General features: G+C 36.0%; 66 protein-coding genes (1 of these 66 cut by a window edge). 3 read left to right on the top strand and 63 right to left on the bottom strand.

The genetic code is table 11. From position 1 onward, the window contains the following. Positions 1-118 precede the first annotated feature (118 nt). Genes G6O70_RS01800 through rsmG form a run of 7 tightly spaced genes read right to left on the bottom strand, consistent with a single transcriptional unit; the run spans position 119 to position 5,473 of the window. Positions 119-829: a DUF1129 domain-containing protein gene (locus tag G6O70_RS01800; protein ID WP_057869792.1), complete on the bottom strand. Its 711-nt coding sequence runs from the start codon at positions 827-829 to the stop codon at positions 119-121. 26 nt (positions 830-855) lie between these two features. Continuing rightward, complete coding sequence (ychF, locus tag G6O70_RS01805; RefSeq protein ID WP_057869791.1) at positions 856-1,956, bottom strand: redox-regulated ATPase YchF; 1,101 nt, start codon at positions 1,954-1,956, stop codon at positions 856-858. Between the two features lie 18 nt (positions 1,957-1,974). Further along, positions 1,975-2,175: a DUF951 domain-containing protein gene (locus G6O70_RS01810; protein ID WP_057869790.1), complete on the bottom strand. Its 201-nt coding sequence runs from the start codon at positions 2,173-2,175 to the stop codon at positions 1,975-1,977. Between the two features lie 26 nt (positions 2,176-2,201). After that, positions 2,202-3,080 carry a ParB/RepB/Spo0J family partition protein gene (locus G6O70_RS01815; RefSeq protein WP_275453067.1) on the bottom strand — a complete coding sequence of 293 codons (879 nt, stop codon included), beginning with the start codon at positions 3,078-3,080 and terminating at the stop codon, positions 2,202-2,204. Further along, a complete protein-coding gene (locus G6O70_RS01820) occupies positions 3,073-3,840 on the bottom strand; it encodes a ParA family protein (RefSeq protein ID WP_057869788.1) in 768 nt (255 codons plus the stop codon). The genes G6O70_RS01815 and G6O70_RS01820 overlap by 8 nt, the downstream gene beginning before the upstream one ends. Before the next feature lie 23 nt (positions 3,841-3,863). Then, positions 3,864-4,715, bottom strand: coding sequence for a nucleoid occlusion protein (noc, locus tag G6O70_RS01825; protein ID WP_057869787.1), 852 nt, complete (start codon positions 4,713-4,715; stop codon positions 3,864-3,866). A 29-nt stretch (positions 4,716-4,744) separates the two neighbouring features. Beyond that, a complete protein-coding gene (gene rsmG, locus G6O70_RS01830; protein ID WP_057869786.1) occupies positions 4,745-5,473 on the bottom strand; it encodes a 16S rRNA (guanine(527)-N(7))-methyltransferase RsmG in 729 nt (242 codons plus the stop codon). A gap of 510 nt (positions 5,474-5,983) precedes the next feature. On the opposite strand from rsmG, the gene G6O70_RS01835 reads away from it, so the two are divergent. Continuing rightward, entirely contained in the window at positions 5,984-6,619 is a 636-nt protein-coding gene (locus G6O70_RS01835; RefSeq protein WP_057869785.1) for an NAD(P)H-binding protein, read from the top strand. Between the two features lie 131 nt (positions 6,620-6,750). Here G6O70_RS01835 and G6O70_RS01840 read toward each other — a convergent pair whose 3' ends face one another. The 54 genes from G6O70_RS01840 to flgB all read right to left on the bottom strand — a co-directional run bounded on the left by G6O70_RS01840 (position 6,751) and on the right by flgB (position 52,904). Continuing rightward, positions 6,751-7,065, bottom strand: coding sequence for a SemiSWEET family transporter (locus tag G6O70_RS01840; RefSeq protein ID WP_057869784.1), 315 nt, complete (start codon positions 7,063-7,065; stop codon positions 6,751-6,753). Between the two features lie 198 nt (positions 7,066-7,263). After that, on the bottom strand, positions 7,264-7,476 hold the full coding sequence (locus G6O70_RS01845) for a DUF3923 family protein (RefSeq protein WP_057869783.1): 213 nt from the start codon (positions 7,474-7,476) through the stop codon (positions 7,264-7,266). Positions 7,477-7,483: 7 nt separating this feature from the next. Beyond that, positions 7,484-8,032 carry a helix-turn-helix transcriptional regulator gene (locus G6O70_RS01850; RefSeq protein ID WP_057869782.1) on the bottom strand — a complete coding sequence of 183 codons (549 nt, stop codon included), beginning with the start codon at positions 8,030-8,032 and terminating at the stop codon, positions 7,484-7,486. A gap of 74 nt (positions 8,033-8,106) precedes the next feature. Continuing rightward, entirely contained in the window at positions 8,107-8,691 is a 585-nt protein-coding gene (locus G6O70_RS01855; RefSeq protein ID WP_057869781.1) for a histidine phosphatase family protein, read from the bottom strand. A 666-nt stretch (positions 8,692-9,357) separates the two neighbouring features. Further along, positions 9,358-10,467 (bottom strand): DUF4767 domain-containing protein, encoded by a 1,110-nt coding sequence (locus G6O70_RS01860; RefSeq protein ID WP_057869779.1) that lies wholly within the window; start codon positions 10,465-10,467, stop codon positions 9,358-9,360. Positions 10,468-10,493: 26 nt separating this feature from the next. Beyond that, complete coding sequence (locus G6O70_RS01865) at positions 10,494-11,048, bottom strand: hypothetical protein (protein WP_057869778.1); 555 nt, start codon at positions 11,046-11,048, stop codon at positions 10,494-10,496. A gap of 252 nt (positions 11,049-11,300) precedes the next feature. Continuing rightward, positions 11,301-13,466, bottom strand: a complete 2,166-nt coding sequence (locus G6O70_RS01870) for a hypothetical protein (RefSeq protein ID WP_219934290.1) — start codon at positions 13,464-13,466, stop codon at positions 11,301-11,303. Positions 13,467-13,539: 73 nt separating this feature from the next. Next, complete coding sequence (fliS, locus tag G6O70_RS01875; RefSeq protein ID WP_057869776.1) at positions 13,540-13,917, bottom strand: flagellar export chaperone FliS; 378 nt, start codon at positions 13,915-13,917, stop codon at positions 13,540-13,542. Between the two features lie 16 nt (positions 13,918-13,933). Next, positions 13,934-14,275, bottom strand: a complete 342-nt coding sequence (locus G6O70_RS01880) for a hypothetical protein (protein ID WP_057869775.1) — start codon at positions 14,273-14,275, stop codon at positions 13,934-13,936. Positions 14,276-14,290: 15 nt separating this feature from the next. Continuing rightward, on the bottom strand, positions 14,291-15,706 hold the full coding sequence (gene fliD / locus G6O70_RS01885; RefSeq protein WP_057869774.1) for a flagellar filament capping protein FliD: 1,416 nt from the start codon (positions 15,704-15,706) through the stop codon (positions 14,291-14,293). 10 nt (positions 15,707-15,716) lie between these two features. Continuing rightward, on the bottom strand, positions 15,717-16,145 hold the full coding sequence (locus G6O70_RS01890) for a flagellar protein FlaG (protein WP_057869773.1): 429 nt from the start codon (positions 16,143-16,145) through the stop codon (positions 15,717-15,719). Positions 16,146-16,263: 118 nt separating this feature from the next. Continuing rightward, positions 16,264-17,322, bottom strand: a complete 1,059-nt coding sequence (locus G6O70_RS01895) for a flagellin N-terminal helical domain-containing protein (RefSeq protein WP_057869772.1) — start codon at positions 17,320-17,322, stop codon at positions 16,264-16,266. Between the two features lie 503 nt (positions 17,323-17,825). Further along, positions 17,826-19,130 (bottom strand): IS1380 family transposase, encoded by a 1,305-nt coding sequence (locus tag G6O70_RS01900; RefSeq protein ID WP_057870478.1) that lies wholly within the window; start codon positions 19,128-19,130, stop codon positions 17,826-17,828. A gap of 180 nt (positions 19,131-19,310) precedes the next feature. Next, positions 19,311-20,237 carry a flagellar hook-associated protein FlgL gene (gene flgL / locus G6O70_RS01905; protein ID WP_057870450.1) on the bottom strand — a complete coding sequence of 309 codons (927 nt, stop codon included), beginning with the start codon at positions 20,235-20,237 and terminating at the stop codon, positions 19,311-19,313. A 7-nt stretch (positions 20,238-20,244) separates the two neighbouring features. Then, positions 20,245-21,768 (bottom strand): flagellar hook-associated protein FlgK, encoded by a 1,524-nt coding sequence (flgK, locus tag G6O70_RS01910; RefSeq protein WP_057870451.1) that lies wholly within the window; start codon positions 21,766-21,768, stop codon positions 20,245-20,247. A 12-nt stretch (positions 21,769-21,780) separates the two neighbouring features. Next, complete coding sequence (locus G6O70_RS01915; protein WP_057870452.1) at positions 21,781-22,140, bottom strand: hypothetical protein; 360 nt, start codon at positions 22,138-22,140, stop codon at positions 21,781-21,783. A gap of 1 nt (position 22,141) precedes the next feature. Next, on the bottom strand, positions 22,142-22,444 hold the full coding sequence (flgM, locus tag G6O70_RS01920) for a flagellar biosynthesis anti-sigma factor FlgM (protein WP_233419206.1): 303 nt from the start codon (positions 22,442-22,444) through the stop codon (positions 22,142-22,144). 109 nt (positions 22,445-22,553) lie between these two features. Further along, complete coding sequence (gene fliY, locus G6O70_RS01925) at positions 22,554-23,666, bottom strand: flagellar motor switch phosphatase FliY (protein ID WP_057870454.1); 1,113 nt, start codon at positions 23,664-23,666, stop codon at positions 22,554-22,556. Further along, on the bottom strand, positions 23,663-23,890 hold the full coding sequence (locus G6O70_RS01930) for a FliM/FliN family flagellar motor switch protein (protein ID WP_057870455.1): 228 nt from the start codon (positions 23,888-23,890) through the stop codon (positions 23,663-23,665). Before G6O70_RS01930 ends, fliY begins: the two co-directional genes overlap by 4 nt. A 255-nt stretch (positions 23,891-24,145) precedes the next feature. Beyond that, entirely contained in the window at positions 24,146-25,450 is a 1,305-nt protein-coding gene (locus G6O70_RS01935; protein WP_057870478.1) for an IS1380 family transposase, read from the bottom strand. 39 nt (positions 25,451-25,489) lie between these two features. Continuing rightward, complete coding sequence (locus G6O70_RS01940; RefSeq protein ID WP_219934291.1) at positions 25,490-26,329, bottom strand: flagellar motor switch protein FliM; 840 nt, start codon at positions 26,327-26,329, stop codon at positions 25,490-25,492. A 16-nt stretch (positions 26,330-26,345) separates the two neighbouring features. Beyond that, positions 26,346-26,738 (bottom strand): chemotaxis protein CheW, encoded by a 393-nt coding sequence (locus G6O70_RS01945; RefSeq protein WP_057870006.1) that lies wholly within the window; start codon positions 26,736-26,738, stop codon positions 26,346-26,348. Between the two features lie 20 nt (positions 26,739-26,758). Continuing rightward, positions 26,759-27,121, bottom strand: coding sequence for a response regulator (locus tag G6O70_RS01950; protein ID WP_057870007.1), 363 nt, complete (start codon positions 27,119-27,121; stop codon positions 26,759-26,761). 13 nt (positions 27,122-27,134) lie between these two features. Further along, on the bottom strand, positions 27,135-27,722 hold the full coding sequence (locus G6O70_RS01955) for a chemotaxis protein CheC (RefSeq protein ID WP_057870008.1): 588 nt from the start codon (positions 27,720-27,722) through the stop codon (positions 27,135-27,137). Beyond that, positions 27,722-29,782 (bottom strand): chemotaxis protein CheA, encoded by a 2,061-nt coding sequence (locus G6O70_RS01960; RefSeq protein ID WP_057870009.1) that lies wholly within the window; start codon positions 29,780-29,782, stop codon positions 27,722-27,724. Before G6O70_RS01960 ends, G6O70_RS01955 begins: the two co-directional genes overlap by 1 nt. Positions 29,783-29,802: 20 nt before the next feature. Then, positions 29,803-30,576, bottom strand: coding sequence for a CheR family methyltransferase (locus G6O70_RS01965; RefSeq protein ID WP_057870010.1), 774 nt, complete (start codon positions 30,574-30,576; stop codon positions 29,803-29,805). 4 nt (positions 30,577-30,580) lie between these two features. Beyond that, positions 30,581-31,585 carry a chemotaxis-specific protein-glutamate methyltransferase CheB gene (cheB, locus tag G6O70_RS01970; protein ID WP_057870011.1) on the bottom strand — a complete coding sequence of 335 codons (1,005 nt, stop codon included), beginning with the start codon at positions 31,583-31,585 and terminating at the stop codon, positions 30,581-30,583. 13 nt (positions 31,586-31,598) lie between these two features. After that, positions 31,599-32,093: a chemotaxis protein CheD gene (locus tag G6O70_RS01975; RefSeq protein ID WP_057870012.1), complete on the bottom strand. Its 495-nt coding sequence runs from the start codon at positions 32,091-32,093 to the stop codon at positions 31,599-31,601. Beyond that, entirely contained in the window at positions 32,074-32,505 is a 432-nt protein-coding gene (locus tag G6O70_RS01980) for a chemotaxis protein CheW (protein WP_373566428.1), read from the bottom strand. Before G6O70_RS01980 ends, G6O70_RS01975 begins: the two co-directional genes overlap by 20 nt. A gap of 88 nt (positions 32,506-32,593) precedes the next feature. Beyond that, positions 32,594-33,904, bottom strand: coding sequence for a methyl-accepting chemotaxis protein (locus tag G6O70_RS01985; RefSeq protein WP_057870014.1), 1,311 nt, complete (start codon positions 33,902-33,904; stop codon positions 32,594-32,596). 120 nt (positions 33,905-34,024) lie between these two features. After that, the gene (locus G6O70_RS01990; protein WP_057870015.1) at positions 34,025-34,738 is read right to left on the bottom strand and encodes a cell division ATP-binding protein FtsE; all 714 of its coding nucleotides are present in this window, start codon (positions 34,736-34,738) and stop codon (positions 34,025-34,027) included. A 23-nt stretch (positions 34,739-34,761) separates the two neighbouring features. Beyond that, positions 34,762-35,529 (bottom strand): flagellar hook-basal body protein, encoded by a 768-nt coding sequence (locus G6O70_RS01995; RefSeq protein ID WP_057870016.1) that lies wholly within the window; start codon positions 35,527-35,529, stop codon positions 34,762-34,764. Positions 35,530-35,541: 12 nt separating this feature from the next. Next, positions 35,542-36,246, bottom strand: coding sequence for a flagellar hook-basal body protein (locus G6O70_RS02000; RefSeq protein WP_057870017.1), 705 nt, complete (start codon positions 36,244-36,246; stop codon positions 35,542-35,544). Then, complete coding sequence (locus G6O70_RS02005; RefSeq protein ID WP_057870018.1) at positions 36,243-36,956, bottom strand: sigma-70 family RNA polymerase sigma factor; 714 nt, start codon at positions 36,954-36,956, stop codon at positions 36,243-36,245. Before G6O70_RS02005 ends, G6O70_RS02000 begins: the two co-directional genes overlap by 4 nt. A 31-nt stretch (positions 36,957-36,987) precedes the next feature. Continuing rightward, on the bottom strand, positions 36,988-39,063 hold the full coding sequence (flhA, locus tag G6O70_RS02010; protein WP_057870019.1) for a flagellar biosynthesis protein FlhA: 2,076 nt from the start codon (positions 39,061-39,063) through the stop codon (positions 36,988-36,990). Positions 39,064-39,090: 27 nt separating this feature from the next. Continuing rightward, complete coding sequence (flhB, locus tag G6O70_RS02015; RefSeq protein ID WP_057870020.1) at positions 39,091-40,158, bottom strand: flagellar biosynthesis protein FlhB; 1,068 nt, start codon at positions 40,156-40,158, stop codon at positions 39,091-39,093. 9 nt (positions 40,159-40,167) lie between these two features. Then, a complete protein-coding gene (locus G6O70_RS02020; protein WP_057870021.1) occupies positions 40,168-40,920 on the bottom strand; it encodes a flagellar biosynthetic protein FliR in 753 nt (250 codons plus the stop codon). A 9-nt stretch (positions 40,921-40,929) separates the two neighbouring features. Further along, the gene (fliQ, locus tag G6O70_RS02025; protein WP_057870022.1) at positions 40,930-41,193 is read right to left on the bottom strand and encodes a flagellar biosynthesis protein FliQ; all 264 of its coding nucleotides are present in this window, start codon (positions 41,191-41,193) and stop codon (positions 40,930-40,932) included. A 17-nt stretch (positions 41,194-41,210) separates the two neighbouring features. Further along, the gene (fliP, locus tag G6O70_RS02030) at positions 41,211-41,978 is read right to left on the bottom strand and encodes a flagellar type III secretion system pore protein FliP (protein WP_141055201.1); all 768 of its coding nucleotides are present in this window, start codon (positions 41,976-41,978) and stop codon (positions 41,211-41,213) included. Further along, positions 41,978-42,346 carry a flagellar biosynthetic protein FliO gene (locus tag G6O70_RS02035; protein ID WP_057870023.1) on the bottom strand — a complete coding sequence of 123 codons (369 nt, stop codon included), beginning with the start codon at positions 42,344-42,346 and terminating at the stop codon, positions 41,978-41,980. The genes fliP and G6O70_RS02035 overlap by 1 nt, the downstream gene beginning before the upstream one ends. A gap of 12 nt (positions 42,347-42,358) precedes the next feature. Beyond that, on the bottom strand, positions 42,359-42,853 hold the full coding sequence (locus G6O70_RS02040; RefSeq protein WP_057870024.1) for a flagellar basal body-associated FliL family protein: 495 nt from the start codon (positions 42,851-42,853) through the stop codon (positions 42,359-42,361). A 9-nt stretch (positions 42,854-42,862) separates the two neighbouring features. Further along, complete coding sequence (locus G6O70_RS02045; protein WP_057870025.1) at positions 42,863-43,081, bottom strand: flagellar FlbD family protein; 219 nt, start codon at positions 43,079-43,081, stop codon at positions 42,863-42,865. Positions 43,082-43,120: 39 nt separating this feature from the next. Further along, positions 43,121-44,011: a flagellar hook-basal body complex protein gene (locus G6O70_RS02050; RefSeq protein WP_057870026.1), complete on the bottom strand. Its 891-nt coding sequence runs from the start codon at positions 44,009-44,011 to the stop codon at positions 43,121-43,123. A 76-nt stretch (positions 44,012-44,087) separates the two neighbouring features. Further along, on the bottom strand, positions 44,088-44,456 hold the full coding sequence (locus tag G6O70_RS02055) for a flagellar protein (protein ID WP_057870027.1): 369 nt from the start codon (positions 44,454-44,456) through the stop codon (positions 44,088-44,090). Further along, positions 44,440-44,880 (bottom strand): flagellar hook capping FlgD N-terminal domain-containing protein, encoded by a 441-nt coding sequence (locus G6O70_RS02060; protein WP_057870028.1) that lies wholly within the window; start codon positions 44,878-44,880, stop codon positions 44,440-44,442. Before G6O70_RS02060 ends, G6O70_RS02055 begins: the two co-directional genes overlap by 17 nt. 13 nt (positions 44,881-44,893) lie before the next feature. Then, entirely contained in the window at positions 44,894-46,666 is a 1,773-nt protein-coding gene (locus G6O70_RS02065; RefSeq protein WP_219934292.1) for a flagellar hook-length control protein FliK, read from the bottom strand. Further along, on the bottom strand, positions 46,659-47,096 hold the full coding sequence (gene fliJ / locus G6O70_RS02070; RefSeq protein WP_057870198.1) for a flagellar export protein FliJ: 438 nt from the start codon (positions 47,094-47,096) through the stop codon (positions 46,659-46,661). The genes G6O70_RS02065 and fliJ overlap by 8 nt, the downstream gene beginning before the upstream one ends. Before the next feature lie 15 nt (positions 47,097-47,111). Continuing rightward, positions 47,112-48,449: a FliI/YscN family ATPase gene (locus tag G6O70_RS02075; protein ID WP_057870197.1), complete on the bottom strand. Its 1,338-nt coding sequence runs from the start codon at positions 48,447-48,449 to the stop codon at positions 47,112-47,114. Beyond that, positions 48,439-49,158: a FliH/SctL family protein gene (locus tag G6O70_RS02080; protein ID WP_057870196.1), complete on the bottom strand. Its 720-nt coding sequence runs from the start codon at positions 49,156-49,158 to the stop codon at positions 48,439-48,441. Before G6O70_RS02080 ends, G6O70_RS02075 begins: the two co-directional genes overlap by 11 nt. Next, positions 49,142-50,146, bottom strand: a complete 1,005-nt coding sequence (fliG, locus tag G6O70_RS02085) for a flagellar motor switch protein FliG (RefSeq protein WP_057870195.1) — start codon at positions 50,144-50,146, stop codon at positions 49,142-49,144. Before fliG ends, G6O70_RS02080 begins: the two co-directional genes overlap by 17 nt. Before the next feature lie 16 nt (positions 50,147-50,162). Next, on the bottom strand, positions 50,163-51,710 hold the full coding sequence (fliF, locus tag G6O70_RS02090; protein WP_057870194.1) for a flagellar basal-body MS-ring/collar protein FliF: 1,548 nt from the start codon (positions 51,708-51,710) through the stop codon (positions 50,163-50,165). Between the two features lie 36 nt (positions 51,711-51,746). Continuing rightward, positions 51,747-52,076 carry a flagellar hook-basal body complex protein FliE gene (gene fliE / locus G6O70_RS02095; RefSeq protein ID WP_057870193.1) on the bottom strand — a complete coding sequence of 110 codons (330 nt, stop codon included), beginning with the start codon at positions 52,074-52,076 and terminating at the stop codon, positions 51,747-51,749. Between the two features lie 10 nt (positions 52,077-52,086). Further along, a complete protein-coding gene (flgC, locus tag G6O70_RS02100) occupies positions 52,087-52,521 on the bottom strand; it encodes a flagellar basal body rod protein FlgC (RefSeq protein ID WP_057870192.1) in 435 nt (144 codons plus the stop codon). A 23-nt stretch (positions 52,522-52,544) separates the two neighbouring features. After that, positions 52,545-52,904 (bottom strand): flagellar basal body rod protein FlgB, encoded by a 360-nt coding sequence (gene flgB, locus G6O70_RS02105; protein ID WP_057870191.1) that lies wholly within the window; start codon positions 52,902-52,904, stop codon positions 52,545-52,547. A gap of 383 nt (positions 52,905-53,287) precedes the next feature. On the opposite strand from flgB, the gene G6O70_RS02110 reads away from it, so the two are divergent. Together G6O70_RS02110 and G6O70_RS02115 are read left to right on the top strand one after the other, a co-directional pair. Next, positions 53,288-54,082: a MotA/TolQ/ExbB proton channel family protein gene (locus G6O70_RS02110; protein WP_057870190.1), complete on the top strand. Its 795-nt coding sequence runs from the start codon at positions 53,288-53,290 to the stop codon at positions 54,080-54,082. Further along, positions 54,060-54,812 carry an OmpA/MotB family protein gene (locus tag G6O70_RS02115; RefSeq protein ID WP_057870189.1) on the top strand — a complete coding sequence of 251 codons (753 nt, stop codon included), beginning with the start codon at positions 54,060-54,062 and terminating at the stop codon, positions 54,810-54,812. The genes G6O70_RS02110 and G6O70_RS02115 overlap by 23 nt, the downstream gene beginning before the upstream one ends. Before the next feature lie 279 nt (positions 54,813-55,091). Here G6O70_RS02115 and G6O70_RS02120 read toward each other — a convergent pair whose 3' ends face one another. Next, entirely contained in the window at positions 55,092-57,113 is a 2,022-nt protein-coding gene (locus G6O70_RS02120; protein WP_057870188.1) for a methyl-accepting chemotaxis protein, read from the bottom strand. 375 nt (positions 57,114-57,488) lie between these two features. Then, a protein-coding gene (locus G6O70_RS02125) for an Rrf2 family transcriptional regulator (RefSeq protein WP_057870187.1) crosses the window boundary here: on the bottom strand, positions 57,489-57,671 show its final stretch. Its footprint extends 252 nt past the window's final position; the window shows 183 of its 435 coding nt (coding positions 253-435); its start codon lies off the right edge, out of view; it ends in the stop codon at positions 57,489-57,491.

Raw genomic sequence — 57,671 nt, forward strand, 5'->3', positions numbered from 1 at the left:
CAAATAATTGATGAGGGAAGTTTTTTTAGTTCGCATCATACTAGCAAGGATCATCTTTCTTTATAATGTTATTTTCTTATGCTCACTGAACTATGTTATACCTTACCTGATATTCACATTAAAATGGAGTACTCTTAATGTCATACTTCTTTTTTAAGAAATAGCGTAAACCGAACATTAATACAGCCAAAACAACATATACAACAGGCTGCAGCGTCTGATTAATTACTCCAGGAACATTCACAACAAGCGTATATGCCGTTACCCAGATAATAACTAAGACGAGTGACAATAACATTGTCTTCCAAAACGGTACTTTCCTGCCGCTAGTTCTACGGTCACCTGCAACCCGATAGAAGTAGGCCATTGCAACACCGGCAATAACCGAAGTAACAATTAGTGTCAGGAAACCACCATTAATCTGCGATGAATTTGGTGAGAATTGTTGCAAGATTGCATACATGATACAAAACATTATGAACATCATTAAGCCATTGTCCAAGGCAATCTTCCAAAATGGTGTTGCCGTTGGAGCCTTCTTTGGCCCCTTGATAATATTTTCAGCTTTTTCACTTACAGTTCCATAAAGCTTTGTAGCAGTCACACCTTGACGCTGTTTTTCTTTAAGTTCTTCAGTTATCGATTGCAGAGCTTCTTCAATTCTTTGACTTGGAACATTTTTTTCTTCAAGGACCTTTTTTAATTTAAACAAATATTCTGCATTACGTTTCGTTAAATCAGCAGCATCCGTTTTTGCAACTGTCTCCGTCACATTTTCTGCATCGGGGATAGTTTGTTTATTTTCAGTTTCTTTATTATTTTCTGCCAAGATAATCCCATCCTTTTACATAATTACTATACATTAAACCTAAATTCAATAATATCGCCATCTTGAACCACATATTCTTTTCCTTCAGAGCGAAGACGACCAGCTTCACGCACAGCAGCTACACTGCCATGTTGGTCTAAGTCTTCAAATGAGAATGTCTCAGCGCGGATAAATCCTCGTTCAAAATCAGAATGAATTATTCCTGCAACCTGTGGTGCTTTCATTCCTTGCTTAAATGTCCATGCGCGCGTTTCCTTCCCGCCAGCAGTAAAGAATGTGGCTAGTCCTAACAATTTATATGCTGCCTTAATTAATCGATCTAAGCCTGATTCTTCAACACCTTCAGCTTCAAGAAAATCCTTCTTATCTGCATCGTCTAATTGTGCAATCTCTTCTTCTGTTTTTGCACTAACTGCCAGCATTTGTGAGCCTTCATCTGCAGCAAATTGCTGAATCTGCTGCACATAACTATTAGAACTAGGATCTGCCATATCTTCTTCAGCAATATTGGCAACATACAAAACTGGTTTTGATGTTAACAGGAATAATCCCTTAACAATTTTTTGTTCTTCTTCTTCGAACTCAAGTGAACGTACTGGTTTTCCAGCCTCTAGCACTGGTTTGATTTTTTGTAATACACTAAATTCAGCTACTGCTTCTTTGTCTTTCGTCCGGGCAACTTTTTCAACTCTAGCATAGCGCTTGTTAACACTTTCTAAATCTGCCAGAATCAATTCCAGATTAATAGTATCGATATCATCTAAAGGATCAACTTTATTGCTGACATGCGTGATGTTATCATCGTCAAAGGCACGAACAACATGTACAATTGCATCAACTTGGCGGATGTTCTCTAAGAATTTGTTACCTAGTCCTTCACCCTTACTTGCCCCCTTGACAATTCCTGCAATATCAGTAAATTCAAAGGTTGTACGAATAATTTTCTTTGCTGGGATAAGTTCATCAATTCTTGCCAAGCGTTGATCTGGTACTTCAACCATCCCTACATTAGGATCAATTGTAGCAAACGGATAGTTGGCCATCTCCGCTCCTGCATTAGTAATCGCATTAAACAATGTTGATTTTCCAACATTAGGTAATCCCACAATTCCAGCTGTTAATGACATAATTTAATTCACTCTTTCTTATTCTTCAATATTTGCTTTTTTTAGTATTTTCTTTAGCTTACGGTTGAATTCACGCCGAGGCAACATTACTAAGTGACCGCAGCCAGTACATTTAATCTTAATGTCCATCCCCAACCTAATGATTTCCCAACTATTAGTGCCACAAGGATGCGGCTTTTTCATCTCAACAACATCACGTAATTCATATTCAGCTTGCATTCTCATACCTCCACCTATTCTAATGGTTAATCAAGATTTATTCCAAGTATATCCATGATTCGATTGAAGTCAGATGTCGATAAGTAATCAATCTCAATCTTGCCCTTACCTTGTCTAGAACTTGTTTTAACTGCAACTTTTGTTCCGAACTTCTCTCGTAATGCATTCTCACTTTGCTCATAATAAACCGCATTTGGATCTTTTTTTATTTTTTTTGCCGTTTTTTTATCGTCACCATTCATTTTAGCAACTAATTGTTCAAGCTGACGTACAGTTAGATTATCGGCAACCGTCTTCTTCGCAACCGGAATAACCTGTTTCTTGTCTTTCAAAGCTAACAATGTACGTGCCTGTCCCATTGACAATTCTTCTTGTTGCAGCATATCTTTAACTTCTTTGGGTAAGCCTAATAGTCTTAAATAATTAGCAATATATGGTCTGCTTTTTCCAAGTCGTTCAGAAACCTGTGCCTGGGTAAGTTGCAACTTACCCATCAAGGTATTATAAGCCTGCGCTTCTTCAAGCGGTGTCAAATCTTCACGTTGTAAATTTTCAAGAATTGCAATTTCCATCATACTTGCTTCATCAATCTCACGAATAATCGCAGGAATACTCTTCTTTTCTGCCAATTTAGAAGCACGAAAACGTCTTTCACCAGAAATTATCTCGTAACCCTTAACACTCGATTTGCGTACAATGATTGGCTGAAAAACACCGGATTTCTTAATTGAAACAGAGAGTTCAGATAATGCTTCCTCATCAAATATCTTGCGTGGTTGGTAAGGATTCGGACGAATATCATCCAAGGCTATCTCCGTAACAACCTCTTTACCATCATCGACTTGTTCTAAGTCTTGAAAAAGCGCTTCGATTCCTCTGCCAAGGCCTTTATTATTTTTATTCACCATGATTAGCCAATACCTCCTTTGCTAATGCCATATATTCCTTGGCACCTCTTGATGCGGGGTCATAATCAACAATTGCGAGCCCATGACTTGGTGCTTCTGACAAACGAACATTTCTCGGAATCACTGTCTTGTAGACCTTATCCTTGAAGAACTTCTGTACTTCATCAACAACTTGTGAGCCCAGATTGGTTCGTGCATCCAACATTGTCATTAGAACACCTTCAATTGCCAATTGCGGGTTAAAATGTTTTTGGACAAGCTTAATTGTATTTATCAGTTGACTAAGTCCTTCTAGTGCATAATACTCGCTTTGGACTGGAATCAAGATTGAATCACTGGCACTAAAAGCATTAATAGTTAGTAAGCCAAGAGAAGGAGGACAGTCAATCAGAATATAATCATATGTGTCTTTAATCTGCTTAACAGCATCCAACAATCGCGATTCTCGCGCCATCTGCGAGGTTAACTCAATCTCTGCGCCTGACAATTGAATCGTTGCAGGAACAATATCTAGCCCCTTATGACTTGTGGCAATAATCGTATCAGCAATTGGATACTCATTAACTAAAACATCATAAATGTCTTTCTCAATCTCTGTTTTGTGAACTCCAACACCGCTTGTAGCATTTCCCTGTGCATCTGAATCAATCAATAAGACTTTCTTGCCTAGGTCTGCCAGACAAGCTCCCAAGTTGACGCTTGTGGTTGTCTTGCCTACGCCACCTTTTTGGTTGGCAAGTGCTATTACAATCCCCATGTTTTTCTGACCCTCCTATAACTTTATTTGTCTTCTTGCTGTTTTTTATCAACTGGAATGTCAATCACGATTCGATGAAAACCGGGAACCTCTTCTTCATGTGTCTTGACCTTCATTCCATTTTCCTTAATCAGCTTAACTGACTTCTTAATCGTATTTACCGCGATCCGTGTATCGTGAAGTGCCTTATTACGTTGAGTTTTCTTCTTAATTTGATTAACTGGCTGTTCCTTTTTTTCTAATTCTTTAAGGACAAGTGCCTCTGTTTCTTTAACTGTTAATTGCTTGTCAATGACCTGCTTTATTACCTCAATTTGCTTCTCATCTTCCAAGCTCAGCACACTGCGACCGTGACGTTCCAAGACTTTTCGTTGCATAATCACCCGCTGGACATAAGGTGCCAACTTGAGTAATCGCAATTTATTTGCAACAAATGATTGGCTCTTGCCAAGTGCTTTAGCCAGCTCGGTTTGTGTCAGCTTATTTAATTCCATCAGTTCATGGTAGGCCTTAGCTTCTTCAATTGCAGTCAAGCTCTCACGCTGTAAATTCTCAATTACCGCAAGTGACGCAGCTTCTGTATCAGTCATTTCTTTGACAATTGCTGAAATCTTTTCCCATTGTAGCAATGAAACAGCTCTAAAACGTCTTTCACCAGCAATAATTTCGAACTGATTTTCCTGATACTCTCTTACAATAATCGGTTGTAACAAACCATGGTCGCGAATTGTATTAGCCAACTCGACAATTTTCTCTTCTTCAAAAACCTTCCGTGGTTGAAATCTATTAGGCACAATCTGTGAAAGTTCAATTTCTCTTACTGATTGTGTCTGGACTTCTGTTTTTTTATCTTTATTCCAAAATGAAAATGCCACTATCGTTTCCTCCTCGAATGTTTATTAGTCTACCCTAACAGAGGCTTCTTCCCAGGTGTACCTGCTTTTCTAGGATACTTCACAGGTGTTTTTTTGATCTTATTAATCTCAATGATATGACGTTCATCGCCTGTTACAGGAAGTATTAATTTATCATCCTTAGCGAATTTACCGCCCAATGTCTTGATTGCAAATTGCGCTTCATCTAGTTCCGCTCCAGCTTTTTGAGCCTTCAACGCAACGAAGCTTCCACCGACTTTTACCAAGGGAAGGCATAACTCAGCCAAAACATTAAGACGTGCAACAGCTCGAGCCGTTACAATATCGAAGTTCTCACGGAATTGACTCTTCTTACCTGCAAATTCTTCTGCTCGTGCATGAAAGAAAGATACACCAGTCAATCCGAGGTTATTAGCTAACTGATCTAGGAAAAGAATTCGTTTATTCAAAGAATCCACAATTGTAATCTCCAATTGCGGAAAAGCTATTTTCAGAGGAATTGATGGAAAACCTGCTCCCGCCCCTACATCACATAAGGTCAACGATTCTTCTTGTAATCGTGGAATTGCTACACCCGTCAGAATCGAGTCGAAGAAATGCTTTAGATACACTTCATTTTTTTCAGTGATTGCCGTTAGATTAGTGTGCGCATTAAAATCGACTAGCAACTGGAAGTATTGTTCATATTGTTGCATTTGGTGGTTGTCTAATTCTATTCCTAAGTTCAAAAGAGCCTGTTTAAATTCTGTTGGATTCATATTGTCCCTCTTAATATTTCTTGCGATTTATCATATTCGTTTGCATTTTGTGAAACACAATTGTTTCACGAACTACTATTAGTTTATGATACTTTTAAGGTTAATTCAAGGCTTTATGAATAACAAACTTATTGATTTATTGTTTGAGAAAAACAAATGACGTGTTTAATCTAATCACTAAAAAAGAAGCCCCTCAATATCTTTTTATTTCTTTACTTTGTACTGAATTTTATAATCTAACTTCTTATATAGTTCATATTTTTTGAGAGAAAGCTGTCTAATAATTATGACAAGCAATGTGGAATATCATTCTGAATATCCAAAATAGTATTTTTATTATTTTTAATTTTTCAATTACGCTTTCAAGTAACAAAGAGAAAGTCTAACAACCCTTCTTTTTATTCGCATGATTATTAACAAAGTAATTATTTTATCCAAAGTTAAACTACTAACAGTGAAATACCTAAAAATGATAAAATACAACTGATAATAATACTAAGGGGTGTGTAAATGAAAATATTTATTGTTGGAGCCACAGGACGTGTCGCTACTAAACTAATTGAACAATTGGCTTTGGAAGGTCATGAAATTTTGGCGGGTGCAAGATCCCCAGAGAGAGTTTTAAAGAGTCCGTATGTTACCCCGCTGAAGTTGGACTTACATGATGAGCTTAAAACCTTATCAGGAATTATCAAGGATGTAGATGTTATTTACTTTGTTGCTGGCTCACGCGGAAAAGATTTATTACAAACCGATGCCTTCGGTGCTGTTAAAGTAATGCAAGTTGCAAAACAAAACCATATTAATCGATTTATTATGCTTAGTTCTGCTTTTTCTTTAGAACCAGAACAATGGAAGAGAAAAGGAATGGAGAGTCTGTTAGACTATAATATCGCTAAGTTCTTCGCTGATAATTATCTTGTCCACCAAAGTAAGCTAGACTACACAATCTTGCAAGCCACTGCATTAATTGAGGGAGAAGGCTCTCATAGAATTGCTCTTAATGAAAAGAGTGGCCTAAAAAATACAATTCAAAATGTGGCTGAAACACTGGCAGCTCTCATCAAGGCTGATAACACTCGTAAAAAGATTATTAAAATGAGCGATGGAGAAACTCCTATTAGTGAAGCTTTGGCACAAATGTAAGTTCTAGTTGTTTGATTTCATTTTTATAAAAGATGAACAAAAAGAGACTAATGAAAACCTAGGAGCGTTTTTCACTAGTCTCTTTTTGAATGGCATTAGTCCTTTAAGTTGCCATAAAAACATGTATTAAATTAATGAATGTATATCGTAATAACTGTAAATAGTCCAAAAAAAATGCCAGGAACATTGGAAATTATTACAGGCCAATCTTTATATGTTTTATTCCAGCCATAGCCAGTCCAAAGTGAGGCATTCACCATTGCTACAAATGGCTGCAAAAAGCCAACTGGATGTCCTGAAAAATTACTAATAATTTGAGGAATATATGAAATATACATCGCAATGCACATAATAGTTGCCAATTTACTTAGTATTTTGAGACGCTTAATCCTATCAGCTGATACTGCGTCTTTTCCTTCTGGGTATTTTGATGTGTCAATTCTCATATGCTTTTCTCCTTATTGGTTAAAGTATACATTATAGCTTAACATTCTTTTTTAGAAACGTAAAAAGTAGTATGGGAGAAAAAACAATTAATTGACTATTTAAAGCTAATTATATCCATAAAAGGTTAATATGATAGCCTTTTTATAAATGCCTTATTATTCATCAGAAGTTATACTTTCCAAATTTCCAGCATTCTCCTACCCTTTTCTCCTCACAAATATCAAGATAACTAACTGTATCACCAATATAATTATAAAAAAGACTGCTAGAACACCCAAAGAAACTAGCCTTGTCTTTGGTGTTTGGACTGCACCTGAACCATCAATTCTTCTTGTCATCAAAACAAAGCTCAGCGTACCAAAAATTAGTAACCAAATTAGGTTTCCTAACCACCACATCTTCAATCTCATATGCTAACTACTCCTTTTTTTGGTAGTAGTATGTACTAAACAATTGCCATAATAGAATTAGACTGCTTATAAAAGTTGTAGTTTGAAAACTAAAATCATTTAAAATATCATTAATAAATGTACAACTTAAAAATAAGGTTAGACTAAATATCTGCATTAAAATCTGTATTTTACTATCTGCGAACTTAGTTAAAAAAACTAGTATGACACTCAACAAGATTAATCCGTCCATTACTAACAATGCCCGTGAATTTGAAGCTATAGTCAATCTGCTGGTGATTAATGTTATTAATAACAGCAACGGATAAAGCAAAGTTATAGTAAAATTACTTTTTTCAACCTTTGCTTTCTCTCCTCCACTAATCAGTTCATCCGTTGTAGTTCCATAAACATTCGCCAATTTTTTTATCAGTATAACATCTGGTAAATGTCTCCCAGTTTCCCAATTAGAGACTGCCTGCCGTGAAACATGTAATTTTTTGGCAACAACAGCTTGAGTGAGCCCATTTTCTTGTCGTTTATACTTTAAGAGTTCTGATATCTTAGCTACAACCATACATACTCCTCCTCAAAATTAACGTGTCTCTATTCTAATAGCAAGACAGACATCCTGTCATCCTCGTTATACTCTTATTTCTTGTCTATAATTAAAACTTCCTTTTTATCAACAATCTTACTATTTTCATCGAAGCTTATTTTCAACACATACGGAGTAAAACACTGTAATCTGATAAAATCTGAATATCCAAATTCATTATCGAAATGATTAAGCATAGCACTTAAGGCCGCTCCATGAGTTGAAAATAATATCGTTTCTCCTCGATTCTGTTCAAGAATCTTACTAAGCACCTTCATATTTCTTTGCTGTAAACTATTCATTGATTCGCCGTTTTTTTCATGGAAATCAAAATTTTCCCATCTTTTTTTAAGTAGCATATCCCCATTTTCACCAATATCGCCGCGAACTCTTTCTTTTAAACGTTCATCCGTGTGCACCTTAAGTTTTTTTTCAGAAACTAGTGGTTCAATTGTCTGTAAGGTTCTCTTGTAGGGACTTGAGATACAAAAATCAAAAGAGATATCCTTAAGCACATCAAGTACCGCTAAAGAATCATCTCTTCCAACTTGAGTTAATGTCATCGTTGCATCATCTGCCCAAGAATAATCAGGCAATGCATGACGAACAAAATAGATATTCGTTGTATTCGTTAACATCCAATTCTCCTTTGTAAAAGCTAATATTTGAAAAGTATATGCTGAAAATAAGTTATATGCAACAATTCCCAAAATTCCGGATTTACAACGGTTTAGATCAAAGACTAAAATTACCCCCACCTCTATATTTGTTACGTATAAACATGTCCATAAGCCCAAATTCTTAAAATTCGCTATAAGTCGTTTTGCATTAATGCTCAAGTTCCCCGACTGATGTCATTATCCCAAAACACAAAAAGTGGACATTTACCATCTGTTCATCCAAACCATTCAACGAAAAAAGTTTAGAGAAAAAAGGAAATGTCCTTATGTCTAATGGTATTACCAAATTATTGCTAAGTATAAAAGGTTAACTATGTAGAAACTGCTGATGGTGTTAGAAAAAGTGTCAGTGTTATCCGTCTGAATGGGACTTGCGACCACCGGCCAAAAACTTATCTTCATTTTGGAATTATCAATGACCGCTAAATCAACAATAATGCAACGTACACCTCAGAAACAATATCAGCTTGCACTTAAAACGAAGAGCCCTTCAATGTGGATAGTCAAAACAACTTTTGGGTTCCAAATGAATTTAGCTTCGACAAACTAGCATGGTCCTCCATTTCTATATACCTAATTCACTTCAGATAAACACTCCCTTAAAAGTTCAATAAACTCCTGGCTCTAATTGGCGTCATCATAGTAGGTAATATCATCATATTTCTGACCCTGCAGTTTTTTAGCTAGATCAGTCGAAGTATAATATGTCTGTGAACACCAAAAATCGGCACCGCCCGCTTCAATCATCACATCAATATTCTGCCCATCAGCATTTTCTTGTTTAACCCCATAACTGTCGCCATCACCAGCAGTTTGATTCCAACCTCTAATATTCAGAAAATTAATTCCACGAACATTGGTTGTACTAGCACTACCCCAATCATCATGTTGTGGTTCTTGTGCTGGATCAACGTTGGTATCACGTGTATGTAAGTAAGTCTTAGACCCATTGGCAATCAAAGTGTCATCTGTAATTGTGATCGTATTAAGATTGCCTTCATCATCATAACCGTACCATGTCCGTCTCAAGGCAGTCGGAACAATTGAGGTTGCCTTCTGACTCTGACTGTTGGAACTTGGAATCGTTGCACTTTGTCCCTTAATAATATTGGCAAAACCTGTGTTCAAAACCGTATTCTCCGTTTGTTTGAAATGAATTAAATTATCTGGCATGCCCTGATTCTGTTGCGTAACCAGTACTTTAGGCTGACCATTATGCAACACAAAAAGATACAGATGCTCACCCATATCTTGAACATGTTCAGCATCAGAGTAGACGGCTACCACTTCATACTCCTTTTTGCCTTTTCCCGTATTCGACCATTCAATTGAAACTTGTTGATTGTCAACTGCAGTCGTCTTTTTCGCCAATTCATCTGGATAATTTACCCCATAGAAATTAACATTCTTAGCTGGTGTATAACTCTCATATTGCTGATTCATCGTCTCTTGCCACTGATCCATAAACTTGCTCAACGCAACTGCTTTACTACTATTCCAATAACCGGATTTAGCTGTATCACTATTACTGCTTGAACCAGTATTTTTTGAACTAGCAGAAGCAACAGTATTACCATGCTTCTTCTTCGTTGAAGACTCGCCTATCTTTTTCTGTGTAGACGTATTTTTACTGTCTTTGTTGGCAAAAGCAGGTTGGCTGTTGGAACTGCAAGCGGTAGTTGTCAATAATAAAGCAACTAAAAAAGGCGTTACTAAAACTCTACATAATTTCATATTTTAATCTCACCTTCTCTAAAGTACTAATAATCATGATTTTTTTCGAAACATTTATTGAAAACATCTGTAATTCCGTCTAACTTATTGCTTATCATACGGTTTTGAGCTTGCCTACTAGGATGCGTAAAGACTTTGTAATTAATTTTATATTTGTTTAGAAGCTCAAGAGTTTCTCCAAGATTAGCATATCCCATAAGAATAATATTTCCAATAGTATATCCTTCTTCCTTACCTATAATTATATCTCTTATTTTATCTAAGCATTCTTTATTTCTATTTCCGTAATAAATTGACTGGTTTTCTGCTATACTTTTCAACATTTTTTTCACTTCTTCTATGTTATCGACATTATCATCCTTTACTTCAAATCTTTTAGTATAATATTCATATTCACTTTCATTGAGAGTTATCTCTAAAATCTTTTTAAATGTATCATATAATTCTGATTTACTATTCAATGCTGCAAAAGCTACTTCATCAAATAAATAGCCTTCCGGTCTACAATTCTCTTGCCCTTTTGCCTCCCCATCAATCCTATATTTTTTATTTCCAAGTACTATATTTATTTTTTTAGACATAAAAACTTCTCCATTTTATATAAACGTTATAACTTCCCCCATTTGAAACTTCAAAGAACTGAGGAGTTCCTCCCCGACTATCTACATTTGCTTTGAAAAAGAGAAAACAATTAATTCTCATCCATATCATATTTAAAGTACTTTCGTTCTACTAAGTTTGTTGCCTTAAATAACTGACAAACTTTAATAATTTTAAGAATGAGTTTTTAGTATTACACTTAGCTTAACAATTGAAGTCAAATATAGTTAATACTATACCAAGGCTATCAATTCATTTTCATCAGGTAACTTACGTTGCTTGAAAATATCTAAAATTTTATCAAAATAAATTTTGTGAATATATTTGCGTGGGCTTTCTGAAGCAAACATTATTTGTAGCTGATGATTAAATCTTTTATTCAGGAATGTACTTTGTAAGATAATTTCAACTTCATCCGCTTTCAAAGGAACTGATAACACGGTTTCAATAAATTCTTCTTTGGCTATTCTAATCATTAATATTGCATCATCTTCCACAAACTGGTCCATAATTTTTTTTGCACCCAAACTCCCGATCGTCCCACCTACTACAGCACCAATAGCGGTACCAACTACCGGTATTCCTGATCCAATAACGCCACCTACAGCTGCTCCTGTAGCCATACCAGTGCCAGTAACTACAGAATTTTTTATTAATTGTTGGGTCGAGATTCGACCGCGCAGGCAACTAACAACATCTGGTCCAAAAGCAACTACAGCAGTTACCGTCCCCAAGGCTAGCCCTGTTACTTTTGCTGTTTTTACACTATTACTTAGATTTCCCCCGCTAAACAATTGATTTCCTAAAGCTTTGCCCATTTTTGAACCTGCAAACTGTGACGCAATCATATACATACTACCACCCCAAACTACTGGTTTCGCAATGGCTAAAGCCGTACTTTTCAAAGCTTCTTTTTCGCTACTCCCATGCCAACGACTGTTACAATAAATCCAAACTCCATTAACCAGAGCGGTTGGCATTGATGATGCAACACCTGTCATAAAATCACCACCTACAGACCACACTAATTTATCGCCCAGGGTAACAGATTTCATCTGAATATTACCATCAGAATCACGGATAACCTTGTTATTCTCATCATGCATTGGAATTTCACTATGCCGATCAAAAATAGACTTAGTAGCTATTTGAGAATGCTCATATGAAATAGCACCCTTTTTTAAATACTTAACAGCATTTTGAGGATTGCTCTCGTTTGGTACTTCTCCATCCTTAATACGTTTAGCAATTATTTTAACAGAATCCTCATACTGGTCTCGTGGCACTTCAATGATCATCATTCTTTTATTTGTACCCTCACCAAAAGTGTATTTGGCTTGTCCTCCATTAAACGTTTGACCTACAGTTTTTCCTGCGCTTTTTAAATATTTGGTTTGAATCACTTTACCATTTACAATACGATCCGCACCATTTTTAGCATGTGTGGCTCCTTCACGTTTTGTGTTTTTAAATTTTATCCGATCTAAAGTATCACCATATTGTTCTCCTACATGTCCATGTCCTTGTCCTCCACCAAATCGGTCATTAAGTTGATTTTCTCCTAAATCATTAAAAGCCGCTTTATTTAAACTAGATAAAATACCACCATTTCTGGAAGATAATTGTTTCGAATTATTAATTGCTTGTTCAGTAGCTGACTCTAGATCGGCGTTAATTTCCTCACCTAAAAATAAAACATTGTCCTTGCTAACTTTAGTCCATCCCACATCAATTGCTAAATTTAGTACATCTAATAGTATTTTTAGACTTTCACTATTCAGGTTAACCTTTCTTTTAGTATGATCAGCATAAAAAACAATTAGTTGACTGTCACTTTTTAACTTGACCTTATAGACATCCTGAAAAGGAATTTGGAGAATATTGACACCATACTTATCTTCATCTGCCTTATGATTTTCCATCTGTGTTTTAATAATGATACCACGTGTTGTCACTAAGTAGCCATATTCCCTAAACATCATTTCATTGTCTTTAGGGTGAGCATCATATAAAATAGCATAATCATTTTCTGTATCTATATTTTCTATGCCAGCACTAAAATATTGAGTTCGATTATATGGTAAATCCTTATGATCCGTAATTTTCTTAGTAACAACTCCAGAAAAATCACGTGCATTCATTTTAACTGGGGATTTCTCTGATCTCCACTGCCTAATTTCTACTGACTCAGTGGAGTGTACATGAAAATACAACCCACAAACAGTTAATAGCGTTATAATGGACACTAATCCTACATTGTTAAACATAAATAATATTATTATTGGTGATATTAGACTACTAACGAAAAATCCAATTATCGATTTTTTAAAATTATAATTTAGCTTTGAATACATCACCCAAAATACTATTCCACCAAATATAATAAATAATAACTCCATACCTACACCTACTCACTTTTATTATAAAAAAGCGCCTCAAAAGCTAAGCTTTTTAAGACGTTTTTATTACTTACTATTTTTCTTCCGTTGTAATTTGCGTCCAAGCATCAAGCAACTCCGTCAACATTTTAACAACAGGTGGCAATAAAGTTTGGTCCTTGTTCATATTAGCCTTAACAAGCTGCTGATACATGAATTCATATAAAGATTCAAGATTCTCAGGGACATCGCCCCCAACTTCAGTATTTAGCGAGCCTTTAAGCTCCATCAAGATGTCTTGTGCTCGAACCAATTCCTTATGTGCTTTTTTAGGATTATCATTTTCAATTGCGAGCCCAGCAATTTTAACACTCTTAATCGCGCCTTGGTACAACATTTCAATTAGTTTATTAGGTGAAGCACTCATTACTTGATTCTTTAAATAACTTTTTTTAACATTTTCGTAGCCCATTATTTATTTTCGCTCCTTAAAAGTCAACGTCTATCAAGGACGCACCTTGTTCTTGCTGCAAGTATGTTCTAATTGTACTATTCGGTCTGCTTAGCTGCGATATTTTCTGCGATAATTGTTTCTTTTGAGCGGAAAAAGCACTCATTAATTTATTATACTTTTGGACAATTTGGTCAATAATCACTTTTTCCGAACTAGTCAATTCTGCTAGTGAGTGGTCATTCAACACTGTAATCATCGCACGTGCATCTTTTAAAATATGCTCCGCTTGCTCTAAACTCTTCTCATCCCAAGAACCAAGTAGTGTATTTAACTGCTCCAGTTGTTCTAATAGTTCTTTATTCTGCTTTAATTCCATTGCTCACACCTATTCTTAACTTGAAAGTGACGATGTCTGGGTTGTAAAGTAGCTCATTTGTGACTGTGCTTCCATCATGGCTTGATCAAGGCGGGTGAACATATCAACATATTGTGTTTTCTTAGCTTCTAGCATTATATTAAAATTATCAATCTGACTATTTAGATCTTTAATGCTCGAATCATAACCTGCGGATTTAGTTGCAATAATGCCCTTATTAGATGAACTATCAACTAAATAAGTATTCAGCATCTTAGACAAATCTGCAGCATAGCCAGATTCAGAAGTAACGGTTCCAACTGAGCTCTTGGTTGATTGGTAGAACATATTCTTAACCGCAGTTGGATCATCTGTAATTGCTTTGTTCAGCTTATCTTGATCTAACCCTAATGTTCCATCACGATCAACAAGTGAAATTCCAACCTCACTTGGGTTTAAACTACTACCAGTGACATAGGGATTAGTAATCATATTGCGCAAAGATGTTTGCAGACGCATTAATTCACTATCACCCGCTAATTTACCAGTTGTATTGTCTGATTTACTAGGGTCACCAACACTAAGGTCATCGTTAATCAAACTCATTAAACTATTATACTGGGTTACCATATCATTAACTGCTGAAACTGTCTTAGACGTATCATTGGTTAAAGAAAGCGTAACATGACTATCGCTAACTTTTGAGAGCGTAAATGTCGTTCCCTCAATTGCATCACTAACCGTATTAGTATCACGCGTAATTTTCATACCATCAAGTTCAAAAATGGCTGATTTCCCCTTGGCAGTTGTTGCTCCACTCCCAAGTCCCAGACTTGTAGCAGCATCACCAGCAACACTAATATTACGTGCTCCCATCTTATTATCAGTCAGAACTAAGCGGTTATCAACCACGCTGGCTTTGATGCTGGAACTACTAGTTTGTTTATTAATCTTAGCAGCGATGTCATTCAAAGTGTCAGTGTCACTGATGTCAAAGCTGAAAGTCTTAGCTTGCCCATTAGTATCTGTTTCTGCACTAGTTAATGTTAATGAACCAGAAGCTCCAACAGCGGTTTTGCTGTTTTTAACATCAAGTTGAGTACCGGTAATCTTGCTGGCGGTTGCCAACTGATCAACTTTTAAGTCATAAGTTCCTTCAGCAGCCGATGTATCTCCAGTAATCGAAGCAATCGTCGCATCTGATGTTGTTACTTTCTTAGTCTGATAGGTATCATCAGACTGTAGAGCTGTCACCTTGGTCAGAAAATTATTTAGGCGGGTTTTAACATCGCTCCAGGCTGTCTTTTGATCAGTTAAAGTTGTTATTTGACTCTGGGCTTTAGTCTTACCAGCAGAATCAGCTTGCAATAAAGCTTCAATATCATCAGCCGTAATCCCTGAATATTGCCCTAAAGTACTGCTGATTCCATTAGTGGTTGTAATACTTGCCATCCCTCACTCACTATCCTTTCTTATCAACGACAATACCCATCTGTTTCCAGATACTGCCAATTACATCCAACATTTTAGTTGGTGGAATTTCCTTAATAACATCGTCATTCTTCATATTAATCAACTGAACATAAGTCCGTCCAGTTGTTTTATGAACCTTAAAGCGCATGCGAACATCACGTCCAAGCAGATGTTTATTCATTTCATCCACAGCCTGTTCCAACTGCGCCTGTGGTATTGCCTGCAACGTAGCATCACTTTTATCCTCATCTTCTTTAGAAGATACCTTCTCATTAATCGTCTTCTTCTCACCTTTATCCGACAAAAGATCTTGGGCTAGACGACGCAGGTCTAAGTTTGTTCCATCTAAATCACTGCCCGTTTCAATCGGTTGAACCCTCGGTGTCGGTGGAACTGGCTGAATCTTCTCAATTTCCATCCATACATCCTCCCCTTCAAAAAGGATAACTTAAAAAAGTTATGTATGCCACAAAAACCGACCGCCGAATTTACACGACGACCGGCCTTTGCCAAAAACGAAGATCTGTTGCTTAAAATTAACCTTGTAATAATGAAAGAACACTGTTTGGCATTGAGTTTGCTTGTGCAAGCATTGATGTTGAAGCCTGTGTCAAGATGTTTGCTTTCGTGAAGTTTGTCATTTCTTCAGCCATATCAACGTCACGAATACGTGAGTTAGCTTCAGAAAGGTTTTCTTCAGTTGTACCCAAGTTGTTAACAGTATGTGTCAAACGATTTTGAGCAGCACCTAAATCAGCACGTTGGTCAGAAACCTTCTTGATAGCACTATCGATACTTGTGATTGCTTTAGTAGCGTTATCACGTCCATTCTGATCAATTGTTGTAGCAGCTACATTTGCAAGCCCGTCATTATAAGCCTTATCTGCAGCAGCCTTTTGAGCATTTGCAGCTGCTAACTTAACACTATCTCCAGCAGCATCTGTAACCGCCTGCGCAGCATCCGTTTGAGCTTTCACAGCGGCCTTGCCGTCATCACTAGCCTCATATGTTGCCTTTGCAGCTGTCGTTGCAGCTGTTTTTTGAGCATCCGTTGCATCAAGAGAAACTGTTGAATCAGCATCAGTTTCTCCTAAGAGTGTCTTTGCGTCCATTTTACCAATCGTAACATCCATTGTTTGGCCTGCATTAGCACCAATCTGGAATGTGAATTTCTGATTATCTGTATCCAATAAATTTTTAGTATTGAACTGAGTTGTAGTACTAATACGATTTATTTCATCATGTAAAGCATTGAACTCTTTGTTAACAGCTGCACGATCATCTGAACTCAAAGTTCCGTTAGCACTTTGAACTGAGAGATCACGCATACGGCCTAAGATACTATGTGTTTCATTCAAGGCACCTTCAGCTGTTTGGATCATTGAAATACCATCTTGAGCATTACGAGTAGCTTGGCTTAAACCACCAATTTGGCCTTTCATTTTTTCTGAAATTGCTAATCCAGCTGCATCGTCTCCAGCTTTGTTGATTCGTGAACCGGATGATAACTTAGCTAATGAGTTACTTTTTGATGTAGTTGCAGCATTCAAACTACGCAATGTATTCATAGCAGAAACGTTTGTATTAATTCTCATGTTGAATTCCTCCAATTATTATAAGCTTATTATTTAGTTTTTGAGGTTTTCCCCCTCACAATTATATGTATCGGCATGGCAATTAATTATTTAATAGGTTTTTTTAAAAAAATTTCATCTATATATTAAATATTTTTGACAGTAACGCTACTACTATGTATTTTGACATTATTTATGCTGAATAAAACCTTTGTTGTTAAAAAAGAAAGTTTCTGTCTTCTTGCATACCCTAACATAATAAAAAAAGAGCGGCCTTTATTTGCCACCCCATAAGAAGTTTACCTTCTTAATAACGATCATATTATTCCCTGAATTATTCATAGTTCATTAAAAGCCCGTCAGTTTTCGTATTTTTTCGAAAACTGACGGGTATGTCTTTATCTTTTGCTGAAATACTATGTTTATAAGTTCTAGCTAGTGAGATTTTTCAACTAACTCAGAATTGCTTTGAATTTTTGGATACACTTGTCCCTTGGTTGTACAGATTTTTTTAATTTTGCCGGTTATTCAATAGCCTGGATACGCTGTAGAACCTGGTAGAACAGTCGATGGTAAACATGATACGAGCTCAGTCGCAACTGAATGCGTCGGCCAGTATGCACGACACGTGCCGCAAATTTGAATAAACGGATCCGCAATGTGCTAACGCACAAACCTGAATCATGTTTTGTCAGTGCTAGCTGCTTTAAAAAGTTGACAATATTGTAAGCCAGTACACTAACCATCATCCGGGCAGCGTTGGCATTAAACGTTGAACTATCAGTCTTATCGAAAAAGAAACCTGCTTTAGCTTCTTTGATGTAATTTTCCATTTGGCCGCGTTTGTGATACAGTTCAAAGGCTGTTTCAGCCGTTAAATTAGTCAGATTAGTAACGATAAATTCATGTGAAAAGATCAGTTCACCGGCTGCTCGAGTTGATTTAACATAGATCTGCCGCGGCTTAGGCCACGATGCTGATTGATAGATTTCAGAGTAGTAGTGAGTCTCTTTCTCTTGCCACTGGGTTTGATCACTGATCTTGACGAACTTTTCAGCTAGATTCTGCAGTTTCCGATTGCGTTTGAGTCGAATAATGTAAAACACATCGTCGGCTTCACAGACATCGTAAACTTCTGGCGTGGCGAAGCCACTATCACCACGAACCAGAATGTCAGTCGTGGGCAGCTGAGTTTGATAATGCTTTAATAGTGGTGTTAAAAAAGCTTTTACATCTTTGCTGGTGTAGGCATTTCCAGGACGCAAGACAGCTTTCAATAAGTTACCATCTTGATCAGTTGCCAGTAATGGATGATATCCTTCAGTACCATAATGTGCGTTGTAGTTAGTGGCTTCCTGTTTGCCATAAGTGTCTGAGTGAGTCGAATCGATATCAATAATCGTGGCTGTCTGGTTGGTTAATAGTCGAACACGGTCGATCAAAGCCTCATTTAAAGTCTGTAATGTGCTAACACTATCTTTATCAAAGCGTTGCCAAAAACGTGATATTGTTGCTTGTGAAGCCAAAGACGGTTTATCCAATAATAATTTAAAAAGCGGTTCTTTTTCTAAAAAAGTTGCCGCAGAATCTGTGCTATAACCGGCAATAATCTGAAGAGTTAACTGTCTTAAGATACTAGAATTACTGTGTTGACAATATCGTCGCTGGTCATTGAACCTCAATAGTTTATCGGCCAAGTTGGTGAACTGAAACTTTGCCATCAGTTCTACACACAATGTTAGCCCGCCATCGGAAGATAATTGACCACCCGTATGCGATACTAAAATATTCTTGTTGAAATTGAATGCCATTTCCTGTAAAGTTTTCAATGTAGAGTCCTCTTCTCTCATGTGGTTTTGTTTAGCAATTTAACTATACCAGAGCTGAGGCTCTTTTTGTGCACTTAAAAGGTGAAAATGCAAAATGCCCATCAAACGCGTGAAGCATGTGTTTGATGGGTATCTTGTGTATTTTTGTGAATAAATCAGGTATTCTTAGACATATTAAATTTAATCCAAATAATTTAACACCGTTGTCTGCATAATCTTAGTCCCCATCGCAATTGTTGCTTGATAAGCTGTCATTTGGTTCTGATATTCCATGTACTTTGAAGCCACATCAACATCTTGCTTATCAGATATTTCCTCTTTCAAGTTAAGTGTTTCTGTACTGTTTCTGGATTGTGCCGCACTCAGCCTATTCTCCAAAGCCCCAACTTGTGACCGTACCGAAGTGATATTATCGCTCAAGTTGTCAAACCTCGATAATAAATCACCTGACAGTTGTGTTTTATCATCCGAATTAAGCGCACTAACCAAATCATTGAAATATGTTCCTAGATTATCGTCTTTACCAGTAGTTTTATCATGGGTATTCATCAAATTATTACCGTTGGATAGTAAATCAACTGATACGCCTTCAGATATCTCGCGCGGTAAATTTTGGTCTGTTCCTTGATAATCGATTCCAGTAATATCACCATCACTATTTTTTTTAACTACATATGGTGGTGTATTAGTGTTACTGCCACCAAAAATATAACGTCCATCGAAATTTGTATTCAATGTATCAACCAATTCTGAAATTGACTGTTGAATCTCATCTTTATTTGCTTTCACTTCATCTGTACCTGCAGTTGCTGTCGCTGAAGACTGAACTAATGTCCGAATTCTCAACATTGTTGTGCCAGCATCATTTAACGCAGAATCCTGTACTTGAGTCCATGAGATAGCATCATTAATAGTCTTCGAATACATCTGGTTTTGATCAAGTGCAACATTCAGTCCCATAATTTTCGAAACCAGCAAAGGATTGTCAGACGACTTGCTGACTTCCTTAAAACTCGATAACTGATTCATCGTTTTTTGAACTTTACTAGAATTAGTCCCTAGATTCTTAATAAAGTCACTATACATAATATTGTTTGAAATTCTCATTTGCTTTCTATACCCCCGTTCTGTTAATCAACGTGTCCAGCATTTCGGATACCACAGACAGCAAACGTGCATTTGCTTGGAAGCCTTGCTGAAATTTAATAACATCTGACATTTCTTCGTTCAAGGAGACTCCCGAAACAGATTCATTTTTGTACTCTAATTGATTTAATAACGAGAGCTGTGCAGCAGAAGTATTATCGGCTTGCTGCTTAGAGATACCATTTTTAGTTACAATATTATTAAAGTCATCTGCATATGTTGATCCACTAGCACTATCCTTGAAGGTCATACTTGTCGCATCATACGAACCAAGCTGTGTATCATCAACGGGTTGGCCGAATTTAACTGTTGCGAGTTTTGCAATTGCTAATGCCTTTGATCCATCGCCTGAGAGATTTGTTCGTCCAACAGACATCGATTGAGGATTATTTGTTACTGCATCACTGACTTTAAAATTTAACGCATAGTTCTGGGGATCATCGCCCATTTCAAAGAATCCAGTTGTACTAGACTTTCCATCAGTATAAATCGTATTGACCGTTTTTGTAATTGTACTAACAAAATCATTAAGTTCATCGGTTCGCTTTTGAATTTCATTTACCGAACTCTGTAATCCACCAATTGTTCCTGATGCAATATCAAGTTGGCTATACGACTTGGCACCACTAGTTCCATCAGTACTAATCAATACTGTTCCAACTGAGTAATCACCTGTTATTTTCTCCATACTAGAGACAGTATCTCCGCCAAAAGCAATACTGGATTGTCCATTAGTGGACTCCATGACTGTACTCAAAGTCGCACGTGTATCCTTGGTAAGAATATCTTGGCCCCCCAACTGAATTGAGGCTCTTCCATAACCATCAATTGAAGTGGAAATATCTGCCAGTCCAGAGATATCCTTCAGTAAGCTATCCCGTGAATCCAATAAATCATTGGGAGTTTCACCTTGACTCGACATGTTATATATTTGTTCATTCAATGTTTGTAGTTGTTTAACCTTCTCATTAAAATCCAAGGTATTCTTGGCAACACTTTGAACTGAATCGTCCTTCAATTGCTCGATATTCTTGGCCATTCCTCTGATAGTATCACCAAGAGTACTTGCATTTTCAACTACTAATGTCTTAGCAGTTCCAAGTTCAGGATTGTTTCCAAGCTGCGTCCAGCTACTAGTTAACGTTGAGAGTTGTTTTATCACACCATTGTCAGAGGGTTCATTAAATGTCTCTTCTAGTTGTCCGAGAGTATCCGATTTTTGATTGTAAAACTGATACTGTGAGTTAGCACTTCTAATTTGATTTCTCACAAAATCATCAACAACACGTGTAATTTTTGCAGTCTTAACTCCAGTGCCCATAGTCCCAACACCAGTAATCGTGTAAGGTGGAGTAGTCTGCAGTTGTACACGCTGCCTAGAGTAACCGTCCGTATTCGTATTTGCAATATTATGGCTACTGGTTTGTAATGCCACTTGATTAGCACTCATCCCAGTTGTTGCTGTATTTAACGTTCCAAATAAACCTGACATTTTATCTACCTCTCAAACTTCTTCATCAATCAAATTGGTGCGAATCTCACCCTTAACTTGTGCACTTTTAGAGTACGTCCCAGCTGAATTTCCAAGATTCTTCTTAATTGTTGTCATCAACATATTTTGATAAGACATTGCTTGTTGTGTGAGCAAAAGATTCTCTTCCTGCTGCACTTTAATCTTAGTGATCAGCCCGCGTGCCTTCTCCGAAACATCCCCGTGATACTCTTCTAAGATCTTTACAAAGTTTTCTTTCTCTGACAACAAGCTGATGAGGTTCTCCCCATCGTCCTTGATTAGATAGGTTCTTTCCTTCTTTAATAGTCTAACAAAGCTTCCCAAATGGCGTTCGAATTCTCTTGTCTGCATACTAGTCTTCCTTTTGTATATTGACTTGTGCCATCATTCGTTTGGCGATATCCTCTGCTGATATCTTATAATTTCCACTATTAATTGCATTCTTTAGAGTTGCAACCTTGTTTAAATCAATTCCAGGTTCAACATGAGCACCTTGCATTATCTTTTGTGCCTTTTCTGATAATTCAACACTTGTTGACTCTTTAGACGACTTATTAGAAGTTTGATTCTTGTCTGCAGCCAATTGTGTATTCTTTGAAAGCTTGGCAGCTTGTTCTCCATATATATTAGTTCCTTGATAACCATCGATCTTCAAAATGTCCAACTCCTTTCTTCAAAAAGTATCATATATTTAATATCGGCACAATAAAAAAAAGTTAAACCTCTTTCGTTCAACTTTTTTTATTGCTTTCACTTAATTTATTCTACTTAAGACGATTTATTCTCTGCGTTGGGGATAAAATATTAGTTATCCTAATACCAAAGTTCTCATTGATTACCACTACTTCACCAGTAGCAATTGGCTTCCCATTAAGTAGTATCTCCAAAGGTTCATCAGTCAATCGATCTAATTCAATAACAGATCCTGTCCCAAAAGATAAAATATCGCGGACTTTTTTCTCGCTTCGACCCAAAACAACACTTAGATTTAATGGAACATCCAATAATAAATCTAGATTGTCTCCTTCAGCTTTTCGCTCATCTTTCAGTACTTGGAATTCTGGCTTGCTCACCTCAACTGGCTTTTCAACAACTGGTTCTGCTTGTGGTTGTGAAGTTGTTGTTGCTGGTTCTACAATTTTTTCTGCACTTGTTTGAGCAGCAGCTTCAACTTCAGGCTCTTCTTCGTTTCTAACGGTTGTTGCCGTGTCAGAAAGCATCGCCTTTGCAATATCTTCCACCATATCTGCAGTAAAAATCTGCATAATTTCACTTTCAATTAAACCCTCAACGGACAATGAAAATGAAATACGGTATACATCAGCATTACTATCAAGATTATCGTAGTGAACGGCTTCTGGATCTTCCCATAACTTAACATTCGGTGGTAAAATATCAACCTTACGATTTATCATGGTTGCCATAGATGTCGATGCCGAACCAATCATTTGGTTCATTGCTTCTGCAACTGCACTTAATTCCAAATCAGTAAATTGTTCATTCTCAGGCTTACCATCTCCGCCCATCATTAAATCAGCAATTATAACTGCATCTTTAACTTCGAGAAGTAATAAGTTTGAGCCAACCAATCCTTCTTTAAAACCAACAACAGTTGAAACCTTAGGTGTATCTATTGCACCTAAAATATCACCAAATTTTGTTGCTTCGACTCTTGGAGTAGTGATACTTACACGTTTATTTAAAATAGATGACAGGGTTGTTGCCGCCTGTGACATCGATATATTTCCTACTTCTCCAATAATATCTTGTCTTGTTTTTTCATCAATATCACTTGTTACTTCAGCAGTATCGCTTGTACCTGCTCCTGCTCCTGCCATCATTGCATCAATTTCTTCTTGTGATAGACTGTCACTCATTGAGTTTCCCCCTCTAACTTGTCGATTAATTCTACAGCAATCTGATTATTTTTCTTACCCAATTTGACACTATAATACGGACTGCCTTCAACATACGAATCAAGCGGCTCGTTAATCTTACTATCTAACTTCAAAATATCTCCTGGCTCAAGGTGTAAGAAGTTCGATAACTCCAACTCCGATTCACCTAAGACTACTTGTAAGTCAAGTCCAATATTGTTCATACTTTCTTTTAACTTACGTTCATCATTTGCACTATACTCTTGATTTGAGTCGAACCAATCCTGAATTATTCATAGTTCATTAAAAGCCCGTCAGTTTTCGTATTTTTTCGAAAACTGACGGGTATGTCTTTATCTTTTGCTGAAATACTATGTTTATAAGTTCTAGCTAGTGAGATTTTTCAACTAACTCAGAATTGCTTTGAATTTTTGGATACACTTGTCCCTTGGTTGTACAGATTTTTTTAATTTTGCCGGTTATTCAATAGCCTGGATACGCTGTAGAACCTGGTAGAACAGTCGATGGTAAACATGATACGAGCTCAGTCGCAACTGAATGCGTCGGCCAGTATGCACGACACGTGCCGCAAATTTGAATAAACGGATCCGCAATGTGCTAACGCACAAACCTGAATCATGTTTTGTCAGTGCTAGCTGCTTTAAAAAGTTGACAATATTGTAAGCCAGTACACTAACCATCATCCGGGCAGCGTTGGCATTAAACGTTGAACTATCAGTCTTATCGAAAAAGAAACCTGCTTTAGCTTCTTTGATGTAATTTTCCATTTGGCCGCGTTTGTGATACAGTTCAAAGGCTGTTTCAGCCGTTAAATTAGTCAGATTAGTAACGATAAATTCATGTGAAAAGATCAGTTCACCGGCTGCTCGAGTTGATTTAACATAGATCTGCCGCGGCTTAGGCCACGATGCTGATTGATAGATTTCAGAGTAGTAGTGAGTCTCTTTCTCTTGCCACTGGGTTTGATCACTGATCTTGACGAACTTTTCAGCTAGATTCTGCAGTTTCCGATTGCGTTTGAGTCGAATAATGTAAAACACATCGTCGGCTTCACAGACATCGTAAACTTCTGGCGTGGCGAAGCCACTATCACCACGAACCAGAATGTCAGTCGTGGGCAGCTGAGTTTGATAATGCTTTAATAGTGGTGTTAAAAAAGCTTTTACATCTTTGCTGGTGTAGGCATTTCCAGGACGCAAGACAGCTTTCAATAAGTTACCATCTTGATCAGTTGCCAGTAATGGATGATATCCTTCAGTACCATAATGTGCGTTGTAGTTAGTGGCTTCCTGTTTGCCATAAGTGTCTGAGTGAGTCGAATCGATATCAATAATCGTGGCTGTCTGGTTGGTTAATAGTCGAACACGGTCGATCAAAGCCTCATTTAAAGTCTGTAATGTGCTAACACTATCTTTATCAAAGCGTTGCCAAAAACGTGATATTGTTGCTTGTGAAGCCAAAGACGGTTTATCCAATAATAATTTAAAAAGCGGTTCTTTTTCTAAAAAAGTTGCCGCAGAATCTGTGCTATAACCGGCAATAATCTGAAGAGTTAACTGTCTTAAGATACTAGAATTACTGTGTTGACAATATCGTCGCTGGTCATTGAACCTCAATAGTTTATCGGCCAAGTTGGTGAACTGAAACTTTGCCATCAGTTCTACACACAATGTTAGCCCGCCATCGGAAGATAATTGACCACCCGTATGCGATACTAAAATATTCTTGTTGAAATTGAATGCCATTTCCTGTAAAGTTTTCAATGTAGAGTCCTCTTCTCTCATGTGGTTTTGTTTAGCAATTTAACTATACCAGAGCTGAGGCTCTTTTTGTGCACTTAAAAGGTGAAAATGCAAAATGCCCATCAAACGCGTGAAGCATGTGTTTGATGGGTATCTTGTGTATTTTTGTGAATAAATCAGGAACCAATTATGAAAACTTAACTTATCTGTCAATCCTTCAAAGAAGACATAAGGAACACAAATATTCACAAAACTATCAACATCACCTATCCTAACGGTAAATGTTATCATCACAACCGGCTCATTTGGTGACATATTCTGAAGTAATTGTGGGTTACTATCCAACTCATCAAATTCAGTCTGTAATTCAATAATATCTTTCCAAACATTCTCATAAATCTTGGTCATCTCAATAACGATTTCTTTTAAAAGTATCAATTCAATATCCGTAAAGGAATCTTTCTCCTTTAATGAGATATTCTCCTGCTTACCATTATCAGTTCCCCCACAAAGTAACTCCACAATCAGCATGCAAAGCTGAGGATTCATTTCTAAAATCTGAATTCCTTTTAGTGGTTCAGAGTGGAAAAGTCCCAGTAAAGTAAAACGTGGTACTGAATGAATAAATTCATCGTAACTGACCTGCTCAATAGACGCCAGATTAAAACTGATATTTGAACGTAAGAGCGTCGAAAGAACATTACTACTAACCTTAGAAAAGTCCTCGAAAATCATGTGCAACGTATTGACATACTCTTTGGACAGCTTTGTTGGTCTTCTGAAATCATAGCTCTTTACTTTGAGTTCTTCTTTTTTTTCAGTTTTTTCTTCTACAATTTCACCGTTGTTCATTGCGTTCAACAGAGAATCAATTTCTTGTTGTGTCAATACTTGGTCCACTTTGATCCCTCACTTCTCAAAAAATCAGTTGATTTATCTCGATAACACTTGCTACATTTCCCTCAACAGTGGTTGCACCAATATAATATTTCTTATCTGAGCTACTTTCAAGCTGAATTTGCTCTTTTTCTATATCGATGACTTTCAACACTTCATCTATTAATAATCCTTTACGATTATCTTCGTTCTTCATTATCAATATATTCATTTTTTTCTCAATTGGTGGCAGATTAATTAATTCTGCCAACCCTACCACTGTCAAAACACTACCTCGTAAATTTATTAACCCTTGCACCCACTTGGGGGCTAAGGGGATTCCTGTTATTTCGATAGTATCTATTACTTCCTCAACAGATTCCGCTGAAACCATGAAATTCTGCTGATTCATTTTAAAGAGAATCATTTGCACAGCCAAACATCTCCTAACGTCTAAGATAGTGCCTTATCTAAAGCCTTGATAACGCGATCAGTATCAAATGGCTTAACAATAAAATCAACTGCTCCTGCTCGAATTGCTTCCATGACCATTCCTTGTTGTCCCATTGCACTGCACATTACAACTTTTGCATTACCATCAAAGTTCTTAATGAGTTTCAATGCCTCAATTCCATCAACCTCGGGCATGGTAATATCCATTGTAACTAAATCTGGTTTCGCAACTTGGTACTTGTCAAAAGCATCCTGACCATTCTCAGCTTCTTCTGCAACCTCATAACCATTCTTTTCTAAAATATCCTTCAATTTCATTCTCATAAAAACCGCATCATCAACAATTAAGACTCTTTTTGCCATTTTATTGCTCCTTTCAAATTCGTAAAGACTCTACCATCTTATTCAAAACACCTTGCTCTGGGATTAAAAATAATGATGAATCAATTTTCTCATCTGCATATATAAATTCATTTCTCATAATCATTATTTGATCATCGTAGTGTTCCAATGCTAAGTAAGAACTGCTAATAATGGCACCGAAGTAATCCTCTTGCGTCCGTGGCACTGATGTTTGTATTTCTGCATTCAACAGTCCTTCAATTGCACTCAAGAAGGAATTAGTTACTATATTAGTCAATTCACTAATTGCTGATATTTCTAACTCATCTGATGCCGAATCTTCGCCTAACAGTAACTTGACCAATTTTTTAATTGATTTATCCGGTATTACTAGAAGAAAAACTCCACTATAATCACCATTAAAATTACTGATGGTAGCTTGAACCTCTTCATCTTCCGTATATATTTCTTTGTATAGTTCATGATAACTTAAAAAACTGATTTCGGGAACATGCATATTGATTTTTTGGTTAACAAGTTTTGAAATACTTGTTGCTGCATTACCACCACCAATATTTATGATCTCTCTGATTGCGTCTAATTCAATGTCAGTATATTCCATTAGCTTTCAACCGGTTTTCCTTGGCAAATAGCGTTAACATCTAGGATAAGCGCAATCGAACCATTTCCAAAGATTGTTGCTCCTTGAAATTTATTAAGTTTTTGAACAATGGTATCGATTTTCTTAATTACGATTTCTTGTTGCCCAATTAATTCATTTACCAGCACTGCAAAATATTGCTTATCGCTTTTAACCACAATTGCAAATTGCTTGGCATTTTCTTCATTTGTTAATCCTAAGACCTTGTCTACCCTAATAACAGGAATCAAACCCTCTTGATATTCCACAACTTCTTTGTCCATGCTAGTAATTATTTCTTTTTCTTGAATCACAACAACTCGTTCAACAACATCCAACGGAATCGCAAAGCTTTCATTAGCAACCCTAACCATCAACGCCTGAATAATTGACAGAGTCAGCGGTAATTTTATTACGAATTTAGTACCAACATGAAGTTCTGTCTTCATTTCCAATGATCCGCCTAAATCACCAATTTTAGCCATCACTGCATCTAGTCCTACACCACGCCCGGAAATATTAGTGATTTCCTTAGCGGTTGAAAAGCCGGGATGGAAAATCAGATGTATTAGTTCATCATCTGTCATGCCAGTTGTATCAATTCCCTTACTTTCAGCACTTTCTTTCATGACCTGTGGATCAAGTCCCTTACCATCATCTTCAAGTGTGATATTGACCTGGTTTCCTTCTTGGTATGCAGATAACTTGATTATTCCTTTTTCAGGTTTTCCAAACTTTTTCCGGATTTCCGCATTTTCAATTCCATGGTCTGCTGAATTACGCAACAAATGTATTAAAGGTTCACTCAATTCAGAAACGACTGTCTTATCTAACTCAGTCTCTTCACCTTCAACAATCAGCTCCATATCTTTATCAAGTTCTTTCGCCAGATCTCTGACCATTCGTGGGAAACGACTGAATACAACACTTACCTGTTGCATTCTAATCTTCAAGACCAAATCTTGCAGTTCTGAGGTCAAGCGTGAAACTTGTTCAAGTGAGTCCTTAACTTCAGTTGCATCATTTCTTTTGTTCGCATCATCCAATTGGTTACGGTAGACAACCAACTCGGAAACCAAATTCAAGAATAAATCAAGGCGTGATAAATCAACCCTAATAGACTGGTTTCTAGCTGCACTTGCATGTTTTGCAGGAGTATTCTTCTTACCTTTTGAATCAGTAGTTTTACTTTTTTTAGGAGTTGTTGCAGTCGATTTAGCAGTCGCAGTTTTGGACTCAGCCTTAACTGCTTTTTCATCGTTTTTTGTTTCCTTATCACTATCGAACTCTTCTACTATGAAGGTATCAATTTCACTATTTGTATCGATATTTGCTTCAACTTGATCTTTTGTGCTTTTTGTTAAGTAAATTAATTTGAAGTCAGTCTCAAATTCACCATTTTCAAGCAGATCGGCAGTTGGTTCTGTATAAATAACATCCCCTTCTTGCTCCAAATGTTCAATTATTAAGAAAGCTCTTGGTCCCTTAAGCATTGATCCTTTATCAATGCGAATGGCTACTACAAATGCATTATATCCCTGTGCTCTTGCTTTCTTTACAACATCAATATCTGCATCTTCTCGATTACTTAATATCGTGGTGAGTTCTTCTGTCTTATTTTCTGTACCATGAGTTTCCTCTGTTTTTGTACCATTGACACTCTCTTCAACATCAATTAATTTTTTTAGTAACTCACTAATTTGATCTTCCGACAACTCCTGATCATTGCGCAAATCCTCTATTAGCTGAGACAACTTATCCAAGCATTCAAAGATTAATGATATGTAATCACTTGTGACTTTTAACTTGCCAGATTTGAAAAAATCAAAGAGATTTTCCATCTTATGAGTTAATTTTGTCATTACATCATAACCCATTGTTGCAGACATTCCTTTTAAGGTATGTGCTGCTCTAAAAATTTCATTAACTAAATCGATATTTTCAGGTTCGCTTTCCAATTCCAGGACATCATCATTTAACTTTTGAAGATTATCATCACTTTCTTCAAAAAACAGATTACGGTACACACTGTTATCGTCCATTAATCAAATCTCCTTCCACATTAGATTTTTCTATATATAAAAGTATCAACTTTTTCAAGATTGAACTTACTAGGTTCATTAATAGTTTCGGTTGCTCCTGTAAACAATAACCCGCCCTGGCTAAGGGCCTCACTAAATTTCCGATAAACTTCATCGCGTGCTTCTAGCTTAAAATAGATGGTGACATTGCGACAAACTATCACTTGCATGTTATGAGGATATTGCGTTCCCAATAAATCTTGTTTCTCAAAAGAAACATATTTCTTAATTTCATTTTTGGCTACATATTTATCAGGGCCAAGTTCACTGAAATACTTCAGCAGATCAGCTGGTGACACATTAGTTAGTTCTGCCTTTGTATATTGCCCTTTTCTGGCTCTTGCAAGAATAGTTTCATCTATATCAGTTGCGAGAATATTAGTATTCCTCACATTATTCTTATTCAAAATCATTGCCAATGAATACGGTTCTGCTCCTGTCGAACAAGCCGCACTCCAAATTTTTATATGATCAAATTTTGGAACCACATTTTGCATAAAGCACTTCTCGAATATTTCAAAGATTTCTTTGTTTCTAAAGAAATCTGTAACATTGATTGTTATATGCTTTACAAATGCATTATATGCATCCCGATCTTTTTCAAGAATACGGGCATAATCTTCGACTGTTTTTGCTCCCGCAGAATTCATAATATTTGTTATTCTACGTTGCATTTGTCTTTCCTTGTAATTATTCAAATCAATTCCAACGTTTTTTAATACCCACCTGTTGAAGAATGTAAAATTCTGTTCCATCTTCTCACCCAATCATTTGTTGCAATCTCTGACACACTTCATCTAAACTTAAAACTTCATCAACAACACCCGCTTCAATTGCACTGCGTGGCATTCCAAAAATAACACTGCTCTGCTCGTCTTGTGAAACCGTGTAGCCCCCAAAATCTTTTATCCTACTCATACCAATCGTTCCGTCTTTACCCATGCCAGTTAAGATAATACCTGCGAGTCGATTCTTGTACACATCTGCCGCTGAAATAAATAGATTATCAACCGCCGGACGTGTTCCATTTTGCTTTGGTCCCTGATTCAGGGAAATCTTGCCATTTTTAACCACCATGTGGAAGTCGCCTGGAGCAACGTATATCTTTGGTTCGATTTTCATCCCTTCTTTTGCTTCAACAACCTCGCTTTTACTTTCCTGGTTCAATCGTTCAGCAAATGAAGTTGTAAATCCCTTAGGCATATGCTGAACAATTAGTATTGGAATCCTTGTAGGAGTATTCAATGATCTAATTATTCTGAGTAATGTTTTAGGTCCTCCCGTTGAAGCACCAATAACTACGGCTCTGAGAGTATTGAAATCTTTATCATTTTTTTGTACGTTAACAAAAAGTCTTGCTTTATTACCAGAGTCATCTTTTGTTTCATTATCAATTCCTCTGATTTTTGTTAGAAACTCCTCCAACCATTCATTTTCTAAGTTCATTAAGTTATTCGGCTTTTCGACAAAATCTGTAGCTCCTGTTGCCAAAGCTTCAATTGTATTTTCCTTTTTACTTAATGCACTCAGGATAATTACTGGAACATTATTTGTCCGACGAATGACTTTAAGTGCTTCTAATCCATTCATTGTTGGCATCTCAATATCCATAAGTACTAGATCGTAATTATTTTGACTAATCAATTCAACCGCTTGTTTACCATTTCGTGCAGTGTTCATCACGTGCAAGTCGGATTGTTTCTCAACAATGTCCGTGATTACTTTTCGCATGAATGCTGAATCATCAACAACTAAAATATTCATAAAATCCGTCTTTCTATATATATACTATTTCGTGATTAACAATTCTAACCATTGTCTTAAAATCTTTTAAGTCAACAATCATTGTTTTTCCACTGTTTCCTCCAACATTTTCTGAGATAATCGGGATTCTCAAACTAGCTAAAGAACTTTTAACAGCCAAAACATTACGTTCTCCGATACTCATCCCTGTTCCATTATTGAAATTAAACATGTTCGCTCCGCCAACAATCTTAGCAGCCAGGTCTGCAGTGGGTGACTTTTTTTTGATTTCAGCAACCATTTCAGGAATTGCTAAATTTGCAAATTTAGCAATATTCAGCACCCCTTTATTTTCAAATGGCACACTGTCTGGAAGCATTATATGACTCAATCCTCCGATTTTGGTCTTCTTATCATATATAATTGTACCTACACAAGAACCCAAACCAACGGTTATCAGCTTCTCGGACTCTGTTCCTAACTTATACTCTGCAATCCCAACTTTTATTTCATTCTTCAGTACTGTCATCAAAAGTACCTTCTGACGCAGTCTCTTCAAGTGCATCTAATATTTGATCTTCTTGTTTGTTATCAAAAAGATATGTTAAGTTAATTGAGATTACAACATCATCCTTTAGCTTCAAAAACTTATCTACATAACCTCTTTTTAGATTTGCTCTTTCTATCTCTGCCTCGTAATCTGTCTCAGTTAACTCCGTAATTCCAATAATCTCCTCAATCAATAGTCCCAACGAATTATCTTCCCAATTACACAAAATGACTTTGGAGCTTGGATTTTCTTCAACTTTTTCACCAAAAAGCTTATTTTTAAAATCAATAATAGGTACCATTGTATTGTTAAATTCCACTGCACCTAGAACATATTCGGGTACCTCCGGAAGTATTATAAACTTTGGAAATTCAACTACCCTTTTTACTATGCTTACTGGTAACGCAAACATCTGCTCATGACTTTTAAATACAATATATTGTTTCACCATCTAAAGCCATCTCCCTTAAATTAACCTTTTAGAGTTTAAAACTATCCACTTGGAATTTCAGAATATTTGCAATTTCTTCAATTTCTTTGACACTCTTTTCAAATTCCTTAACATTCAATTGAAGTTCTTCAACTGTCGCAGTTACTTCCTGTGTTCCTGCCGATGTATCAGAAATAGCTGAAGATATGTTTTCCATAGAATGACCAACCATATTTTTTTCATCTATCACTGCAGCTATATTTTTTTCTACTTGCTGAATGCTTCCGACAAATTTCTTAACTAAAATCGAAATCTGTTCAGTTGAATTAATTGCTTTTCCAATATAGTCTGTCTGTTGTTCACTACTCTCATATGAGGTATTCAGTGCTGCCGCCATATGTTCTGATTTATTTCTGATCAACGTGATTATTTCTCTAATATTTTTTGTTGACTCGCTACTTTGTTCCGCAAGATTTCTAACCTCTTCTGCAACGATTGCAAATCCTCGTCCAGCTTCTCCTGCTCTTGCAGCTTCAATTGATGCATTAAGTGCCAAAAGATTTGTCTGCTCAGAAATATCTGTGATTAGTTCAACAATATTACCGATGCTTTGAATATCTTTATTCATTTCGTCCATTTCGGTAACTAGTTGTGCTTGTGTCTTTCGTTCTTCTTCCCAGTTACTTGATACCTGAACCATCATAGTTGAGTTACTTGTATTTGTCTTTTTAGAGTCTTCAACATAGCCGTTCATCAACTCAATTTCACTATAGATTTTCTCTATTTTACTAGAAAGTTCTTGCATATCATTTGAAGTCTGTTCTGCTTCTGCCGCCTGTGAGCCTGAAGCCTCTGCAATATTTCCCATTGTTGTTTTAACACCATCAACAGACATACCTGCTTCTTTCAAAACCTTAACAAGTTTCAGTGTCATTTCACTCATCTTGGTACTTTCGCTTTTCATTCCCACAACCACGGCGATAAAAGTATTGGCAAAACTATGCACATCATCTTTTACTTTCGAAATTAAAGGATCATCATTTTTTGATGGAGTCAAGTCATCCAAACTAGACAAATCCCCAGAAACAACCTGATTAAGTTTTTGATGGATATATTCGAGATCTTTACTGTAAGGATTTGCTGCGGTGTAATTTAAGACAACACACAAAATCAGATGCACTACCAATATACTTACTGCAAAAACAAAAAACTTATTGCTCATTGCAGTATCGGTACTTCCACTAACAAGCGTTAAGTAGGCAATAATTAATACAAGCAAAGTAAAAAGAACCGACTTAAATGCACCTATTCTTAACTTTGTAGTTTTCTTAGGAACTTTCTTTAAAATTTTCTTGGACATTATACTTAATACCCCTTCCGATATAAACAACATATATTTAGACTCGAGTAAGGTTAGTTAAAAACTCACACAACTCTATGCTCTTCATATCGGAAATTCATCGAAATTATTAAGACTTTATTACCAGATATACACGTCTTTATTATCAGGGTATCGGGTATATCCCCCATCTTGCTCGTCTCTAACCAGTTCACCCTTACTTAGTTCAAGTACTCGTTCACGAACCGTGTTTACCATAGTACTATCATGTGTTGCCATAATGACTGTTGTTCCCATACTATTAATCTTAAAAAAAAGCTTCATTATCTCTAATGCAGCTTTTGCATCCAAATTTGCAGTTGGCTCGTCTGCCAAAACAATTGATGGATGATTAACAATTGCCCTAGCAATCGCAACTCTTTTTTGTTGACCAATTGATAATTCATTAATTTTTCTACTGCTTTTATCGAGCATTCCCACAACATCCAAAGCTTCGTTCGTGCGTATAGCTACCTTGCTGTTGTTAGCACCACTAACTGCTTCGACACACACAGCAATATTCTCAAAAACAGTGCGATTAGATAAGAATAAATCACTTTGCATTACAACACCCAGTTGTCGTCTTAAGAGGTAGAGTTGCTTATGAGTAATTTGACTAGCAAAAGTATTACCTATCTTGATACTTCCGAATGTCTGAATTTCTTCACGATATAAGAGTTTCAGTAAGGTCGATTTTCCCGCACCACTAGCACCAATTACATAGACAAATTCACCCTGTTTTATTGAAAATGTAATGTTTCTTAACGCATGAATTCTCCCTTTATATATCTTTGTAACTTTTCTTACATCTATCAATTGATGTCTCACCTCTTGAAATATTAGTTGGCTAGGCGATTAATTACCTCAAACATATCATCAGTTGCCTGCAGTGCCTTGGCATTCATCTGATATGCCCTTTGAGTTGCAATCATATCTGTCATAGAATCTGCTAGATCAACTGTTGAAGCTTCTAAATATCCTTGCTTTATACTTGGATTTGCCATCACTTGCAACTGATTCCCATTTTTAACGGTATAATTATTATTACCAACACTTACTAGATCTTCATTATTTTGTGGTAAATACATTCTTAGTTTTCCAACAGAGGTGCTGATTCCATTGTTCACAATACTTATATTGCCATCACTTGCAACATTTAAGTCACCATTTGGCCAGCTTGTTTCAGGGATAGTTGCATCCACTGCTACTTTATTCCCGCTTGCATTCACCAATTGACCCGTGCTGTCTCGTGTAAAGCTCCCATCTCGGGTTAATAATAATTCGCCATTTTGATTATATATTCCAAAAAATCCTTGTCCTTGTATTGCAAAGTCAGTTGTCTTTCCTGTTTGTTGCAGACTACCCTGTGCAAAATTAATTGATTCACTGTTGACACCCACCCCAGTATTTAATCCTAGGCTCGTTCCAGCAGTTAAATTCGCTTCTTGAGCTGTTGTCTGATTGTTGACTAACTCTTGGAAAGTTGTATTTCTATTTTTATAACCAATTGTTTCTGAATTTGCAATGTTATTTGCGATGTTGTCCATATTATTTTGTAGTCCATTTATTCCTGACTTATTAATGGACAAAATACCCGAAATATTCATCTATACTAACTCCTATACTTTTCCTAAACTGTTAACAGCTTTGTCTAGAGTTTCATTTGTTGAACTCAAAACCTTTTGATTAGCTTCGAATTCTCTACCCGTTTGCATTAATGTGACCATTTCATCAGACATCGAAACATTCGATTGTTCTAAATAGCCTTGCATCACATTGGGATTCGTATTAATTTGTACATTTTGATTAGTTGTGTAATAACCATTTCCTGCATCAGTTAATTGCTGCTCATTAGGAATACTTACTATTCTAAATGCTGGATTATTACTTGCAGTAATAGCCTGTCCATTATTTCCAATAACTTGATAACCTTCTTGGGTCATATATTGATTTTGGTTGTTCAGCTTAAAATTTCCATTTCTTGTATATGCAAGAGAGCCATCGTTCATTCTAACTGTAAAATATCCGTCACTATTAACTGCAAAGTCAGTAGCCCTTCCAGTTTCTTTCATTGAGCCTTTACTGCTGTCAACATAAGAACCATCGATGGCATTTCCAAACGTAAAGCCACCTATATTTTGTCGTTCAGAAACATTTGGTCCTCCTTGATGATTCTCAAATTGAACTTCTTTTAATGTTGATTGAAATAGTTGTTTTGCCTGATATCCTGTTGTATTAACATTAGCGATATTTCCGCTAGTATTTTCTTGCCTTTTGAGTAAAACATCAAGGCTTTGTTCAACTGTATCTAATCCTCGGATCACGACAATTCATCTCCCATCGATAATTTCAACTTTGCGATTACCTTTCCATGAATCTGTGAAACTCTTGCTATTGAAATATCTAAAATAGCAGCAATTTCCTTTAAAGTTACTTCTTCTTTATAATACAAACTCAAGATTAACTGCTCACGTTCGTTTAATTTCTGTATGCATCTTGTCAAGGCTGCTTCGCATTCTTCACCCATTAATTTCTGTTCAGCATTAGTTCCACTATTGTCAGGAATAACATCTCCCAAAGAAACTCCACCTTCCCCTTCTGTAGGGAAAATTGTTCCTTCAAGAGAGATACTAGCCAGATAATGGATATTCTCATAAATTTCATTTAACTGTGTGCTAGATATTCCCATCTTTTCGCAAATTTCACTGTCAGTGACTTCTCTTTTATGATCTTGTTCAAGTTCTTGTTTTGCCTTGTAAAAATTATTAATTGCAACCATCTTGTATCTTGAAATTCTTGAATGCTTTCGGACTTCATCAATGATTGCACCCCTAATTCTGATTGCTGCATAACTCTCAAAAGGTACCTTTTTCGTAACATCAAATTTGTGTAATGCATCAATCAGACCGATTACGCCAATATTATAGTAATCGCTGTATTCATACTCTGTACTTTTGATTGGAACTCTTTTAGCAACTTTTTCAACCAAAGGAAGATATTTCAAAACTTCATCTTCAGGACTAGCTTCATACATATTATCTCCATACTCCCTTCATCAAAAACTTTTAAACGTTAATTGTTCCTACGGTCTCAATCGAAATTTCATTAGGTACTTCATTCAGCGATAAGATTGACATGTTAGGGAAGTTAAAGGAAATTAACTTTCGAAAAGCCAGTCTAATTTTAGGAGAAGTTAATACTACAAATTCAATATTCTTAAGCGTAAGTTCCTGCTGAATCTTATTGAGAGCTTCTAAAATTTGATTAACTGAATCAGGTTTCAATACTGGATATGACCCAGTAGCTGTCTTTTGAATACTCTGTGTAATTAATTCTTCCACCTTCGGATGAATTGTTACTACTTTAATGCTCTTTTGTTCGTCAGCATACTTAGCAGCAATTGTTCGTCTAAGAGCCTGTCTTACATATTCAGTCAGCACTTCTGTATCCTTAGTAACTGACCCATAATCAGCCAAAGTTTCTAGGATTGTGGCTAAATCATTAATTGGAATTTTTTCCTCCAATAAATTCTGTAAGACTTTCTCAACTTCTCCCAAGCGTAAAATCTCGGGTATTAACTCGTCTATTACGACATTATTTTGCTCCTTTATTCCTTCTAAGAGCTTCTGGACCTCTTGTCTACCAAGTAATTCAGGTGCATTTCCAAAAATAATTTCTTTTAGGTGTGTGGCAATTACTGTTAAAGGTTCAATAATTGTAAACCCTTGTATTTCAGCAGCTTCTTTATCTTTTTGATCAATCCACATTGCATCAATCCCAAATGCCGGTTCCTTTGTCGGAATACCTTTGAATGGAAATGGCTCGTCATCGGGGCTGATAATCATCAGCTTATCTGCATAGATTTGCCCTGCTCCCACTTCATTCCCTCTGATTTTGATTGAATAATCATTTGATTCAAGGTACAGATTATCCCTTATTCTAACTGGATGAACAAGAATTCCTAGCTCTCTAGCAGTCTGTTTGCGAATGGCAACTATCCTACTCATCAAACTATTATCCACTGTGCTATCAACCAGTGAAATCAGACCATAGCCAATTTCAATTGCAATTGGTTCAACTTGGAAGGAAGAAACTGATTCATCTTCTTCTTGTTCTTTTTTCTTACGTTTTAATGCTAACTTCTGCTCTTCTTCTTTTCGCCTAATTGCCGTCTTTTGTTCTGTTTGTTTGATAAACATACTTGCAACAAACATTCCAATTCCAATAAATAAAAATGGCAAGAAAGGAAAACCTGGTACTATTGACAATACCAGCAAGATTACACCGACAATTCTAAATAGAACAGGATATCTTACAGCATCAGATGCAATATCCAAACCAAAGGAACTATTGTTATCAGAACGCGTAACAATAATACCGGAAGCAATTGAAATTAGTAACGAAGGAATCGCACTAACTAAACCATCACCAATTGATAGCTTGCCAAACTGTGCTAATGCATCAGCTATTGATAAATCACCTTTCATAGTGAAAATAATTGTCCCAGCTATCAGATTTATCAAGGTTATCATAATGCTGGCGATTGCATCACCCTTAACAAATTTACTAGCTCCATCCATTGAACCGTAAAAATCAGCTTCTCTTTGTAAGTCTTTCCTGCGATTTCTTGCTTGTTCTTCATTTATCAGTCCAGAGTTCAAATCAGAGTCAATTGCCATTTGCTTTCCTGGCATTGCGTCAAGGGTAAACCTTGCAGAAACCTCTGAAACACGCCCAGCACCATTAGTTACAACTACTAACTGAACGACCATAATAATAACGAATAAAATAATCCCAACTATATAATTGCTGCCTGCCACCACATTTGCGAAAGCTGCAATTACATTTCCACCATTTCCTGCCGTTAATATTAGTCGCGTCGAAGACATATTTAAACCAAGTTTAAACATCGTTGTTATTAATAACAATGTTGGGAAAGTTGTAAACTCCAACACACTTCTAGTGAATAACGTAATAAGTAAAATATTGATTGCAACTGCTAAATTAATAACGATTAGTATATCTAATGCTATCGCAGGTAATGGTATTATTATTAATCCGATAATACTGATTACCAAAAAAGAAACAATCACATCAGCATAATTTAAAGTCCTTTTCTTCTTAAGCTTTTTTTTACTCATTTGTTTACTAATCCCCCAAAACTCAATCTAAATCTTATTTTTTTCTTTTTCTTCCAGTTGATAAACTAGCGCGATAATTGCCGCAACTGACTCATACATCTCTGCTGGTATAAATTCACCGGGTTCTACTTTAGCGTATATTGCTCTTGCAACTGGCCGATTTTCAATCATCGGCACATGCATTTTCTTAGCTTCTGCTTTCATTCGTTGTGCTAAGTCATCTGCACCTTTTGCTAAAAGCAACGGAATTCCTTCTTTTTGCGGATCATACTTTATTGCAATCGCATAATGCGTTGGATTTGTAACCATCACAGTTGCTTCTTTGACCTTTGAAATTGCATTACGTGACATCGCCTGATATTTAGCTTTTCGCTGTGCTTTTACCTTAGGGTCCCCTTCTTGTTGTTTAAATTCATCTTTGATTTCTTGCTTAGTCATTTTCAAACTCTTGTGGTGTGTATATCTTTGATACCCATAATCAAAAATTGCTACAACCAATAGGAAAAAAGAAATTTTTTCAATCAATGACCTAGTAAAATCTAAAACAAAGTAAAGGATCTTTTGCAGGCCTACATCATTCAAGTTAATTATTGTCGGAATCTCTGCCATAAATTGTTGGTAACAGAGATAGATAATCACGCCTAATTTTGCCAGTGTCTTTGCAATATTTACCAGTGATCTAAGGCCTATCATCTGCTTAAAGCCATTAACTGGATTTAATTTTTTAAAATCAGGTTTCAATGGTTTCCATGTAAACAATAATCCAACCTGCATAATGTTTATAAAAGTTCCAAGAAAAACACTTATCAACATGAATGGACTTGCAAGTAATAAAATCATTAAAACAGCTTGTATTGCTACTTTAGGTAAATCACTTATCTGTACTTTAAATTCTGCAACTTGCTCTATCATCTGCGTTAAATAGGGTAGGAACTCCTGAAGAATAAATTCCCATAAAGGCAAAATAATAAATGCAAAAATTAATAAGGATACTGCAATGTTCAACTCTGGCGTCTTTGGAACTTCCCCTTTTTTTCTTGCATCTTTTAGTCTTTTGGGAGTCGGTTTTTCTGTTTTCCCATCTTTGTCGGCCATCTTGCTCTCCTATTTTACAGATTTTATGAACTCAAGCATGTTTCCTATACCTTCAGAAAGATTATTGCCCAAAAAGCTTGCTAAACTTGATAAAGCTAATAGAAATATTAAAATACTAACAATTGTTTTTACAGAAAGGCTCATCATTAGAATATTAATCTGTGGAATCGATCTTGAAATGACCCCTAACAAAATATCAATTACTAATACAGCTACAACCATTGGTGCTGCCAAGCTAATTGACATCTCAACGGTCTTCTCAAATAATTGAACCACTCCATCTACTGATGCCCCATTTATATTTTCAGCGCCTAAAGGAACAATCCTGAAGGAGTTAATAACACCGTAAATCATTAAGTTTTGTAGGTTAAGCATAAAAAATACAGAGACTGCTAGCCAATAATATAATTTACTAAACTGGGCAGATTGAATTTCCGTCATTGTGTCATATGCTTGCGCCATAGAAAAACCCACTTGGAAATCAATCATCTGTCCCGCCATCATAACCCCGCTAAAAACAAGTTGACTTAGATATCCCATTGCTAATCCAAAAATAACTTCTTTGATAGCAACCTCGCCCAACAAGACCCCATTAGTGATTTCCTTATAACCTGTAATTGCAGGATAGGCTGAGACTACTAAGCTACCCCCAACGACAAGTTTCGCAAAATTAGGAAAGCCTTTCTGCGAAAAAATTGGACAAAGTACAATGAAAGACATCACTCTACATAGCAAAAGAGCCCCTATCTGAATCAAAACCATCTAGTCACCTCACAACTTCGCAATCATCTTGAATACATTCTTCGTAAATTCAAGAAGAATTGTCATCATGAAGTTACCTGCAAGAATTAGCGTAATTAAAATAGCAACCAATTTTGGTACAAAACTCAGCGTTTGCTCCTGAATTTGGGTAGTAGCCTGAAAGATACTAATTATTAATCCTACCAACATTCCGATTCCAACTGCTGGCCCCGAAATTAAAATGATTCTAATAAAAGCGTCTCTAATTACCTGTAAAACCACTTCGATTGTCATAAAATCTACCTAACTCCCTAATAAAAGCTCCTGATCAGTGACTCTACCAGCAAGTACCAACCATCTACCAGTACAAATAACAATATTTTAAATGGTAACGAAATCATGACCGGTGATAACATTACCATCCCCATTGACATCAAAATACTTGAAACTACCATATCAATAATTAAGAATGGTATAAACAACAAGAATCCAATACTAAAGGCTGTTCGCAATTCACTAATGACAAACGCTGGAGTGATTATTGTCAATGGAATTTTTTTGTATTTTCTAACATTGACTTTCTCCTTAGAAACATCAACAAAAAGCTGGATATCCTTTTTTCTTGTCTGACCATACATAAATTCTTTTATTCTGTTCTCTGAACGATCAAATACTTGTTGTTGCGTTATCTCATTTTGGTTATAGGGCTTGATCGCATTCTGATAGATATCTGTATACACAGGACGCATTGTAAAAAATGTTAAAAACAAAGCTAAGCCAAGTAAAACCTGATTAGGCGGATTCTGTTGTGTTCCAAGTGCACTTCGCGCGAACGAAAGTACCATTATGATTCTTGTGAAAGAGGTCATCATTACTAACAATATCGGTGTAATAGATAACAGAGTTAGTAAAATAAAAGTATTAATAGTAGTTGTAGAACTCGAATTATTATTCAGTAAATTATTAACAGTTGATGTAATATCTTTGGTACCAATAGCAGAAACTGTTACCGGGAACAAGAATAACTTCCAAAAACAGATATTAACAGCAGCCAACCCCATGGCAATTTTCTTTTTCATTATCTTTTCCTCTTCTTAAGCTCTTGAATCTTGTCGTTCATACCCTGAAGAATTTGTTTGAAATCTTTACTATTATTCTCACTACTTTTAGGGTTCTCCAAAGAATCCAGTAGCTGAGTCACTTCATAGTCATTCAATTCTTTCAAAATCTCATTGCGATTTTCTGAAAAGCTCATCACATAGTAAGTATCAATAATTTGCACTATGCCTATTGCTGAAGTCTTACTCACTGCAATTTTCTGAATGATTCTAAAATTCCGTTTGCTTTGATTCGTATACTTTCCTAAATACTTCAGGCAAATATTAATCATGAAGATGATAATTATTAAAAAGATAATTGTCTTAAAAACTGCAATATATATATCCATCTTTTCTCTTTTCTATTGAATAACTAAATCTGTAATAAACACATCGTCTATAATCTTGGCTCCATATGCTTTATTAATAGTGTCTCGTAATTGGGTCTTTAGTCCTGCCAAGCTATCTGAAGAACCCAGAATGTCGCTTGCTTTCTTTTGTCTAATCACATTTATGACACTGTCCCTAACAACCGCAACATTTTTCTTAAGTTTAGCTTTTTGATCTGTATTTGCGACCAAAAATGATAAGGTAATTTGTGCATACTGTGTGCTATTGGAGCCATCTTCATTAGTCAAATTAATTACAAACTTCTTAACTGGAACAATCTTTTGCTTGCCTGAAACAACTGTTTTAGCCTGCTTCTTAACTGTCGCTGTTTTATTTGAACCTAACGCACTCATTATCTTCGGCGTAACGATTGTACCAACTACTCCCCCACTCGTTGCTACCAAAATTAATATCAATATCCATAAAAACCATTTTTTCCCTGTTTTCTCACTTTTTTCTTTTGCCATGAGTAACTTTTACCTCTCCTCACTAATGGAGTTTAAGTTCTCTGAATTCGCAAGAATTTTTCTCCTATATTCTATTATTAGTTCTTTTACTTCAACTGCACTATTTTTTACAATTAGATTTCTGTCATCTATGAGCGTGATTATCGTATCTGGTGTTTCTTCGATTTTGAAAATTAAATCTGCATTCAAGAAAAAGCTTTTCCCATTTAGGCCAATTAATTCAATCAAACCTTATCCCCCTAATATCACGTAAAAGATTGCTGACTATTATGACTGTTTCAAGTTAATCAATGTTTGCAACATTTCATCTGATGTAGTAATCGTTTTTGCATTTGCTTGATAAGCTCTGTTTGCAACAATCATTTCTGTAAATTCACTAGATAAATCAACATTTGACATCTCTAGTTCACCCGCGTTAACGGTACCTGTACCTGTGTCACCAGGATTTGCTATGATAGCTGCTCCTGAATTTGATGAAACCGCATAGTTATTTCCACCAACATTCTCAAGCCCAGCAGCGTTATTAAAGGTAGCCAGTGAAAGCTTTCCCAGTACAAAATTTTGACTACCATATTTACCAATAATAAGTCCACTTTGATCAACCGATACAGAATCATAATTGAGTGTCTTACCATTAACTGTAATCGTACTTGGAATTGTCAATCCAGATAAGCTTCCTGATGCTGCAAGTGCACTATCTGTATTAGTTCCATCCGTATATTCTGTTAATGGTGTTGTTGCTGCTCGTCCCATAACTTTCAATCCATCACTAGTTGTCAGGCTTCCTTGGTTATCTCTAGAGAATGCCCCATCTCTCGTGTATAGATCCTCACCATTTTCATTTTGAACAACGAAGTATCCACCACCATTTATATAAAAATCAAGAGTCCGTCCCGTTGACTGTGGTGAACCTGCTGAAGTATCCTTATCAATCGAACCAGGTTTTACTCCAAGTCCAATTTGCTTTGCATTTGTCCCACCTAAATTATTAGATGCAGCTGCTGAATTAGACATATTTTGGCTCATCAAATCTTCAAAGATAACACGGCTTGATTTGAAACCCATGGTATTTACATTGGCAATATTATCAGAAATTACATCCATTTTAGTTTGAAAGCCCTTCATGCCACTAACTCCAGAATAAAGTGATTTTAACATTTTAATTCCCCCTATAAGTTGAACTCTCCTCAATCAGTCAGAGAGTTATTTAGGCTTCCTCGTAAGGTCCAGCCTATTATTTTACAAATTTTGTACTGTCTATATTTGTTACTGTATTTATCTCATTAACATTCATAGCAGTAATAATCGTTCTATTTTGAACATTTGCAATTAGTCCCATATCTTTGTAGAGCAACAACGAATCTTTACTTCCCTTTTCGTTAAGTTCATTCATCGCTTGTCCTATATGGGACAAATCGCTATTTTGTAAATCTAAATTGCGTGCGCTCAATCTTTGCCGTGCATGCTTTGATATCTTCACTTGATCTTGCTTTTGCGCAAGTATTTTTGAAAAATTTTCGTTATTTTCAGTTGAATTATTTTTTACTCGGCTGTTGTTTATTCCAGTGAAACTATTACTAGTTCCATCAATTCGTTGTATCATTATCCACTTCCGTCAATGCACCCATTTGGTATTCATTTCCTTTTACTACCAGGGTGGCATATCCATTTGAAAATTTAACCTTGTCTACTTTTCCACTAACGGTTGTACTTCCATCAGCCAATTGTACATTCTTTCCTAATAACGAAAACGCCTCATTTTGTTGCATCCCCATAACTGTCGTAGTCAGCCTTTTTCCAATATTATTCAATTGGTCCAATGAGGCAAACTGAGCCATTTGAGAAACATAATCTGTACCACTACTACTGCTTCCACTCGACGAATCACTGCCAATTGACGGATTCTTCATGGCAGCGGACATAATCTTCAAAAAATCGTCCATAGATAGATTCGTTTTACTTGTTGAACCACTATATTCTGTAGATATTCCAACTGATGGAATAGCTTGTGTATAGTCATAACTCATGTTTATCTCTCCTTCAAGCTAGAATACTAATAATATTTTTTTCATTTCGTTGCACGTTATCTTGTTTCTTCGCAATTACTTCATCTTGTCCAATTTTATTGTTACGATATTGCTCATTAAGTCTTGACTTAGTCATATTTTGATTTGCCTGTTGACCAAATTGATGTTGCCCAAATGAAAACTGTGCGCCATCTAAACTACTTGCAGGCGTTTGATGCATTGTTACTTTATCATTAGCTGTCTTATCTGCCGCTATTTGATTATTTAATACCTGTTCCAATTGTGTTGCTATTCCACTAATAAGTGACTTAGCATGGCTTGATGTCAATTTAAAATTAAGACTTACTTCTTTTGCAGTTGATTGGAGTGATATCTCAATTTTTCCAAGATTTCCTGGTTCCAATTGGACTGTAACCTGCTTACTTTCTCCACTCACCAATGTTTTGACAATACTTGTGGCTGTCTTATCTTGCAAAACAGTCGTAGAATCATTAACTTTGATCGTAAAATCAGCATTTTCATTCGTGCTATTACTCTTCTCAACCATCAAATTAGCCATTTGAATTCCTGTTATATTCTCAAATGCCTTTGTCTCTGTTAGCGTACTGTTACTTTCTTCTTGCTTATTCAATAGTGCTTTACTGGTCTCTGGCGTAAATATTGACTTACTCTTTATATCCTGTATCTTTGTATCGCCAGTTTGGAGTTCAATTGAATTTGTGATTATGGTACTCTCAAGGCCGTCTAGTTTTCCAATTTCTGGAATGACGCTTTGCAGGTTGCCTACCGCAGAAATTGTATCTAGTGTTGGCGGCTTTTTATCAGAAACATTAGAAGTAATATTTGGCGTATCCGTACTCTTCTTTGAACTCTCGCTGACCACAAAATTCTGGGTATTTACCGTTGGCTCATCAATCTTACTCATAAACACTGATTTACCTTTTATATCCTGTATCTTTGTATCGCCAGTTTGGAGTTCAATTGAATTTGTGATTATGGTACTCTCAAGGCCGTCTAGTTTTCCAATTTCTGGAATGACGCTTTGCAGGTTGCCTACCGCAGAAATTGTATCTAGTGTTGGCGGCTTTTTATCAGAAACATTAGAAGTAATATTTGGCATACCCGTACTCTTCTTTGAACTCTCGCTGACCACAAAATTCTGAGTATTTAGTGTTGTCTCATCAATCTTACCCGTAAACACTGGTTTATTTTTTATATCTCGTATCTTTGTATCTCCAGTTTGATTTTCGATTGAATTTGTGGTTAAAGTACTCTCAGCACCGTCTAGTTTTCCAATTTCTGGGGTAACGCTTTGCAGGTTGCCTACCAAAGAACCCTTATTTTGTGTTGTTTCTTCATTATCCATAAAACTAACATTACTTATTGGTTCAGTTTGAACAGTTGATTCTATCTTCGTTGATACTATGTTATTTCTTGCTTGCACCATAGAATTCATAGTATTTTCTTCTTGTGCAACAGAAATTTCAGTTGTAGGGCTGTTCAACATATCATTCCTGTTTCCCAATTTATCTTTTTCTACTTGCTCATCCATGCTTGCATCTTGCTTATCTTGAGATTCTTTTGCATCGGTTGAGTCTTCACCGCTAGAATCAGATTCACTAGTGTCATCTACTGTTGTTTTGCTAATTAATTTCTGTTGTAAGAGATTAATAAAATGTGTCGCAGATCCTGTTAAATTACTTTCTGCGCCATATGAGCTTATTTTTTCAACGTTCGCAATATTAGTTGTTGCTGATTGCCGACTATTTATCAATGTGCTATCCATAATTCTCACCTCCTTTCAAAATTCTGCGATTTGCAAACTCATCTAATTCTTTTTGTTCTTCATGTGCTAATCTGAGATCAAATTCATCTTTTTGTTTCGTTTCAAGTTTCTCTAAAACTTTACGCTCTTGTTGTGCCCCAACTAATCGTTCCAATAATTCAGCAAGCCCTTTTTGCAACTCCAATGATTCTAATCTTAATCTGTTTACCTGCTGGTTAATTTCATCTAAATAATTTCTTTGAATTTGCATTCTTCCAACTGTCGGTTCAATTGAATACATCAAACTCTTTTTCTCTGATAATAACTCATTAATTTTTCTTTCTTTCAAAGACAATTCAGACACCAAGGTCGTGTATTCTTGTTTTAGGCTATCTTCATTCTCTCTTCTAAAATCAAGCAGTTTCTCCAGTGTAAAATTAAATTTCCCCATTTTCCTCTCGACTTTCTATAGGTTATACTGCTCAAATAACTGATGCAGTTTCCCTTCTGTCTCAGCAAAAGTTTCATATTCATCTACAGACTGGCATAAAAAGTCTTCGATTGGATGATGTAAGGAGACTGCATAATCAATGACTGGATTTGCTCCATTCTTATAAGCCCCAATATCAATTAAATCTTTTGCATCTGCATAAACAGTGATATTTTCTCGCAATTCTTTAGCATCATTTTCATGTTCTTTTGTAATCAATGATTTCATTAATCTGCTTAGGCTGTCTTGGATTGAAATCGCTGGATAATGATTCTTACTTGCAATTTTTCTAGATAAAACAATATGTCCATCAAGAATTCCGCGGACTGAATCAGCAATTGGTTCATTCATATCGTCCCCTTCAACCAGGACGGTATAAAATGCCGTAATTGAACCATTTTCCGCCATTCCACTTCTTTCCAAGAGTTTAGGAAGTGTTGCAAAAACTGAAGGTGTGTATCCCTTTGTAGTTGGTGGCTCGCCAATTGACAATCCAATTTCCCGTTGCGCCATCGCAAAGCGTGTGACTGAATCCATCATTAAAACAACTTTTTTACCCTGGTCTCTAAAATATTCTGCAATGGCCGTTGCCACGTATGCACCTTTTAATCTAACTAAAGGTGGCATATCTGAAGTAGCACAGACAACCACTGACTTTGCATATCCTTTATCTCCTAGGTCTTTTTCGATAAATTCCTTAACTTCTCTACCTCGCTCACCAATAAGTCCAATCACAATTACGTCTGCTTGACAATATTTTGCAATCATCCCTAGCAGTGTACTCTTGCCGACACCACTACCTGCAAATACTCCCATTCGCTGACCCTCACCAACTGTCAGCATTCCATCAATTGCTCTCACACCGGTGCTCAAAATAGTATCAATATTCTTGCGCTTAAATGGTGCAGGGGACTCTCTCATTACAGGGTACTCAAGAAGTTGATCATCATCAGTAATATCTGCATCACCTCCCATAATTCTTCCAAGTCCATCTAATGTATGTCCTAGTAGAGAATTTCCAACCTTAATTGTCAGGCTCTTACCAGTTGCTCTTACTAGTGACCCAGGACCAATGCCACCAAGCTCATCCAATGGCATTAACAAAACTGTCTTTTTTATAAAACCAACAACTTCTGTTAATGTTACTTTTTCGCTATTTTTATTTTTAATTTCACAAATTTCCCCAATAAAAACATCTATTCCTGTGACACGAATGGTTAATCCAACTACTTCGCTCACTTTGCCAAAACTTGAAAAGAATTCATTCTTTTTAGCTCGGTTTAAATATTGTTCAAACGGCATTTCAAAGCTCATTTGTAGACTCCTCAATACTAGCCACATACTTTTTCAGTTCATTCTCTAAATCAAAGGTTTCCAATGAATCACTGGATTCAATATTAATTTCATACAACCCCATTTTTGAATCATTAATGATTGTGTATCTTAATCTGCTAACTTCACTTCTTTTTTCTTCCATTTTTTCCACAATTAAATCATGATAACGCTCATTAGCATGTATTATGAACGTTTGATCTGGTTTTTCTAACTTAAAAAAGATTGGTTCTACTAAGGCCAATAACTCATTAGCATCTTCGTCTATCCTGTGTTTTAAAATTACTTCAGCCATTTCAACTGCAAATTTAAAAAGTTCTTTGCGCTTATCATGCTCATAAAGACTAATATCTGTGGCTACATCTTGATAGGCTTGTTGCGCTTTTTCTATTATACCATCCGCTACCTTTTGGCCTTCATTTTTTCCGTCTTGATATCCCTTTTCAAATCCCTCTTTTTCTCCCGCTGTATACGCCGTATCTCTGATTTTGTTAGCTTCTACTTTGGCACTTTCAATGATCGTATTTTTTAAAACTTCCAAGCTTTCACGCTGTTGGTTTCCTATCTGTCCCAAATTAGTTTCCGTATTTGAAATTTTTCGTACTTCAGGCATTTTTGTAATAATTTTTCTTGTCTCTTTAGAGCTTGAAATTGCGTTACTTTTAACAAGATTTTTATTCGATAACTGCATCTTGCTCGCCTCTTTCTATATAAATCTCACCGGTTTCATCCAATCTACGAATAACTCCCACAATCTTCTGCTGTGCTTCTTCAACGGCAGAAAGACGAGTAGGTCCCATAAATTCAATCTCTTCCTTCAGATTTTCAACAGCTCGACTAGAAAGGTTTCCAAAAATGAAATCACGAATTGAGTCTGCAGCACCCTTAAGTGCCAACGATAAGTCAGTATTATCAACGTCACGTAAGACTTTCTGAACGTCTTTACTACCCAAACTAATGATGTCATCAAACGTGAAGAGGCTAGCTTTAACTTCTTGTGAAAGCTCAGGTTGTCTCTTCTCTAAGTCAGAAAGAATATTCTTTTCAGTTCCTCGACTAACAGAATTAAGAATTTCAACTAATGAATGAACTCCACCAATATTTTCAGTATCATTTTCCACTGTTGTTGAAAACTTATTCTCCATTATATGTTCAATTTTTTTAATAATTCTGGGTGAAACACTCCCAAGTGTACCAATTCTTTCTGCAACTTCAACCTGTAATTCAGCAGAAAAATGTGCTAACATTTCTGCTGCCTTGTCTGGCTGAATATAGCACATTATCATTGCAATTATTTGTGGGTTTTCTTCTTGTAAAAGCCTTGTCAGTTGTGCTGTGTCAGCTTTTCTAGCAATTTCAAAAGGCTTTTCTTTTAACTTAATTTGGTTCAGTAAATCAATTACTTCTTTTGCTCTTTGAGGTCCTAGCGCTTGCTTCAAGAGATCTCTAGCATAATCTATTCCCCCATCAATAACATATTGTCTTGCATCCGCTGTTGCAATAAATTCTTTAAGTACATCAGATCGTTCCTCAGGGCTAACAACTTCTGTATTGGCAATTTCATAACTGACTTTCTGGATGAAACTATCAGGGAGTAATTTCATTATTTTAGCTGATGTCTCGGAACCTAGAGAAATCAACAAAACTGCTGCTTTTTTAATACCCTCTATTGAATCCATAATTACTCTTCCCCCATTATTTTTCTTTCATCCATGCTTTTATTAATTCGGCAACAACTTCAGGGTGTTCTCCTGCAAATTTCTTCGCGTTTTCATCCTCAGTCACTTTTTTCTTTCTCTTCTCTAAATCAGTCTTTGGTTTGACCTCTTCTTCGACAGGATCTGTAAGATTATTATTTAATTTTTGGCTTTCTTCTTCGGCGGTAACATCATAGTCATCGTAGTATTCAGTATCCCTATTTTTTCTAATCCGCATAATTGTAAATACAACGGCACCAATGACAATCAAAACTCCAACTGCGCCAACAACGTATACCCAAATAAAATTACTCTTACTTGTCTTTTTCTTTGTTTTAGAGCTACTTGTTTTATTTTTTCTAGCAAAATCAATTCCTTGAATGTTAATCGTGTCACCACGTCCCTGGTTATAACCAATAGCCGATTGGATGACATTTTGAATCTGTTCTTGGTCAGTTTGTGAAAGACTACCATCCACTACAACTGAAGTTGTCATCCTGTTGATAGCACCTGGAGCATTAATCGTCTTAGTGACCTGGGTGTCCAATTCGTTGTTTACTGTCCGACTATAAGAACCATCTCCTGAACTGCTTGATGAGGCAGTTGCATTAGTGGCACTATTAGCCGATTCACCGCTCGCTGCTGAACCGTTACCTGTAGTCTGTTCTTCTTCACTCCTAATATTAGGATTACTGTATTTTGTTGATTTATTTTCTATCGAGTCAAAATTCAAATTCAAATCAATCGAAACTCGAATTTTATTTGTACCATATATGGGTGCGAGAAGTTTTTTAACCTTTTTTTCCATCGTTGACTCATATGCTTTTTTTATTCGCATATATTTAGTATTGTATCCACTAGACGAATTACTTCCGCCAGAGCTAGTCAGGAGGTTTCCATTATCATCGACAATTTTGACATTGTCTTGCGTAAGCCCTTCTACCGCACCAGTTGTTAGCGAACGAATTCCCTGTACCGTTTCACCAGAAATCCCCCCACTTTTTAATGTCAGCACAATCGATGCTTTAGCCTTTTTTGCATTACCACTATCACTAAATACACTCTGACTAGGCATTACCAACATTACTTTGGCCTTTTGCACCTCATTAAGTGATTCAATGGCTCTCTCTAACTCACCCGTTACTGCCCGTTGATACATAACTTTACGATCTTCATCAGTTGTCATAACACTTGTATTGTCAAATAACTCAAATCCTGTAGAACTGTCTGGAAGCTTATTATCCACAGCCAAGTCAATTCTTGTTTGATCTACCTTATCTTGTGGTATCAAGATTGTTTTTCCGCTGTCTCCCAATTTATAAGGAATATCTTCACTCTTCAGTGTTTCGACAACACTGCCTGCATCCGCATCACTTAAATCTGTAAATAAAACACCATATTGTATCCTTGTAGTTAGATATGTAACAATTCCGATAACAATTAGCAAACTGACCAGCGAAGATATCCAAGCTACCTTTTTGACTCGGCTCTGGCCTTGCCATATTTCCCCACATCTTGCTAAAAAAGCTTTAATTCTCTCCAACACTTAGTCTTTCCCCTCCGCATAATGCTGTCCCCAAAATTAGAATTGCATATTTTTTATGTCATTGTAAGCATCAATGCACTTATTACGAACCTGAACAGCTGTCTCTAAAGAAAGTTGCGCTTCAGTCATCTTGATCATTACATCTCCCAAATTACTGTTGCTACCAGAAATCATACCTGCTGAACTTTTATCCATATTAGACATATTTTGACTGACAGACGATAATGCAGTCGTCAAATAATCACTAAATGACTTCCCATTTTGTGAATCATCATCTAACTTACTTGTTTGGCTGGTCAAGCCTGTCATTTTTTGTACAGAATCACTGTAATTATTTAAATTACTTACTCCACTAATTCCCACCATTTTATTCCCCCTAACTCTTAGATATCTCTAGTGCCTTCTTTAAAATGTCTTTATTAGACTCTGCGGAAGAGGTATTAGCCTCATACGTTCTCATAGCCTGAATCATGTTAACCATTTGGTCTGATAAATTAACGTTTGACATATGTACATAACCATTTTGATCTGCGTCAGCATTCGTAGGATCATATTCTACTTTGTCTGTCGTATCCTGAGATATCCCTGTAACTTTTACCCCATAACTCATTTGCGATCCCTGGCTTGTATCACCCGCGGATTGTGCATTCTTCAAACTTTCACTGAATTGCACAGTCTTACTCTTATATGGACCACCTTCTGCCGTACGTGTTGTATTTACATTGGCAATATTAGTTGATATAGTATCCAGTTTTAATCTTTCTAAAGCCAGCCCACTGGCATTTATTTCTAATCCGTTAAATACACTCATCCACTTTATTCCCCCAATTTAAGTTAATTATTAAGTACATAATTAAGCATTTGATAGCGACCATTCAGTTGCGACACCACAGAACTATAATAGAGCTCATTCGTTGACTGATTAACCATTTCGACATCTAGGTCAACATTGTTACCATTTTTATCAACAGAAGTTGTGTTATCAGTTGTTACACGAGCCTGATTTGCAGAGTCTACCCCAATATGATTCTTATTCGTTGTGGTTAAACCTAACGCTGATGATAATTGATTCTCAAATTCTACACGTTTCGCCTTATAGTCACTTGTATTTACATTTGCAATATTGGACGATATGGTCTCAGATCTAAGAGCTGATGCATCCAATGAATTCTTTAACAAATTTGAAATATCCATCAAAAACCACTCACATTTCTTAATGTTTTTTTACTTATTTAATAACAAAATTATACATTTTATGTTACCAGTTAGCAATATATTATTGATTTCTTTACACTCTCAGTTATTGCTATTATAACGATTCATAAGATAATCATTTTTAATTAATTTTAAAAAATGAATAATATAATATATTTATATAATTAAAAATTATGGTATCATTATTATTTAATTTAAGCATAATATATTGTCCATTTATTTTATCATTACAACTGTAATCAAAATAAATCATTATTTATGCGTATCTTTTTATCGATTTTTTCCGTATTAAATTTTTGATAACTTAGCCGATATAAATATATAGAGTCGATTCTATTATTTAATCAGGAGGCACACTTTCAATGGATTTTTTTCTACTAATCGGTATCATACTTGGCTTCATTGCCATAACAGTGGGTATGATTTTAAAGGGAGCAAGCATCGCTGTACTACTAAATCCCGAAGCTATGCTCGTTATTTTTGTTGGTATAATAGCTGCTGTTATAAATAGTTATCCATCTAGTGAATTAAAGAAAGTTCCTAAGATGTTGGGTATTTTAATCAAGGTTAAAAAATTCGACAATCAAAAACTCATTTCAGAAATTGTTGACTTGTCAAATATTGCTCGTCGAGATGGTCTTCTTGCTTTAGAGTCACAAAGAGAAAAATTAGATAATGCATTCCTGGAACAAGGGTTAGAGATGGTTATAGATGGTCTAGGAGAAAAACAAATTAGAGAAATAATGGAAAATGAAATTGAAGGAATGGATGAGCGCCACAGAAAAAGCGCTGGTATTTTCAAAACCGCTGGAACTACATCCCCAACACTCGGAGTTTTAGGTGCCGTAATTGGGTTAATCGGTGCATTGGGTAATCTTAATAACGTCAATGCCTTAGGTACTTCTATTTCCTCAGCTTTCGTTGCAACCTTGTATGGTATTTTCTTTGGTTATGTAATTTTAATTCCATTCAATTCAAGACTACTTGTCAAATCCGAAAAGGAGATTGAGCACCTCACCTTGATTCTTGAAGGAGTTATTGCAATTCAATCTGGAGCTTCAGCCAGCAGTATTGAAAAGAAACTATACAGTCTTACTAGTGAAAAGAAATCAGACGATAAAAAGGATTCTGCTAATGAAAAAAAGAAAGAAGAATGAAGAACATATTGACGAGGGATGGTTACTGCCGTATTCTGATATGCTAACGCTTTTATTAGCATTATTTATTGTTTTGTTTGCAATGGCCAAAGTTGATAATACTAAATTCCAAGAATTCAAATCAGAGTTTGGTACGTTGCTCTCAACACACCAATCGTCAAATTCTATCGTAACCATTGGTGAAAAAAATAAAACTCAAGGTTCTGCTTTAAGTTCTGCCTCTTCACTTGAGAGTTCATCCTCGAGTAGCTCCCAATCGACAGATCAACTAGAAGTTATCAAGCAACAATTAGCTTCGAATCTTCAAAATTCTGGATTATCTAATAGTGTCTCTGTATACATAAAAAGCAATGATTTGCATATTGTTATAAATAGCAATATTTTGTTTGACTCTGGTAGTGCAACTCTCTCGCAAAGTACACAAAATTTATTAACTTCATTGCTTGATCCACTTAAAGCTGTTAGTACAAATCCTATTATCATTGCTGGTTATACCGATGACCAACCTTTAAAATCAACTTCTGTTTACAAATCTAATTGGGAACTTAGTTCTGCTCGTGCAATCTCAGTAATGAATTTTTTCGTAGGAAATAATGTTTTCAATGAGGATAATATTTCAATTCAAGCCTATGGTGCAAATAAGCCCAAAGACACAAATGCAACTGCATCCGGTCGTTCCAATAACCGTCGTGTAGAGATAATAGTTGAAAAAACATCACAAAATTATTAAACAATCTAAGTATAGGGGATTGAGTCAAAAATTAATTTTTGATTCAGTCCCCTATTTAATTTGAGTAAAGTGTATTCCATAATTCAAAATTCTCCGTCTAACCTTGAATTACTCGTAACAAAATATTCAATTATCTCGACTTTATATTGTCTTTTTGTTTACACTAATTACATATGGAGTCAATAAAAACGCTAGATCAAAAATGAATTTCAATCTGGCGTTCCATAGCAAAAATATCCTATTTTATTCGATTCAAAAAAATCATACTGATTTTAATTTTTATTTCTCAGTTCTAAATTTCTCTGTCCCATGTTCTAAAACTGCAGAAACTTCCTTCAAATCAGCTATATTTCTTGTGAATTCTGTCATTGTAGCCAAAACTTCTTCAGAATTTGCAGAAACTTCTTCCGTCCCAGCTGCATTTTCTTCTGTAGATGATGCAACTCCTTCTAATTTTTCCAATACCTCTTTTTGAACTTTTTTGATTCTTTTACTATATTCTTCGACTTCAATAATTTTTTCCAACAGTTTCCCACTTTTTTTGAACACTTCTTGCGAAGAATCGATTGCATCCTCAATCAATTTTGTTTGCTTTTGCCCACCAGCGACAGAAGCAGCCGTTTGACTTACCATATCAGCAGATTGATTTGTAATCTTCTGGATTATTCTTTCTATCTCTTTAGTTGAATCTTTTGTTTTTTCAGAAAGTTTGCGGATTTCTGTTGCCACTACTGCAAAGCCTTTTCCCTTCTCACCAACACTAGCAGCCTCTATTGAAGCATTTAACGCCAACAAATTAGTTTGATGTGAAATTCCATCTATAACACCAATTATCTTATTAACATTTTGAATGTTAGCGTCAAGGCTCTCAACTGTTTGATTCAGATTTTCCATCTTTACCAATTCATTTTTCCAATTTTGTTCAACGTTTTGGGAGATTTTAATATTATCATTGTTCAACTCAGCAGCTTCTTTTGATTCCTTGGTCATTTCTTCAACATTACCACTCAGCCCATTAGTAATCTGCGAAAGTTTTTGTAACTTTGTTACGCTGTTTTCCGTTTCTTGTGCTTGAACACCGGTTACTTCCGCTATACCTGTTATTGTTTGTGCAACTTCTTCAGTTGCCTTATTAGTTTGATCTCCCAACTCTGCAAGTAAATTTGATTTTTGAGCAACCACCCTTGTTTCCTTTTTAACTTGATTGATAAGTTCGCTTATGGACAAAATCATTTTATTATATAACGCAGTAATCCTATTAATCTCATTACCTTTTTCATTTGGCTTCAAAATGAAGTGAGCAATTCTATCCAACCAATCAGCTTTTTTGCTAGGTTTCTCACTTATCAGTGTAAGTTCTCCTTGGCCAGCCTTTATGAAGTAACCACTAAACTTATTAACTAACAATCCCATCATCTTACTTGCAAGTAACGAGATCAATACCACAATAATTAACGTAATAGCAATAACCCAAATAGCTGTGAATATTAAAGAACCCAGCTCCTTATTCAGGTCATTTTTCCCCACCCTAGAAAAGACCCAAGTAGAACTATCAGCCGTTATTTTGTCAAAATAGATTTCGTTAATCTTGTTTGTTCCTTTGATGGAAACTGTTCCTCGTAATTTTTTGGAATTTTTTATTTTTTTATAAATTTCAGTTCTATCGATATTTTGTCCCAGTTGCAAACCATCCTTTGCACCTATATTACTGTTTGCTACCACACGGCCATTTCTTGATATTAACGTTGCACTTCCTGTTCTACCAACCTTAATTCCCATCGCAGTATTTTGTATTCCTGTATATGATGTATCTATTGCTAAAACTCCAGATTGTCCTTCATTATTATGTATTGCAATTGAAGCCGTTGCAATATAATCACCTGCACTGTTTCTATATGGGGCAGTCCAATAAATTCCGCCGCTATTTTCTACCCCACCCTTATACCATGCTTTCTTTAAAAGACTTTTATCGCCTTTTGAATCTGCAAAAGTAATTTTCTTAATATCACCATTTCCAACCTTTACTGCCTTCAAAGTTTGGTTGATGTTTTTATTATTAAACTTTGACTTAAAGACTTCCAGATAAGCTAGGTTTTTAAGTTCTTGTTCAACGTTTGCATGCAGATTTTGTTTAGCTGTTATTAAAATATTTATTGCACTTTTTTTACTGATGTTGTTTCTAGAAACCAAAAGATTCTTTGTCTGGATATATGAACTTGTAGTAATTACAAATGCGGGAATCATAACTGCAACCACTAAAATAATAGCCATAATAGTTCCAATGCTTGCTTTTCTTTTCATAAAAAACCTCCATAAATTCTCTTATTATGCCCTAAACTTACACATATAAAGAATGTTATCGGTTTCTTACTTACTTTTTTTAATCCCCAAATTACATAATGAAGACTTTTAATAACAAACAAAAAACTCACTTTTTCTTCAACTATTATCATTGAAAGAAAAAGTGAGTTTCCATTTTATTTAAGAAGTAACACTTTAAAACCAGTTCTAACATCAATAATTTGACTAACACTTAAAATCGAAGTATCACATTTTAGTCTAGTTCGAAATAACCGATATACTTGTTTTGTGAAAACATCTGTAATCAAAACAATGAGGAGACAAACCAAAATTTATTTTTTGGGCGATCTCCTCATTATTAAACTATGTGCGTTTTCATCTACTGCTAGAATTACTTTCTACCAAAATTCCTTCTATAATACTTTCCAATGAGATCTTCTTCATTTCTGACTCTGCTGCACTCTGTACTTTAGTATATTCCATCTGCAAAACATCTTGAATATTTCCACCAACAATACAATTTAGATTAGTCTTGTCATCAACATGAAGTAAATTATG

This window comes from Liquorilactobacillus hordei DSM 19519 (assembly GCF_019443985.1).
GTDB lineage: Bacteria > Bacillota > Bacilli > Lactobacillales > Lactobacillaceae > Liquorilactobacillus > Liquorilactobacillus hordei.

Bases quoted from the DNA above. Each gene is read 5' to 3' on its own strand.
- ychF (WP_057869791.1), bottom strand. From the start codon at position 1,956: ATGTCATTAACAGCTGGAATTGTGGGATTACCTAATGTTGGAAAATCA.
- G6O70_RS01810 (WP_057869790.1), bottom strand. From the start codon at position 2,175: ATGCAAGCTGAATATGAATTACGTGATGTTGTTGAGATGAAAAAGCCG.
- G6O70_RS01820 (WP_057869788.1), bottom strand. From the start codon at position 3,840: ATGGGGATTGTAATAGCACTTGCCAACCAAAAAGGTGGCGTAGGCAAG.
- rsmG (WP_057869786.1), bottom strand. From the start codon at position 5,473: ATGAATCCAACAGAATTTAAACAGGCTCTTTTGAACTTAGGAATAGAA.
- G6O70_RS01835 (WP_057869785.1), top strand. From the start codon at position 5,984: ATGAAAATATTTATTGTTGGAGCCACAGGACGTGTCGCTACTAAACTA.
- G6O70_RS01840 (WP_057869784.1), bottom strand. From the start codon at position 7,065: ATGAGAATTGACACATCAAAATACCCAGAAGGAAAAGACGCAGTATCA.
- G6O70_RS01845 (WP_057869783.1), bottom strand. From the start codon at position 7,476: ATGAGATTGAAGATGTGGTGGTTAGGAAACCTAATTTGGTTACTAATT.
- G6O70_RS01850 (WP_057869782.1), bottom strand. From the start codon at position 8,032: ATGGTTGTAGCTAAGATATCAGAACTCTTAAAGTATAAACGACAAGAA.
- G6O70_RS01855 (WP_057869781.1), bottom strand. From the start codon at position 8,691: ATGTTAACGAATACAACGAATATCTATTTTGTTCGTCATGCATTGCCT.
- G6O70_RS01860 (WP_057869779.1), bottom strand. From the start codon at position 10,467: ATGAAATTATGTAGAGTTTTAGTAACGCCTTTTTTAGTTGCTTTATTA.
- G6O70_RS01865 (WP_057869778.1), bottom strand. From the start codon at position 11,048: ATGTCTAAAAAAATAAATATAGTACTTGGAAATAAAAAATATAGGATT.
- G6O70_RS01870 (WP_219934290.1), bottom strand. From the start codon at position 13,466: ATGGAGTTATTATTTATTATATTTGGTGGAATAGTATTTTGGGTGATG.
- fliS (WP_057869776.1), bottom strand. From the start codon at position 13,917: ATGGGCTACGAAAATGTTAAAAAAAGTTATTTAAAGAATCAAGTAATG.
- G6O70_RS01880 (WP_057869775.1), bottom strand. From the start codon at position 14,275: ATGGAATTAAAGCAGAATAAAGAACTATTAGAACAACTGGAGCAGTTA.
- fliD (WP_057869774.1), bottom strand. From the start codon at position 15,706: ATGGCAAGTATTACAACCACTAATGGAATCAGCAGTACTTTAGGGCAA.
- G6O70_RS01890 (WP_057869773.1), bottom strand. From the start codon at position 16,145: ATGGAAATTGAGAAGATTCAGCCAGTTCCACCGACACCGAGGGTTCAA.
- G6O70_RS01895 (WP_057869772.1), bottom strand. From the start codon at position 17,322: ATGAGAATTAATACAAACGTTTCTGCTATGAATACATTGCGTAGTTTG.
- flgL (WP_057870450.1), bottom strand. From the start codon at position 20,237: ATGAGAATTTCAAACAATATTATGTATAGTGACTTTATTAAGAATCTA.
- flgK (WP_057870451.1), bottom strand. From the start codon at position 21,768: ATGTCAGGTTTATTTGGAACGTTAAATACAGCAACAACTGGGATGAGT.
- G6O70_RS01915 (WP_057870452.1), bottom strand. From the start codon at position 22,140: ATGCAGACAAGAGAATTCGAACGCCATTTGGGAAGCTTTGTTAGACTA.
- fliY (WP_057870454.1), bottom strand. From the start codon at position 23,666: ATGAGTGACAGTCTATCACAAGAAGAAATTGATGCAATGATGGCAGGA.
- G6O70_RS01930 (WP_057870455.1), bottom strand. From the start codon at position 23,890: ATGAACAATATTGGACTTGACTTACAAGTAGTCTTAGGTGAATCGGAG.
- G6O70_RS01950 (WP_057870007.1), bottom strand. From the start codon at position 27,121: ATGGCAAAAAGAGTCTTAATTGTTGATGATGCGGTTTTTATGAGAATG.
- G6O70_RS01955 (WP_057870008.1), bottom strand. From the start codon at position 27,722: ATGGAATATACTGACATTGAATTAGACGCAATCAGAGAGATCATAAAT.
- G6O70_RS01960 (WP_057870009.1), bottom strand. From the start codon at position 29,782: ATGGACGATAACAGTGTGTACCGTAATCTGTTTTTTGAAGAAAGTGAT.
- G6O70_RS01965 (WP_057870010.1), bottom strand. From the start codon at position 30,576: ATGGAACAGAATTTTACATTCTTCAACAGGTGGGTATTAAAAAACGTT.
- cheB (WP_057870011.1), bottom strand. From the start codon at position 31,585: ATGAATATTTTAGTTGTTGATGATTCAGCATTCATGCGAAAAGTAATC.
- G6O70_RS01975 (WP_057870012.1), bottom strand. From the start codon at position 32,093: ATGACAGTACTGAAGAATGAAATAAAAGTTGGGATTGCAGAGTATAAG.
- G6O70_RS01985 (WP_057870014.1), bottom strand. From the start codon at position 33,904: ATGTCCAAGAAAATTTTAAAGAAAGTTCCTAAGAAAACTACAAAGTTA.
- G6O70_RS01995 (WP_057870016.1), bottom strand. From the start codon at position 35,529: ATGAATATTTCGGGTATTTTGTCCATTAATAAGTCAGGAATAAATGGA.
- G6O70_RS02005 (WP_057870018.1), bottom strand. From the start codon at position 36,956: ATGTATGAAGCTAGTCCTGAAGATGAAGTTTTGAAATATCTTCCTTTG.
- flhA (WP_057870019.1), bottom strand. From the start codon at position 39,063: ATGAGTAAAAAAAAGCTTAAGAAGAAAAGGACTTTAAATTATGCTGAT.
- flhB (WP_057870020.1), bottom strand. From the start codon at position 40,158: ATGGCCGACAAAGATGGGAAAACAGAAAAACCGACTCCCAAAAGACTA.
- G6O70_RS02020 (WP_057870021.1), bottom strand. From the start codon at position 40,920: ATGGTTTTGATTCAGATAGGGGCTCTTTTGCTATGTAGAGTGATGTCT.
- fliQ (WP_057870022.1), bottom strand. From the start codon at position 41,193: ATGACAATCGAAGTGGTTTTACAGGTAATTAGAGACGCTTTTATTAGA.
- fliP (WP_141055201.1), bottom strand. From the start codon at position 41,978: ATGAAAAAGAAAATTGCCATGGGGTTGGCTGCTGTTAATATCTGTTTT.
- G6O70_RS02035 (WP_057870023.1), bottom strand. From the start codon at position 42,346: ATGGATATATATATTGCAGTTTTTAAGACAATTATCTTTTTAATAATT.
- G6O70_RS02040 (WP_057870024.1), bottom strand. From the start codon at position 42,853: ATGGCAAAAGAAAAAAGTGAGAAAACAGGGAAAAAATGGTTTTTATGG.
- G6O70_RS02050 (WP_057870026.1), bottom strand. From the start codon at position 44,011: ATGTTAAAATCACTTTATTCTGGAGTTAGTGGCATGAAGGGCTTTCAA.
- G6O70_RS02055 (WP_057870027.1), bottom strand. From the start codon at position 44,456: ATGATACAACGAATTGATGGAACTAGTAATAGTTTCACTGGAATAAAC.
- G6O70_RS02060 (WP_057870028.1), bottom strand. From the start codon at position 44,880: ATGAGTTATGACTATACACAAGCTATTCCATCAGTTGGAATATCTACA.
- G6O70_RS02065 (WP_219934292.1), bottom strand. From the start codon at position 46,666: ATGGATAGCACATTGATAAATAGTCGGCAATCAGCAACAACTAATATT.
- fliJ (WP_057870198.1), bottom strand. From the start codon at position 47,096: ATGGGGAAATTTAATTTTACACTGGAGAAACTGCTTGATTTTAGAAGA.
- G6O70_RS02075 (WP_057870197.1), bottom strand. From the start codon at position 48,449: ATGAGCTTTGAAATGCCGTTTGAACAATATTTAAACCGAGCTAAAAAG.
- G6O70_RS02080 (WP_057870196.1), bottom strand. From the start codon at position 49,158: ATGCAGTTATCGAATAAAAATCTTGTTAAAAGTAACGCAATTTCAAGC.
- fliG (WP_057870195.1), bottom strand. From the start codon at position 50,146: ATGGATTCAATAGAGGGTATTAAAAAAGCAGCAGTTTTGTTGATTTCT.
- fliE (WP_057870193.1), bottom strand. From the start codon at position 52,076: ATGGTGGGAATTAGTGGAGTAAGTAATTTAAATAATTACAGTGATTCT.
- flgC (WP_057870192.1), bottom strand. From the start codon at position 52,521: ATGAGTGTATTTAACGGATTAGAAATAAATGCCAGTGGGCTGGCTTTA.
- flgB (WP_057870191.1), bottom strand. From the start codon at position 52,904: ATGGATATTTCAAATTTGTTAAAGAATTCATTGGATGCATCAGCTCTT.
- G6O70_RS02110 (WP_057870190.1), top strand. From the start codon at position 53,288: ATGGATTTTTTTCTACTAATCGGTATCATACTTGGCTTCATTGCCATA.
- G6O70_RS02115 (WP_057870189.1), top strand. From the start codon at position 54,060: ATGAAAAAAAGAAAGAAGAATGAAGAACATATTGACGAGGGATGGTTA.
- G6O70_RS02120 (WP_057870188.1), bottom strand. From the start codon at position 57,113: ATGAAAAGAAAAGCAAGCATTGGAACTATTATGGCTATTATTTTAGTG.